Here is a 56,727-nt window from a genome sequence, read left to right as displayed (position 1 = left end):
GCGCTACAGCAGACAACGTCGCCGTATGCCGCTTTCGCGCTGATCATGGTGGCACTCATTATTATCAGTTTTTACACGGCAATCAGCGGCATTTTGAAAGCGGAAATGTTTCCCGCACAGGTGAGGGCGCTGGGTGTTGGCCTCTCTTATGCGGTCGCGAATGCCCTGTTTGGCGGTTCGGCAGAGTATGTCGCGCTATCGCTTAAGTCGTGGGGCAGTGAAACGACCTTCTTCTGGTATGTCACCGTAATGGGAGCGCTGGCGTTTATTGTCTCGCTGATGCTGCATCGCAAAGGAAAAGGTATCCGCCTTTAATAATGTGCCATCTGCCAGACGGCGTAGCCGGTCGTTGCGCCGGCGACATCCCAGGCGAAATCTTTCCAGCTCCAGCCGCTCCCAGAGGGGCGGCTATCCCATAGTTCTTTTGATGCCCCAAGGCCCACTGAGAACATCAACCCTATCGCCGCGCTACGGTCCCGGCTGTATCCCTGATGCTGCGCGTACTCATTACCGGCTGCAGACAGCATAGCGGAAGCGAGGAAGTGTTGTGCTTTGTCCTGACCGGACCAGCTATCATTGGCCATATGACTGCAGCCAGTCAGAAAGAAAGCGCTCAGTAACAGAGGAATACGCATCAACGGGCTCCATAAAAAAGCCCTGCGGGTAACAGGGCCTGGACATTACAGAATTCGGCTGATAAGTCGGTCAATACGGATACGACGCAAGCGGCGAATCAGCTTGCGAACTTTCACCGGATAATCGGCAATGCTCTGCAGCTCGCGATAATGATTAACCACCGTGGTGTGCGTGCGAATCAACTCCAGTTCACGCTCACGCTGTGCGGCTAACTCATGCTGCGGGTCATGGATCAGGATCGCGTTTTCCAGATCCAGTCTCCACGCGCGCGGGTTCAGGTTGTTACCGGTCAGCAGCATCCACTCATCGTCGACCCACATACCTTTCAGATGGTAACTGTTGTCTTCATCTTTCCACAGACGCACAACCAGCTGGTCAGTGTTTACGTAATACTGTAAACGGCTCAGGAAGCGGCGCAGGTTAATTTCATAAAGATAAGGCAGCGCACCGATGATTTTGAACGGCTGATCTTCAGGAATGAAGAAGTCGTTCGCCGTTTTATCCCCGACGATAATTTCCACTTTTTTACCATCGCGCAGCAGCTGAATGATATTACGCACCAGTACGGCAGGAAGGTTAAAGTACGGCGTGCAGATGGTGAGCTTTTGCTCCGCGCACGGCATCAGATGGAAGATCGTTTTATTCAGCAGGCTTGATTTGCCAAGCCCAACCAGCGGGGTAACGGATAACTCTTCGTTGTTTGCGTCGCCCTGAAAATGGTAAACAGCATCGCGCAGCTCCTGGCGGAAGGCGCGAACATCGTTTTTGATTTCCGGGCTCTTAGGGCGCTCGGGATCGTCAAGGCGATTAACGCCACGGCCATGTACCAGGTTTTTATCAACCCAGTTAAACATGATATCGGCCATCTGAGGATTACGGATCAGATGGTAGCGGTCATAGCGATATTTATCGAGCTGATGAAGGTAGACATCATTGAGGCTTGCGCCGCTGTAAAGCACGCTGTCATCGATGATGAATCCTTTAAAATGAAGGACGCCGAGCGCTTCGCGGGTATTCACCGGGACGCCATAAACAGGTACATCGACGCCAGGATTTTCCTGCGCCGTGCGGCAATACCAGTCTGCATTGGTGTTTGAAGCGGCCGCGCCAATACGGCCACGCTGGGCGCGATGCCAGTCAACCAGCACGCGAACATCCAGCTCCGGACGCTGACGCTTGGCTTCATAGAGCGCGTTCAGGATCGCACGCCCGCCTTCATCTTGTTCAAGATACAGGGCCACAATGCAAATGCGTCGCGTGGCACTGGCAATCTTTTCCAGAAGCGTCTCCCGAAAATGAGCGGGAGCGTAAAAGAACTCTACATCATCAACTGACTGAGAAATCTTCGGTAGTTGAGCAAGGTGTTGTTGATGTTTATTACGCTTAAATTTTGACAACATCACAGTGCGTTTCTTCTCTGTTCATTGAAGGGTTGTCTGTACCATGCAAACAACATAAGCGGACAATGATACCACCAGTCCCGTCCAAAGTGGGTAACATTTCCAGTAGCTTACTCGGGTTTGTCTGCCGGTGTCAGGCCGAGGGATAAGGCGACAATACCTTCGTCCAGCTGAATATCAACCTCAAATCCGAGTTTTCGCGCCAGGGTCACCATACCGCGATTGTTCGGCATAGTAATGCCATTCAGGCGTAACAATCCGTGATCTCGCGTATAACTGATGAGTTTTTCCAGCAGTCGTCTGCCCAGACCCAGGCCTTTAAGATCGGAGCGCACCAGCACAGCAAATTCCGCGTCAATGTTATCCGGATCGGAAATTGCGCGCGTCACGCCGAGGATCTCATCGCCCCGATCGGAACGTCGAACGGCGACAAACGCCATCTCTCGATCGTAGTCGATCTGGGTCATATTGGCTAAATCATCGTGGGTAAATTCGTTGATTTCGCTAAAGTAGCGATAATAGAGATCTTCTTTCGTAACCTGAGAAATAAAGGCACGCAGCTGCGGTTCATCTTCCGGCAGAATAGGGCGGAACAGGGCGCGTTCCCCATTCTTCATCTCGACCCACTCCTCCAGCTGCAGAGGATACGGACGGATCGCCAGGCGGCTCTCTCTGTCCCCTTCAAATGGCGCGATATCCAGCGTTACGTCCAGCGCCGTAAATTCAGTGCCGGAGGCGAGCAGCGGATGGATATCCAGCCGCTGGATCTCCGCACAATCTACGACCAGGTTAGACACCTGCACCAGGAACTGACTTAACCCGGCAATATCGAGCGGACGCAGGGCGCTGCGGCCACGGATCTTTTTGCTTTTAATCGCCTGAATGATCAGATAGCGCGCCAGATTCATGTTCAGCGGCGGTAGCGCCACCGCGGCCTGTTCCTCTGGACGCCACTCAACGCCGCCTTCCCCCAGCATAATGAGCGGGCCGAAGACGGGATCGTGTTCAACCACCACCCGCAGTTCCTGGGCGCCCGCGCGGTGAGCCATGCTTTGCACCAGCAGTCCGTGGATCCGAGCCTGCGGCCAGGCCATTTTGACGCGATCGAAAATGGCATCGGCTGCCTGCTGCACCTCCGTTGCCGTACGCAGGTACAACATGACCCCCTGAACGTCAGACTTATGCGGGATATCGGGGGAACGAAGCTTAAGGGCGACCGGGTAGCCAATCTGTTCGGCTATATGTACGGCCTCAGCGCTGTCGCTGGCGATCCAGGTTGGCAGAGTTTGCATCCCGTAGCTGCCCAGTATGGGCTGCACTTCATGCGTATCAAGCGAGGTCGCGCCTTCTTCAATAGCCTGCTGTAACAGCCGATGAACATCGACGGTGTTCGCCGTCAGGTTTCCGGGCAAAGCCGGTGTCTCACGCAGCTGTTTCTGGTTGCGGCGATATTCCACCATATGCATAAATGCCGTGATGGTGCCTTCCGGCGTGCGGTAGGTTGGCAGTCCGGCTTCACTGAACAAGCGTCGCGCCTCCTGAGAGGAAAACTCACCGCACCAGTTGGTCAGCAGGGTGACATATTTGCCGCGCGGATGATTTCGTACCGCCTCAATCAGCGCCCGCGCGCTTTCACTGCCCGGCGCGGCCGCGCTGGGGGAGTGGATAATCATCAGCGCATCGAAATCCTGGCAGTCCAGCAAAATGGAGATTGCCCTGATATAGCGATCGCTGCTGGCATCATCGCGCAAATCAAGCGGATTGCCGGGCGTCACGCTTGCCGGAAGCGCCTCTCTGAGGCGTTGCAGCGTCTCTTCACCCAGCGTGGCCAGCTTGCCGTTACGCAGCCAAAGCTCATCCAGCGCCAGCGCGGCAGGGGCCGCGCCATTGCTGACAATCATTAACTTCTCGCCGCGCAGCGGACGCATGTGGCTCAACGTCTCAACGGCGGAAAAAAGCTCGTGTGTATCCTGCACCCGCAGCAACCCCGCGCGCTGAATGGCAGCATCCCAGGCCGGATCCATACCGGAATGAGACTGCAGCAGACGCTGCGCCGCAGGGCTGCGACCGCTTTTGATAACGAGGATCGGTTTATTGCGCGATGCGCTACGCGAAGCGGAAACAAAACGACGGGCGTCGCTCAGGTGCTCAAGATAAAGAAGGATTGCGCTGGTTTTGCTGTCTCGCGCCAGGAAATCCAGCAGTTCGTCAACGTCAATATCCAGGCTGTCGCCCAGAGCAATGAAGTAGGAGAATCCCATTTCACGCTGCTGCGCCCAGTCAAGGATGGTGTTTGAGACCGCAGCCGACTGCGAGATAAACGCCAGCTTGCCTTTACGGATCGGCACCGGGGAGAAGCTGGCGTTCAGCCCCTGCCAGGGCGCGAGCAGACCCAGGCTGTTCGGCCCGAGAATGCGCATCTGATAGCGGCTGGCGCAGGCCAGCAGTTCGGGCTGCTGTTCAGGCGGAGACGAGAGAATAATGCAGGTTTTACACCCTTTCTTGCCGAGTGACTCCAGCAGTTCCGGATTGCGTTTGGCGTTTGTACACAGAACGGCGAGATCCGGTACGAAAGGCAGGCTCTCCACGTCCGGCCAGGCAAGCACGCCCTGAACGGCCTTATAAGACGGTGTGACGGGCATAACGGGACCGTTAAATCCTCCGGCCAGCAGGTTGCGCATCATCAGATAGCCTGCACGATCCGGTTTCATTGATGCGCCGATGACGGCAATGGATTTAGGACGGAGTAGCGCTTCTAACCCTTTCTGGCTCATGCAGGCCTCCTGTGAATGCAAGCGACCTGATGATTTTAAACGCTTTCTGTTTCCGTTGCTGTGATGCTGCCCTTATGAACGGTTTTTCCCGCCAGATAGCGCTCCCGGAAGCATGAGAAATGGTTGCCCAGGGCACCAGCTGCAGCGGTATCTCCTGCTAAATCCAGTAGCGCAATGGCGACTTCGGCAGTGCAGTATTGCCCGTCAGCATGCGCTTCGCGCAGGCGGTAGGCCGAGACGCGGGAAAGATCGACAGAAATAACCGGCAGAGCGTCGAGGTAAGGGCTTTTGCGAAACATTTTCCGCGCTTCGGTCCAGGTACCGTCCAGCATAATAAACAGCGGTGGTTTCCCTGATGGCGGCGCGGTAAGGACCTGACGCTGTTCTCCCGCATAAGATGCCGGGAAAACCACCATCGGCTGGTAGTCCGGGCTTGCCACCAGGTCGAGCAGAGCCTGAGGTGGCTCAGTGCGCGACCACTGAAACGCGGCGGTATCCGGCAGAATATCGGCAATAAGACGCCCCGTATTACTGGGCTTCATCGGCTCGGTATCGAACATGACCAGACAAAAGCGGCTCTCCGCAGTACTTGGGGCCAGCGTCTCGCACAGACACACCTTCAGCGGCAGCAGGCAGCGCTGACAGCGACGTATGCGATTGCCACGAGCAAGAAAGGGGCGAGTCGCGCGCGCAAGGCGTTCGGCGCGTAATTTAAGGACAGCGTTATCAGTCATGGGCGAAATGGAGGAAAAACCCTATTTTCGCAGAGGCGGGAACGGGGCACAAGGTGTGCCCCGGGAATGTTACAGCGATTCGTTTAACCAGCTATCAAAAGGTGCTTTTGGAACCGCACCGTTGAGCATGTCGATCACTTCACCATTTTTGAAAATCATGATGGTCGGGATACTGCGAATACGAAAACGTGCGCTTAACTCGCGTTCGGCCTCGGTATTAACCTTAACGAACCGCATTTTTCCGCTGCGCTCTTCGGCCACATCTTCGAAGATTGGCGCGAAGCTGCGGCACGGACCGCACCATGGCGCCCAGAAATCGACCACCACCGGGAGATCGTCCTTGAGGAGTTTGTCCAGCGTAGCACCCGTCGCGTTAATGACATCGCCATCAAACAATTCATGGCCACAACGTCCGCATTTCGCACCGTCATCCATCCGATCGTCCGGAATGCGGTTTAAAGCCTGACAGTTGGCACATACGGTATTCATAACTAACCTCTGATAGAGCCGTGGGACAGCGGCAGAACGCCGATAATGTTTCTGATATGTTACATATTATCAGTGAGCCTGTATGAAACGACAATGCGTTTTATTCAATGGGAACAATAGTCACAGGCTTTTGTACGAAATTATGGCTATGCGCTGGCACATCGGGTAATCTGCGCGCTTCGCGCAGCGCTGGTGGAGAAAAGCATGAACGACGAAATGAAAAACAAAAGCGGCAAGGTCAAAGTGATGTATGTCCGCAGTGATGATGACTCTGATAAACGCACCCAAAATCCGCGTACCGGAAAAGGTGGCGGGCGTCCAGCGTCCTCTCGTGCAGACGGTGGCCGTCGCCCCGCCCGCGATGACAGAAATAACCGCGGTGATGACCGCAAACGTGATGACCGCAAGCGTGACGATCGCAAGCGCGATGACCGTCCGCGTGATGACTTCTCACGTGATAACGCCTCTCCGTGGCGCACCGTTTCTCGCGCCCCTGGCGATGAGACGCCGGAGAAAGCCGATCACGGCGGTATCAGCGGTAAAAGCTTTATCGACCCGGAAGTGCTGCGTCGTCAGCGCGCGGAAGAGACCCGTGTATATGGCGAGAACGCCTGCCAGGCGCTGTTCCAGAGCCGTCCTGAGTGTATCGTCCGCGCCTGGTTTATCCAGAGCGTGACCCCGCGCTTCAAAGAAGCGCTGCGCTGGATGGCGGCGAACCGCAAAGCCTACCACGTGGTAGATGATGCTGAACTGACAAAAGCGTCCGGTACCGAGCACCACGGCGGCGTCTGCTTCCTGATTAAAAAACGTAACGGCACGACAGTTCAGCAGTGGGTCAGCCAGGCGGATGCCGATGACTGCGTGCTGGCGCTGGAAGACGTGGGCAACCCGCACAACCTGGGCGCAATGATGCGCAGCTGCGCGCATTTCGGCGTGAAGGGCGTGCTGCTGCAGGATGCCGCGCTGCTGGAATCCGGCGCCGCGATCCGTACTGCGGAAGGCGGAGCCGAGCACGTACAGCCGATCACCGGCGACAGCGTTCTGGATGCCCTCGAGCAGTTCCGTAAAGCGGGCTATTCCATCGTGACCACATCCAGCCATGCCGGTACGCCGCTGTTTAAAGCGACGCTGCCGCGCAAGATGGTGCTGGTGTTGGGTCAGGAACGCGATGGTCTGTCTGATGCGGCGCTCTCCAGTTCGGATCTGAGCGTCTCCATCGACGGGACGGGCAATGTGGAAAGTCTGAACGTATCCGTTGCGACCGGCGTGCTGCTGGCCGAGTGGTGGCGTCAGAATAAGGCATAAGCCTCTTATGTGCCGGGCCTGACCCGGCACATTCAAACCCTACTCGCTCTCTGCCGGTAACACAGGCATCCAGTCAATTGGCGTTTCGCCACGTTTTTCCAGCCATTCATTTGCCAGAACAAAATGATTACTGCCAAAGAAACCGCGATGGGCAGAAAGCGGTGACGGGTGCGGTGCCTTCAACACGTGATGACGCTGACGATCGATAATTGCCCCTTTCTTCTGCGCGTGAGAACCCCAGAGTAAAAACACGACCCCTTCACGATGCTCGTTGATAAGGCTGATAACTTTATCGGTAAAGGTTTCCCACCCAAGGCTGGCGTGCGAGTGCGCCTGGCCCGCCCGTACGGTGAGCACCGTGTTCAATAACAGCACGCCCTGGCGCGCCCAGCTTTCCAGATAACCGTGGTTGGGGCGGGTAAACCCGGGCACGGTTCCCTCAAGCTCTTTATACATGTTGAGCAGAGAAGGGGGGATCGCCACGCCTGGGCGTACGGAAAATGCCAGCCCGTGCGCCTGCCCAGGGCCGTGATAGGGATCCTGGCCCAGAATGACGACTTTCACATCGCTCAACTCGGTATAGCGAAACGCGTTGAATACATCTTTTTGCGGCGGATAAATCGTTTGCCCGGACTGACGCTCAGCGGCAACGGTACTGAGCGTATTGATAAAATAAGGCTGCTGCTTTTCTTCTGCCAGCACGTCATGCCAGGTTAAAGGTGTCGTCATGTCGCTCTCCTGCGAATCTCAATCTGTCACTAGCTTACCTGTTTAACGCTTGTGAGCAAAATTACGCGCTGAAATGCGTGCTAAGTCGTTAAATTTATTTTGAAATGATGCAGGTTAAGTTGAGTTGATGGGGGTATGAAATTGATCTAAAGCAATAAATTCAAACCACACTCTTTATGTGGTTGGTATTTTTGTTGATTTAAATCAATAAATCGCCGTGGTGTGAATGATATATATACACACAAGAAACAATGGTTTTACCAATTGGCCGCGTAAGGCCAGCATCAGTTAATGTAGCCTAAGGGAGGCAACACATGATTACAGGTATCCAGATTACCAAAGCGGCAAATGACGATCTGCTCAACTCTTTCTGGCTGCTGGACAGCGAGAAAAATGAAGCGCGCTGTGTGGTTGCGAAAGCGGGTTTTGCTGAAGATGAAATCGTACCGGTGAATAAACTGGGCGAAATCGAATACCGTGAAATCCCAATGGAAGTGCAGCCGGAAGTGCGCGTTGAAGGGGGTCAGCACCTGAACGTTAACGTGCTGCGCCGCGAAACGCTGATGGATGCCGTTGAGCACCCGGAAAAATACCCACAGCTGACTATCCGCGTGTCTGGTTATGCGGTTCGCTTTAACTCACTGACTCCAGAACAGCAGCGCGACGTTATCGCCCGTACCTTTACTGAAAGCCTGTAAGGCTTCAGCCACGGGGGGGAACAAAAAAGCCGGGGATTACCCCGGCTTTTTCTTACTCTTCAGTCTTCGTTTCCTGCGCGGCAGCGCTTGGCTTACGACGCTTACCAATGTTTTTGGTATCGCGGTGGCGCTGCTTCACGCGCGGCTTCTCTTTTTCTTTCTCTTTTCTCTCAGCACGTTTCGCGAGCGCTTTCTTGGACGGTTTACCCGTCATTTTTTCACTCGGCGCACGTGTGGTTGGGCGCAAGCCATCAATAACGCGCGCTTTCAGCGGCTCGTCAACATAGCGGCCAATTTTCTGCAGCAGCAGGTAGTCATGCGCTTCAACCAGTGAAATTGCAATCCCTTTGCGGCCCGCGCGACCGGTACGGCCAATGCGGTGCAGGTAAGTATCTCCGCTGCGCGGCATATCGAAGTTAATGACGTGGCTCACGTCAGGGATGTCGATCCCGCGGGCGGCAACGTCTGTTGCGACCAGCACGTTAACGCGGCCATCGGTCAGGCGCTTAATGCCTTCGGTACGCTTGATCTGCGCCATCTCACCTTCAAGATAGCAGTTGTTGATCCCGGCGTTGCGCAGCATTTCAGCCAGCTCGTGCACGCGCTCGCGCTTACGCACAAACACGATAGTGCGGGTGGCGTCTTCCTGCGTCAGCAGGTGCTTGAGCAGCTCAACCTTATGCTCAAGGTTGTCCGCACGGTAATACCACTGGTGGATCTTTTTACGCTCTCGCGTGGATGGCGTCGCAGAGACTTCCACCGGATCTTCCAGCAGACGCTCTGCGAAGTCTTTAATCGCATCCCCTTCAAGGGTGGCAGAGAACAGCATCGTCTGGTTACGCCAGCGCGTTTCACCTGCAATATGCTCGATATCCTGCGCAAAGCCCATGTCCAGCATGCGGTCCGCTTCGTCGAGGATCAGCGTTTCTACCGCGCGGCAGTCGAAGTTCTCTTCTTTAATATACTGCAGCAGGCGGCCCGTCGTCGCGACGACGATGTCCTGGTTTTCGCTGAACACTTCGGCGTGGTTCATATACGCAACGCCGCCGGTGATGGTGGCGATATCCAGATGCGTATTCGCCGCGAGTTCACGCGCGTGATCGGCAACCTGCATGGCCAGCTCGCGCGTAGGCGTCAGGATCAAAATACGCGGCGGGCCAGATTTTTTACGTGGAAAGTCGAGCAGGTGCTGCAACACAGGCAGCAAATAGGCTGCTGTCTTCCCCGTGCCGGTTGGCGCAGAACCGAGCACATCGCGGCCCTCAAGCGCAGGCGGAATGGCCGCTGCCTGAATGGCGGTCGGGCGTGTAAAGCCTTTGCTCTCAAGAGCATTGAGCAGGCTTTCATCGAGTTCAAGTTCGGAAAAAGTCGTTACAGTCATGTTCTACCTCTGTGTGGGGCGCTGATTATAGACGTTACGGCTGTAATCTTCATCTGTTTGTATGGATATCGCTTTGCGGCCACTTCGCTTTCCCCTATGCTACTCCAGTTTCACTTAGAAGGTTGCCCTGACATGTCTCAACTCAAAGCGCAGCTGCGCCGCGATGGTTTTACGTTTAAACAATTTTTTGTCGCTCACGATCGCTGTGCCATGAAAGTCGGTACAGACGGCATTTTACTGGGAGCATGGGCACCTGTCGCAGGTGTTAAGCGTATTCTTGATATCGGTACCGGCAGCGGGCTGGTGGCCTTGATGCTGGCGCAGCGTACTGAAGAGCATGTCACTATTGATGCCGTGGAGCTGGATGCGCAGGCCGCAGGGCAGGCGGGTGAAAACGCGGCCGAGTCCCCCTGGGCTGACCGGATAACCGTTAAGTGCGCGGACGTGCTGGCCTGGGCGCCAGAGCAGACGGCGCGTTACGATCTGATTGTCAGCAACCCCCCTTACTACGAGCCCGGCGTGGAGTGCGGTACACCGGAGCGTGAACAGGCGCGCTATACCGGTTCACTCGATCATAAAGCGCTGCTCGTCAACGCGGCTGAACTTATCTCAGAAGAGGGCTTTTTCTGCGTGGTGCTGCCAGAAAGTACGGGTAACACGTTTATCGCTACCGCGCAGGAGATCGGCTGGACGTTACGTTTGCGAACTGACATCTCTGATACGGAAGGCCGATTGCCGCACCGCGTGCTGCTGGCGCTTTCGCCAAAAGAGGGTGAGTGTTTTAATGACCGTATGGTGATCCGTGGGCCAGACCAGCGTTATTCCGAAGATTACACGGCTCTGACCCAGGCGTTTTATTTGTTTATGTAAACCTGCGGGGCGAGTATCGACGGACCGGACTCAGCAAGCCGATCCGGGTAGTCGAGTGTGTAGTGCAAACCGCGGCTCTCTTTACGCATCATCGCGCAGCGAACAATCAGCTCGGCAACCTGCACCAGATTGCGCAGCTCCAGCAGATTATTGGAGACGCGGAAATGGGCATAATATTCATCAATTTCCTGCTGCAGCATCGTAATGCGGCGCAACGCGCGTTCCAGACGTTTCGTGGTGCGCACAATCCCAACGTAGTCCCACATAAACAACCGTAGCTCGTGCCAGTTGTGCTGGATCACTACCAGCTCGTCCGGGTTCTCCACGCGGCTTTCATCCCAGGCCGGTAAACGCTCTGTTTCACGGGCGTAAGGCATGCGCTTCGTGATGTCCTCCGCCGCTGACCAGCCGTACACCAGACATTCAAGCAGCGAGTTAGACGCCATACGGTTCGCGCCGTGTAGCCCGGTATAGCTGACCTCACCAATAGCATACAGACCGTCTACATCAGTACGTCCGTGATCGTCAACCATCACGCCGCCGCAGGTATAGTGGGCGGCTGGCACAATGGGCACCGGATCGCGTGTTAAATCAATGCCAAGATTGAGCAGCTTTTCGTAAATCATCGGGAAGTGCTGGCGAATGAATTCTGCCGGCTTATGGCTGATATCGAGATACATGCAGTCCACGCCAAGGCGCTTCATTTCGTGGTCGATGGCGCGGGCAACAATATCACGCGGCGCCAGTTCACCGCGGGCGTCAAAGTCCGGCATAAAGCGGGTACCGTCAGGGCGTTTCAGATAAGCCCCTTCGCCGCGCAGGGCTTCCGTCAGCAGGAAATTTCGCGCCTGAGGGTGGAACAGGGCGGTGGGGTGAAACTGATTAAATTCGAGATTCGCCACGCGGCAGCCGGCGCGCCAGGCCATGGCGATACCGTCCCCGGAAGCGATATCCGGATTCGTGGTGTACTGATACACCTTAGAGGCGCCACCTGTAGCCAACACCACAGCCTTCGCCTGACAGGTTTCCACCTTCTCTTTATTACGGTTCCAGACCCACGCTCCCACCACGCGACGCGTGCCAGGCAGGCCTATCTTGTCGGAAATGATCAGATCAACCGCGTTGCTCCGCTCAAGGACCCGGATGTTAGGATGGTTCAGCGCTTTGCTGACCAGCGTGGTTTCCACTTCTTTTCCGGTAGCATCCGCGGCGTGCAGGATGCGGCGGTGGCTATGACCGCCTTCACGCGTTAAGTGGTAGCTCTCTTCACCGTTGGGCTGAACCTGAGTATCGAATAAAACACCCTGATCGATAAGCCACTGAACGCAATGGCGGGCATTGCTGGCGACAAACTCTGCCGCGTGCGCATCCACGATCCCGGCCCCGGCAATCAGCGTATCTTCCACATGTGACGCAATGCTGTCGGTCTCGTCAAATACCGCGGCAATGCCGCCCTGAGCATAAAATGTGGAGCCTTCACTTATCGGGCCTTTGCTCAGAACGATAACGTTCTGATGTTCAGCCAGACGCAGCGCCAGAGAGAGACCGGCAGCGCCGCTGCCGATGATCAGTACATCACAATGAAGTTCAGGTGTTGTGTTCATGATTGTTGTTTAATTTACTAAACAGTGTTGGGGCAGAATAGCACCTGAATGCGAGATATCGCACGTTTTTTTTAATGGAAGTTGCAATGACTAAACGCAGAGGCAGGGGTAAACGAAGGGTAAATAAATGAAATTATTTTGCGAAGCAGATCGTTAGCGTCAGATTTTGTGGTGAAATAAAGCCTGTGTTGCGTTACTCTTCTGGCGGGAAAAAGATGTTTCTTGTCAGAAAGTGGTGCGTATCGTGAACAGACTTATAATGAGAGAAAATGAACGGTCTGCGGCGCGATGAACAAAAACAAAGGCGTTACGGAACTTATTGAAGATCAGACACTCTAAGCTGGTGCTTGCTCAAAGTGCGGTAGTTATAGAGTGGCGTTTCGATAACGCGTGGAATTTAGGTTTGGGGAGACATTACCTCGGATGAGCGAGCAGTTAACGGACCAGGTCCTGGTTGAACGGGTCCAGAAGGGAGATCAGAAAGCCTTTAACCTACTGGTGGTGCGCTACCAGCATAAGGTGGCGAGTCTGGTTTCCCGCTATGTACCGTCAGGTGATGTACCTGATGTGGTGCAAGAGTCTTTTATTAAGGCCTATCGCGCGCTGGAATCGTTCCGGGGAGATAGTGCTTTTTATACCTGGCTGTACCGTATTGCTGTCAATACGGCAAAGAATTACCTGGTTGCTCAGGGTCGTCGTCCGCCGTCCAGTGATGTAGACGCTATCGACGCCGAAAACTTCGAAAGTGGCGGTGCGCTGAAAGAAATTTCGAACCCTGAGAACTTAATGTTGTCAGAAGAACTGAGACAAATTGTTTTTCGCACGATCGAGTCACTCCCGGAAGATTTACGCATGGCAATTACGTTACGGGAGCTTGATGGTCTGAGCTATGAAGAGATAGCCGCTATCATGGATTGTCCGGTCGGCACGGTTCGTTCACGAATTTTCCGTGCGCGAGAAGCTATTGATAATAAAGTTCAACCGCTTATCAGGCGTTGACGATAGCGGGATACTGGAAAAGGTATTAGGCATGCAGAAAGAAAAACTTTCCGCTTTAATGGATGGTGAGACGCTGGATAGTGAGCTGCTCAACGAGCTGTCTCATTCTCCCGAAATGCAAGAGACCTGGGAGAGTTACCATCTCATCCGTGACACGCTGCGCGGTGATACCGGAGAGGTTCTCCATTTCGATATCTCAGCCCGCGTGATGGCGGCCATCGAGAATGAGCCTGTTCATCAGACCACTCCGCTGATTCCTGAAGCGCAACCCGCACCGCACCAGTGGCAGAAAATGCCGTTCTGGCAAAAAGTGCGTCCGTGGGCCAGCCAGCTCACCCAAATGGGGGTGGCTGCATGCGTATCGCTTGCAGTTATCGTTGGCGTCCAGCACTATAATACTCAGTCTGAAACTAATCAGCAGCCAGAAGCGCCAGTGTTTAACACACTGCCGATGATGGGCAAAGCCAGCCCGGTAAGTCTGGGCGTACCGGCTGATGCCTCCGCCAGCGGCGGTCAGCAACAGCAGGTTCAGGAGCAGCGCCGTCGCATTAATGCGATGTTGCAGGATTATGAGTTGCAGCGTCGTCTGCACTCTGAACAGCTTCAGTTTGAGCAGGCCCAAACTCAGCAAGCTGCTGTGCAGGTGCCCGGAAACCAAACTTTAGGAACGCAATCGCAGTAATGAAGCAACTTTGGTTCGCCATGTCTCTGATGGCGGGTAGCCTGTTCTTCTCTGCTAACGCCTCGGCTGATGTTTCATCCGGGGCGTTGTTGCAGCAAATGAATCTGGCCAGCCAGTCACTCAATTACGAGTTGGCATTTATCAGCATCAACAAGCAGGGCGTCGAGTCGTTACGCTATCGCCATGCCCGTCTTGATAACCAGCCGCTCGCCCAGCTTTTACAGATGGATGGCCCGCGTCGGGAAGTTGTCCAGCGTGGCAACGAAATCAGCTATTTCGAGCCCGGTCTGGAGCCTTTCACCCTGAATGGCGACTATATCGTTGATTCTCTACCGTCGCTTATCTATACCGATTTCAAACGACTTGCTCCTTACTATGATTTTATTTCGGTAGGGCGTACCCGTATTGCAGACAGGCTGTGTGAAGTGATCCGCGTGGTTGCGCGCGATGGCACGCGCTACAGCTATATCGTCTGGATTGATGCGGAAACCAAGCTGCCGATGCGCGTGGACCTGCTCGACCGCGACGGCGAGACGCTTGAACAGTTCCGCGTCATCTCCTTCAGCGTGAACAATCAGGTTGGCAACAGCATGCAGAATCTGGCGAAGGCCAGCCTGCCGCCGCTGCTTTCTGTTCCTGCAGGGGACTCCGCTAATTTCAACTGGGTTCCTTCCTGGATACCGCAAGGCTTTAGCGAAGTGTCCAGCAGCCGTCGTCAGTTGCCCACCATTGATACGCCGGTTGAATCACGCCTCTATTCCGATGGCTTGTTCAGCTTCTCGGTGAATATCAACCGCGCAACGGCAAACAGCGCTGAACAAATGCTTCGTACCGGGCGTCGTACGGTCAGCACCACGGTTCGCGATAACGCAGAAATCACGATTGTGGGGGAATTACCTCCGCAGACGGCGAAGCGCATTTCAGACAGCATTAAATTCAGGGCCGCACAATGATTAAAGAGTGGGCGACCGTCGTCTCGTGGCAGAATGGTATTGCGCTGGTCAGCTGTGATGTTAAAGCCTCATGCAATAGCTGCGCATCCCGAGCCGGTTGTGGCAGTCGCGTGCTGAATAAGTTAGGGCCACAGACATCGCATACGATCTCCGTGCCGAGCGAACAGCCGCTGGTGGCGGGTCAGAAGGTGGAACTGGGCATTATGGAAGGCAGTCTGCTGAGTTCCGCGATGCTGGTCTATCTCTCCCCGCTGGTGGGGCTGTTTGTCATGGGCGGCCTTTTTCAGATGCTGTTTGGTACCGACGTGGCCGCCATGTGCGGTGCAGCTTTGGGTGGCGTAGGGGGATTCTGGCTTGCCAAAGGCATCTCACCGAAGCTCGCCGCGCGCGATGAGTGGCAGCCCGTTATTCTGAGCGTTGCGCTGGCGCCTGACCAACTTCGCGTCGAGACGCTCTCTTCTGAGGCCCGGTGATCCACCGGGCTTTATCATTATTTACATCTCAAAAAAGAAAACGCCATTTCTTCGCGCTATGCTTGGCTCTAAGTGCATTTCCAGGTTGCGGGTATGTAGTGTAGAATGCTGCGTTTTCGCACTGAAAAACGTCAGGCTAAGAACAGCGGCCTCCAGGAATTCGTAAGGCATAATTATTTAACTATATGAAGAACATACGTAACTTTTCGATCATTGCTCACATTGACCACGGTAAGTCGACGCTGTCTGACCGTATTATCCAGATTTGCGGTGGCCTTTCTGATCGTGAAATGGCAGCCCAGGTACTGGACTCCATGGACCTGGAACGCGAACGCGGTATTACCATCAAAGCGCAGAGCGTGACGCTCGACTATAAAGCTTCTGATGGCGAAACCTATCAACTGAACTTTATCGACACCCCAGGCCACGTTGACTTCTCCTATGAAGTATCACGCTCGCTGGCGGCCTGTGAAGGTGCGCTGCTGGTGGTCGATGCCGGGCAGGGCGTAGAAGCCCAGACCCTGGCAAACTGCTACACCGCGATGGAAATGGATCTCGAAGTTGTGCCGGTTCTGAACAAAATCGACCTGCCAGCCGCCGATCCTGAGCGCGTGGCGGAAGAGATTGAAGACATTGTCGGCATTGACGCGACCGACGCCGTACGCTGCTCCGCGAAAACCGGTGTGGGTGTGACCGACGTGCTGGAACGCCTGGTACGTGATATTCCGGCCCCGGAAGGCGACCCGGATGGTCCATTGCAGGCGCTGATCATCGACTCCTGGTTCGATAACTACCTGGGCGTGGTCTCTCTGGTGCGTATCAAAAACGGCACCATGCGTAAAGGCGACAAAATCAAGGTCATGAGTACCGGACAGGTCTACAACGCAGACCGTCTGGGTATCTTCACGCCAAAACAGGTTGACCGTACCGAGCTGAAATGCGGCGAGGTAGGCTGGCTGGTCTGCGCGATTAAAGACATCCTCGGCGCGCCAGTGGGCGATACCCTGACCGGCGCGCGTAACCCGGCAGACAAAGCGCTGCCTGGCTTCAAAAAGGTGAAACCGCAGGTTTACGCGGGTCTGTTCCCGGTCAGCTCTGACGACTACGAAAACTTCCGCGATGCGCTCGGCAAGCTGAGCCTGAACGATGCCTCCCTGTTCTACGAGCCAGAAAGCTCAACGGCGCTGGGCTTCGGCTTCCGCTGCGGCTTCCTCGGCCTGCTGCACATGGAGATTATTCAGGAGCGTCTGGAGCGTGAATACGATCTGGATCTGATCACCACCGCACCAACGGTAGTCTACGAAGTGGAAACCACCTCGAAAGAAGTGATCTACGTCGACAGCCCGTCCAAGCTGCCGCCGCTGAACAACATTCACGAGCTGCGCGAGCCTATTGCAGAATGTCACATGCTGCTGCCGCAGGAGTTCCTGGGGAACGTTATTACGCTCTGTATTGAGAAGCGTGGCGTGCAGACCAACATGGTTTACCACGGTAACCAGGTGGCGCTGACCTATGAAATCCCTATGGCGGAAGTGGTACTCGACTTCTTCGACCGTCTGAAGTCTACCTCCCGTGGCTATGCATCACTGGATTACAACTTCAAGCGTTTCCAGGCCTCCAACATGGTGCGCGTGGACGTGCTGATCAACGGCGAGCGTGTGGATGCGCTGGCGCTGATCACCCACAACGACAATGCGCCGTACCGTGGCCGCGAGCTGGTTGAGAAGATGAAAGATCTGATCCCGCGTCAGCAGTTTGACATTGCGATTCAGGCGGCCATCGGTAACCACATCATTGCCCGCTCAACCGTGAAGCAACTGCGTAAAAACGTTCTGGCGAAGTGCTATGGCGGTGACGTCAGCCGTAAGAAAAAGCTGCTGCAGAAGCAGAAAGAAGGTAAGAAGCGTATGAAGCAGGTCGGTAACGTTGAGCTGCCGCAGGAAGCATTCCTTGCCATTCTTCATGTCGGTAAAGACGGCAAATAACCTTTAAGGAGTTGGCATGGCGAACATGTTTGCCCTGATCCTGGTCATCGCTACGCTGGTGACAGGCCTGCTGTGGTGCCTGGATAAGTTTATCTTCGCCCCAAAACGCCGTGAACGTCAGGCTGCCGCGCAGGCAGCGACTGGCGATGCGCTTGACGCGAAAACCCTGAAGAAAGTTGGCCCGAAACCGGGCTGGCTGGAAACGGGCGCGTCGGTGTTCCCGGTGCTGGCGATTGTGCTGGTGGTACGTTCGTTTATTTATGAGCCGTTCCAGATCCCATCGGGATCAATGATGCCAACGCTGCTGATCGGTGATTTTATTCTGGTTGAGAAGTTTGCCTACGGCATCAAAGATCCGATTTACCAGAAAACGCTGATCGAAACGGGGCATCCGAAACGTGGCGACATCGTGGTGTTTAAATATCCGGACGATCCGCGTCTGGATTACATTAAGCGCGCGGTGGGTCTGCCGGGTGATAAAGTGACCTACGATCCGGTTGCGAAGGAAGTCACCGTTCAGCCGGGCTGCAGCTCCGGTACCGCGTGTGAAAACGCGCTGCCAATCACCTACTCAAACGTTGAGCCAAGTGATTTCGTGCAGACTTTCGCCCGTCGTAACGGCGGTGAAGCGACCAGCGGGTTCTTCCAGGTGCCAAAAGGTGAAACCAAAGAGAACGGCATTCGTCTGGTTGAGCGCAAAGAGACGCTGGGCGATGTCACTCACCGCATTCTGACCGTGCCAATCGCGCAGGACCAAGTGGGGATGTATTACAAACAGCCGGGTCAGCAGCTGGCCAGCTGGATCGTACCGCCGGGACACTACTTCATGATGGGCGATAACCGCGATAACTCCGCGGACAGCCGTTACTGGGGCTTTGTGCCGGAAGCGAATCTGGTGGGTAAAGCAACCGCGATCTGGATGAGTTTTGAGAAGCAGGAAGGCGAGTGGCCGACCGGCGTGCGCCTGAATCGTATTGGCGGAATCCATTAATTCTCAGGAAAAGAACACGTAGCCGCGTTATTTCGCGGCTACGTGAATTATTTCCTCGATAAATCTCTTTGAACTAACGACATCCCCTGTCGTTGTGTATAGAATATTCCCCCGAAGTTTAAGGTTGGCCCTGCAAGGGTGCCACGGCACACGAAACCGCGTTGGTTTTCTCAGGTCGGTTTCGTGTGCTGCATTTTTGACGCATTCATTTATTGGTATCGCATGAACCCCATCGTAATTAATCGGCTTCAACGGAAGCTGGGCTACACTTTTCATCATCAGGAGTTGTTGCAACAGGCATTAACCCATCGCAGTGCCAGCAGCAAACATAATGAGCGTCTCGAGTTTCTGGGTGACTCTATTTTAAGTTTCGTGATTGCGAATGCGCTTTATCATCGTTTCCCGCGCGTGGACGAAGGTGATATGAGCCGCATGCGCGCCACGCTGGTGCGCGGCAACACCCTCGCTGAAATCGCGCGCGAATTTGAACTGGGCGAATGTCTGCGTCTTGGGCCGGGTGAACTGAAAAGCGGCGGCTTCCGTCGTGAATCTATTCTTGCCGATACGGTCGAAGCATTAATTGGTGGCGTGTTCCTGGACAGCGATATCCAGACCGTAGAAAAGCTGATCCTTAACTGGTATCAGACCCGTCTGGACGAAATTAGCCCGGGCGATAAACAAAAAGATCCGAAAACGCGCCTGCAGGAATATTTGCAGGGCCGTCATCTGCCGCTGCCATCCTATCTGGTGGTGCAGGTTCGTGGCGAAGCGCACGATCAGGAATTTACCATCCATTGCCAGGTCAGTGGCCTGAGTGAACCGGTGGTGGGCACAGGTTCAAGCCGCCGTAAGGCTGAACAGGCTGCCGCCGAACAGGCGTTAAAAATGCTGGAGCTGGAATGAGCGAAGAAAAAACCTATTGCGGATTTATTGCCATCGTCGGACGTCCGAACGTCGGCAAATCCACCCTGCTGAATAATCTGCTTGGGCAGAAGATTTCCATCACCTCGCGTAAGGCGCAGACCACGCGTCACCGCATTGTCGGCATCCATACTGAAGGCGCGTATCAGGCGATCTACGTCGATACCCCTGGCCTGCACATGGAAGAGAAGCGTGCCATTAACCGTCTGATGAACAAGGCGGCGAGCAGCTCCATCGGCGACGTAGAGCTGGTGATTTTCGTAGTGGAAGGCACCCGCTGGACGCCGGACGACGAAATGGTACTGAACAAGCTGCGTGACGGCAAAACGCCGGTGATCCTCGCGGTCAACAAAGTTGACAACGTGCAGGAAAAAGCTGACCTGCTGCCGCACCTGCAGTGGCTGGGCAGCCAGATGAACTTCCTGGATATCGTTCCGCTGTCTGCTGAGACCGGCCTGAACGTCGATACCATCGCGGGCATCGTACGTAAGCACTTGCCGGAAGCGATTCACCACTTCCCGGAAGATTACATCACCGATCGCTCTCAGCGCTTTATGGCGTCTGAAATCATCCGTGAAAAGCTGATGCGTTTCCTGGGCGCCGAGCTGCCGTACTCTGTGACGGTGGAGATCGAGCGTTTCCAGAGCAACGAGCGCGGTGGCTACGACATTAACGGCCTGATCCTCGTCGAGCGTGAAGGGCAGAAGAAGATGGTGATCGGCAACAAAGGCGCCAAGATAAAAACCATCGGTATCGAAGCCCGTAAGGACATGCAGGAGATGTTCGAAGCGCCAGTTCATCTGGAACTGTGGGTGAAGGTGAAATCTGGCTGGGCCGATGATGAGCGTGCTCTGCGCAGCCTCGGTTACGGCGAAGATCAGTAACTCAAGACGACGAGTATAATGGAAGGTTGGCAGCGCGCCTTCGTTCTCCATAGTCGTCCCTGGAGCGAAACCAGCCTGATGCTGGACGTCTTCACGGAAGAGTCGGGCCGCGTGCGCCTTGTTGCGAAAGGCGCACGTTCCAAACGTTCTAATCTGAAGGGTGCCCTACAGCCTTTTACGCCGCTGCTGGTTCGCTTTGGCGGGCGAGGGGAAGTCAAAACCTTGCGCAGCGCTGAAGCCGTCTCTCTGGCGCTTCCCCTTTCTGGCATCACGCTCTACAGCGGTCTGTATGTCAACGAGCTCATCTCCCGCGTCCTTGAACATGAGACTCGCTTCTCGGAACTTTTCTTCGATTATCTGCACTGTATCCAGGCACTGGCGGGTGCGACCGGCACGCCCGAACCCGCCCTGCGTCGTTTCGAACTGGCGCTGCTGGGCCACCTCGGGTACGGCGTGGATTTTCTGCACTGCGCAGGCAGCGGTGATGAGGTGGAAGACACCATGACCTACCGCTACCGCGAAGAAAAAGGCTTTATTGCCAGCGTCGTCGTTGATAACAGTACTTTTACCGGACGCCAGCTCAGAGCACTTTATGAACGCGAGTTTCCGGACGCCGATACCCTGCGCGCAGCAAAACGCTTTACCCGGATTGCCCTCAAGCCGTATCTTGGCGGCAAGCCCTTAAAGAGCCGCGAATTATTCAGGCAGTTTATGCCCAAACGTTAGACCACAGCATCAGAAAGAAAACCGAGGATTGTCATGGCTGAATTACTGTTAGGCGTCAACATCGACCACATCGCCACCCTGCGCAACGCGCGCGGCACGGCGTATCCCGATCCGGTTCAGGCGGCGTTTATCGCTGAACAGGCTGGTGCAGACGGCATTACCGTTCACCTGCGTGAAGACCGCCGCCACATTACCGACCGCGACGTGCGCATTCTTCGTCAGACGCTGGACACCCGTATGAATCTGGAGATGGCGGTCACCGAAGAGATGCTGACCATTGCCTGCGAGACCAAACCGCACTTTTGCTGCCTGGTGCCGGAAAAACGCCAGGAAGTGACCACCGAAGGCGGGCTGGACGTGGCGGGGCAGCAGGACAAAATGCGCGATGCCTGCAAGCGCCTGGCGGATGCCGGTATCCTGGTTTCTCTGTTTATCGACGCCGATTTCGCGCAGATTAAAGCGGCAGCCGACGTGGGCGCGCCATATATCGAAATTCACACCGGCTGCTATGCCGATGCTAAAAACGATGCCGAGCAGGCCAAAGAGCTGGAGCGTATCGCCAAAGCGGCCACCTACGCCGCGAGCCAGGGACTGAAGGTTAATGCCGGTCACGGCCTGACCTACCACAACGTGAAGGCCATTGCCGCCCTGCCGGAAATGCACGAGCTGAACATCGGCCACGCCATTATTGGCCGCGCGGTGATGAGCGGCCTGAAAGAGGCGGTATCAGAGATGAAACGCCTGATGCTGGAAGCGCGTCAGTAATGGCCATTTTGGGCTTAGGCACCGATATCGTCGAAATAGCCCGCATTGAAGCGGTGATCGCCCGGAGCGGCGATCGCCTGGCAAGGCGCGTGCTGAGCGATAACGAATGGGCCATCTGGGAAGCGCACCAGCAGCCGGTGCGTTTTCTGGCAAAGCGCTTTGCGGTAAAAGAGGCGGCAGCCAAAGCCTTCGGGACCGGCATTCGTAACGGCCTGGCATTTAACCAGTTCGAAGTTTTTAATGATGAGCTGGGCAAACCGCGCCTGCGTCTGTGGGGTGAAGCGCAAAAGCTGGCGGAGAAGCTGGGGGTGAATCATATGCACGTGACGATCGCAGATGAACGCCACTATGCCAGCGCGACGGTGATTATCGAAAGCTAAATTTTGTCCGCGTGGTGCATCAGGACAAATTTATCCCACAGCTGCTCTTCGCTCTCGACGTGTGTCGGATCCTTCAGAATAGTGTTGGGGATCGGGCACACCTTCTGGCAGGTCGGCGTCTCATAGTGGCCGACGCATTCCGTGCAGCGATCGCTGTTAATCTCGTAAATGCTGTCGCCCATCGAAATCGCCTGGTTCGGGCATTCGGGTTCGCACATATCGCAATTGATGCATTTTTTGGTAATTAACAGCGCCATCAGGAAATTCTCAGAAACAACACAAACTGGGCGGGCATTATACGCGTCAAACCAGTTTCTTTACCAGTTCTTCGCTGTGACGAATGCGCTCAGGCGCGCGCTCCAGATCCTGCTGTACCAGCGCCATAAACAGCAGGTCCGTCAGCATCATTTGTGCGCTGGTGGACGAAATTGCCGCGCTGCGCGTGGCCTGCTCTTCGGCAATGGTATACAAACAGCGCGTTGCCCGCTGCTGCAGCGCATTTGGCGTAAAGCCGGTGATCGCCAGAATTTTGCCGCCGACGCGCAGGGCTTCGTCGGTCGCCATGTTGATCTCGCGGCGCTCGCCGGAGTAGGAGATGGCCAGCAGCAGATCGTCAGGATCCATCGCCTGCACGGTCGCCAGCAGGGCGTGCATATCCTGCTCGACGATGGCGTTAAAACCGATTTTAGTCAGCTTCCAGCCAAAATTACGGGCCACCAGACCGGACGCGCCAATACCGGTCAAAATAATACGCCGCGCCGCCCGCAGCATCGCCACGCTTTCCAGTAATTTCTCTTCGGTATTCACGTCCAGCGTGGCGTGCATGGCCGCCACGTTCTCCTTGATCAGCTTTTCCCCAACCAGACGCATCGGGTCATCGCCGCGGATCTGGTTATGCACCGGCATGGACTGCGGATTCGGGTTACTCACCAGCGCTTCGCTGATTGCCAGCTTAAGAGCGGGAAAACCCTTAAACCCGATCTTCTGGGCAAATTTCACCACGCTTGACTGACTCACTCCAGCTTCGCTTGCCAGCTGCTGTGAGCTGAGGTGGCGGGCGCGATCGGGCTGAGAAAGCAGAAAATCCGCCAGCTTTTTGTCGCTTTGAGCAAAGCCGGCGTAGCGCTGGCGAATGCGAATTAAACAGTTCATGAGTACTCCCGGCGGAAATGTGATTGTCTGCGCAAAAACGAATTCTGCTCGCCTGAATGAATTTTATATTCCATTATAGTGTGATTATTATGAATTAAAAATTCTTGAGGTACAAAAAATGAATCTTGGCTCACTTGTTTCTGAAACGCGTAACCCGCAAACCATGGATCTGGATGCGCTCTCCACCCTGGAGCTGGTTAACCGCTTTAATCAACAGGATACGCTGGTCGCGCAGGCAGTGAAAGAGACATTGCCAGAGGTGGCAAAAGCGGTCGATGCGGCGGCGGAAGCTCTTAAGGCCGGTGGTCGCATTATCTATATGGGGGCCGGTACCAGCGGGCGTCTCGGGGTGCTGGATGCCTCGGAATGTCCGCCCACCTTTGGCGTTCCGCACGGCCTGGTGGTTGGCCTGATTGCAGGTGGTCCCGGCGCGCTGCTGAAGGCCGTTGAAGGGGCGGAGGACAACAAACAGCTGGGTGAGGATGACCTGAAGGATCTGAACCTGACGGCGAACGATCTGGTGGTCGGCCTGGCGGCATCCGGGCGCACGCCGTACGTCATTGGCGGCCTGGAATACGCCAACCGGACCGGCTGCACGACGGTCGCCATCTCCTGCAACCCCGGCTCGCCGATTGCGCAGGTGGCCGCTATCGCCATCTCTCCGGTCGTTGGGCCGGAAGCGCTCACCGGCTCCACGCGCCTGAAATCCGGGACCGCGCAAAAGCTGGTGCTCAATATGATCTCCACCGGTGCGATGGTGAAGTTCGGCAAGGTCTACCAGAACCTGATGGTCGATATGCAGGCCACCAACGTCAAGCTGGTGGACAGAGCCTGCCGCATGGTGATGGAGGCGACAGGCGCGGGCCGTGAAGAGGCAGAAGCGGTGCTCAGGCAGACCGATCACGACGTAAAACCAGCCATTTTGATGATCTTAAGCGGGCTGGACGCGGCGGCTGCGCGAGCCAAACTCGACGCGCACAACGGCTTCTTACGGGCGGCATTAGAAAACTAGCAGAGGCGTTTATGGACAAAACAGCAGCGCTCGCCAGCGATATCCTGCAGGGGATAGGCGGGGAACAAAATATTCAGCGTCTGGAAAACTGCATGACGCGCGTGCGCGTCGAGGTGCATAACGACGACCAGCTTGACGTGCCGGGTCTGAAGAAGCTGTCCGGCGTCAGCGGCTACGTAAAACAGGGGCAGCAGCATCAGCTGATCGTCGGGCCGGGCAAGGCGGCGCAGGTTGTCGACGCCATGCGCGCGCTGATGGTCGGCGGTGCAAGCGTGACGGTTGACGACGCTGAACGCACCAAAGCGCAGGCGAAGGCCAAATACAAAGCTCCCATGAGCGATGCGCTGCGACAGCTGGCAAACGTCTTTATCCCGCTGATCCCGGCGTTTATAGCTTCCGGCTTGATCACCGGGATCATCAACATCCTCAAGCGGCCGGATATCGTCGGGGATTTTGCCACGCAGTATCCGAACCTGCTGGGCATTCTCGGGATCTTCGGCAGCGCGGTGTTTGCCATTATGAACATCCTGGTCGGGGTCAATACCGCGAAGGTGTTTGGCGGCTCGCTGGCGATGGGCGGGGTGATGGCGGGCATTCTCTCCAGCCCGCAGCTGGCGCAAATCACGCTGTTTGGTGAGGCGCTCCAGCCTGGCCGCGGCGGGGTGATCGCGGTGCTGCTGGTGGTCATCCTGATGTGTTGGATCGAGAAGCGGCTGCGCGCGGTTCTGCCCGGCTCGATTGAGCTGATCCTCAACCCGCTGCTCACCACGCTGATCACCGGTAGCATAGCGATTGTGGCCCTCCAGCCGTTAGGCGGTTGGATCTCTGAAGCCATCGCCCACGGCGCGTCTCTGGCTATAGATCGCGGCGGCCTGCTGGTGGGGGCGGTGCTGTCAGGTACCTTCCTGCCGCTGGTGCTGACCGGCCTGCATCAGGGGCTGGTGCCGATCCACGTCGAGCTGGTTCAGGCGCACGGTTATAACGCGCTGCTGCCTATTCTCTCGATGGCGGGCGTCGGGCAGGTGGGGGCAGCGATTGCCGTCCTGATGAAAACCCGCAACGCGCGCCTGAAAAAAGTGATTAAAGGGGCGCTGCCGGTCGGGCTGCTCGGCATTGGCGAGCCGCTGATATTCGGCGTCACGCTGCCGCTGGGTAAACCGTTCCTTGCGGCCTGTCTGGGGGGCGCGGTAGGCGGGGCACTCATCAGCTACTGGAAAGTCGCCACCGTTATCACCTTTGGTCTCTCCGGTTTACCGCTGGCATTAACCATCGTGACCGGAAAAGTCATGCTCTATCTGTTAGGCTATTTAGTAGCGGTGATCGCCGGGTTCCTGTTTACCTGGCTGTTAGGATTCAACGACCCAGAGGAGTAAGGTTTGGCCAATCACGAGCGTCGCGTTGTCTTTTTCGATCTGGATGGAACGCTGCATCAGCAGGATATGTTTGGTACGTTTATGCGCTACCTGCTGCGGCGTCAGCCTCTGAACGCGCTGCTCGTCTTACCGCTCTTACCCCTCATTGGCATCGCGCTGCTGGTAAAAGGCCGGGCGGCGCGCTGGCCGATGAGCCTGCTGCTGTGGGGATGTACGTTTGGCCACAGCGAAGCGCGGCTCAAACAGCTCGAAAAGGAGTTCGCTCTCTGGTTCCGCGGCCACGTTGCCGCGTTTCCCGTGGTGCAGGCGCGTCTGACCAGCTATCTTGACGCCAACGATGCCGATATCTGGCTGATTACCGGCTCCCCGCAGACGCTGGTGGAGCAGGTCTACTTTGATACCCCCTGGCTGCCGCGCGTAAATCTTATCGCCACGCAAATTTCCCGCGGCTACGGCGGCTGGGTCCTGACGATGCGCTGTCTGGGGCATGAAAAAGTGGTCCAGCTGGAAAAACGCATCGGCACGCCGCTGCGCCTTTACAGCGGCTACAGCGACAGCAAGCAGGACAACCCGCTGCTCTATTTTTGCCAGCATCGCTGGCGCGTTACTCCCCTCGGTGAACTTCAGCAACTCGAATAGTCTTATCTGTAAGGGCTGTGTATAATGCCGCCCGCTTTTAGACTGGAGTATCAGCCCTTGTCCACCTCAGAACACAATCATGAATACTGGATGCGCCACGCGCTGGCGCTGGCTCAACGGGCCTGGGACGAGGGCGAAGTGCCCGTGGGCGCGGTGCTGGTTCATAACAACCGGGTGATTGGGGAAGGGTGGAACCGTCCTATTGGCCGCCACGATCCTACCGCGCACGCCGAAATTATGGCGCTTCGTCAGGGCGGACTGGTGCTGCAAAACTATCGTCTGCTTGATACCACCCTGTACGTCACCCTTGAACCCTGCGTGATGTGCTCAGGGGCGATGGTGCACAGCCGAATCGGTACCCTGGTGTTTGGAGCGCGGGATGAAAAAACCGGTGCGGCCGGTTCACTGATGGACGTGCTGGGTCATCCCGGAATGAATCATCAGGTGCAGACTATCGGTGGGGTACTTGCACCAGAGTGTTCGGGGCTATTAAGCGATTTCTTTCGAATGCGCCGTCAGCAGAAAAAGCAACAAAAGGCAGAATTGAAGTTGTCGGATGATTAAGCTCGTCCGGTGCCACAATCGGATAACTTTCCGCCAGCTGTTTTGCCTCTGTTGCCTCTTTCTCTTTCTCCAGCAGATAGCCGACCAGGCTAATCTGATACTTACGTATATTTTCCACGTAGGCGTAGGCTTCATGTCCGCGCGCGTAGCCATACGTCAGCTTGTTGTACCATGGCTTCTGGCTCAGCAGAGGCAGGCGCTGTTTTACGTCTGACCAGCTGTCCGGGTTTCCCTTCGTTTTCGCCGTCAGAGCCCGCGCGTCAAGCATGTGCGCGTAGCCCATGTTGTAGGCCGCCAGCGCAAACCAGATCCGTTCCTCTTCCGGCACGGTTTCCGGGACTTTAGCCATCATATCCTGCAGGTAGCGCGCCCCGCCGCTGATGCTCTGTTCCGCATCGGTACGGTCGTTAACGCCCAGGCTCAGCGCGGTATTTTTGGTTAACATCATCAGTCCGCGTACGCCCGTTGGCGACGTGGCCTGGGTGTCCCAGTGGGACTCCTGGTACGAGATAGCCGCCAGCAGTTTCCAGTCAATCTCCTGGGCATATTTTTCGAAAAGCGGCTGCAGGTCAGGCAGGACGCTGTCAACCGCGCGCAGGAAGCTGCGGGTGTCAACGTAGTCAAAGTCATCCCCGTGGCCGAGGTACTTCTCCTCAAGTCGCGCCAGCGTGCCGTCTTCATTGATGGTGTTATAAAAATCCAGCATGGCCGCCGAGAGGGTCTGGTCATCATCCAGATGGGTAAACCAGGTCACCGGCTGTTCGTCCGTCACGTCCAGCGCCACGGCGATTTCAGGATGCACCCGCTGGAACAGGCTGATCGCCACCGAATCGGCGATGGTGTAGGGCAGTTTCTGATCTTTGACCTGCTCCAGCAGCTCCGTCGTGCCGAGTTTAGGGTCAACCGTCCAGCTCAGATCCGGGTATTTTTTCTCCTTTAACTCACGCAGGTCGTCAATCACTACGTGGCCGGGAGCAATCGTCAGCTGTTGCGCGTTGATCGAGGCAAGCGTACGCGGGCGCAGGCTCCCGACGCGATAAACCAGCTGCTGGGAAACGGAGTAGTAGGTCGGGCCCGGCTGGTAGTTCTTGCTGCGCTCGCTGTTATAGACCAGCCCGGCAGCGAGGATATCGGCGTTGTTGTTGTCCAGGTCGTCAAACAGCTGGTTGATGTTCTGGCGGACGGTAATTTTAAGCTTCACGCCCAGATAATCGGCAAACTGCTGCGCCAGCTCATAATCCAGACCAATAATTTTGCCGTTGATGTCGCTGTAAATCAGCGGAGAGTTAAGGGTACTGACGCGCAGTTCCCCCCGCTCCTGAATGGCGGCGATACGATTTTCGGCTTTGCCGAACCAGGGGATGGAAGGCCAGAGGGCCACTGCCAGCAGCAACGTTACAATGCCGATGAGCAGATAATTAATCTTTAATTTTTTCAATTAGTTAATTCTCTGCGGCGCCGGTTGCCTCAGTCTGCTGTAGCCATGTTAATCATAAGGTTTGTCATTGATTGAGCGGCATTTTGCGTAAACTTGCGCCACTTGGCAACCAATTAGAGAGACAGGTCACATCTATTGTTAAACGCTGAAGTCGATTTTATTTCGACGCAAACGGTTTCGTCGGCGCTCAGGATTCTCTATAATGACGCCCGTTTTCCCCCCTTGCGCACACTGTAAGCGCCCCGGCGCTTCGAAGACGAGAGACTTATGATGGAAATTCTGCGTGGTTCGCCTGCACTGTCTGCCTTCCGTATTACCAAACTGCTGGCACGTTTTCAGGCGGCCGACCTTCCGGTAAGCAATATTTACGCTGAGTATGTCCATTTTGCTGACCTGAATGCCCCCCTGAATGCAGAGGAGCGCGTACAGCTGGAACGCCTGCTCAAGTATGGCCCAAATCTGAGCAGCCATACGCCAACCGGCAAACTGATCCTTGCGACGCCGCGTCCGGGCACCATCTCCCCCTGGTCTTCCAAAGCCACCGACATTGCCCACAACTGCGGCCTGAGCCAGATTAACCGTCTGGAGCGCGGCGTAGCGTACTACGTCGAAGCCTCTACCCTGAGCGACGCGCAGTGGCAGGCGGTTGCGGCTGAATTGCACGACCGCATGATGGAGAGCGTGTTTGCCTCTCTTGATGACGCACAAAAGCTTTTCTCCCACCATCAGCCTGCGCCGGTACAGAGCGTGGACCTGCTGGGGCAGGGCCGCCAGGCGCTGATTGACGCCAACCTGCGTCTCGGCCTGGCGCTGGCAGAAGACGAAATTGACTACCTGCAGGACGCGTTCGTTAAGCTCAACCGCAACCCGAACGACATCGAACTCTACATGTTCGCGCAGGCCAACTCTGAGCACTGCCGCCATAAGATTTTCAACGCCGACTGGATCATCGACGGCGAACAGCAGCCGAAGTCGCTGTTCAAAATGATCAAAAACACCATGGAACAAACCCCTGACCACGTGCTGTCTGCCTATAAAGACAACGCCGCGGTGATGGAAGGTTCCGAGGTGGGCCGCTTCTTCGCCGATCGCGAAGCAGGGCGCTATGACTTCCATCAGGAGCCTGCGCATATTCTGATGAAAGTGGAAACCCACAACCACCCGACGGCCATTTCTCCGTGGCCGGGTGCGGCGACCGGCTCCGGCGGCGAAATCCGTGACGAAGGGGCGACCGGTCGTGGGGCGAAACCAAAAGCGGGTCTGGTCGGCTTTTCCGTCTCCAACCTGCGGATCCCTGGCTTTGAACAGCCGTGGGAAGAAGATTTCGGCAAGCCAGAGCGCATCGTGACCGCGCTGGATATCATGACCGAAGGTCCGCTGGGCGGCGCGGCGTTTAACAACGAATTTGGTCGTCCGGCGCTGAACGGTTACTTCCGTACCTACGAAGAGAAGGTGGACAGCCACAACGGCGAAGAGCTGCGTGGCTACCACAAACCGATCATGCTGGCGGGCGGGATCGGCAACATCCGTGCCGATCACGTGCAAAAAGGCGAGATCGTCGTCGGCGCGAAGCTGATCGTGCTGGGCGGCCCGGCGATGAACATCGGTCTGGGCGGCGGTGCGGCCTCCTCTATGGCCTCCGGCCAGTCTGATGCGGATCTCGATTTCGCCTCCGTGCAGCGTGACAACCCTGAGATGGAGCGTCGCTGCCAGGAAGTGATCGACCGCTGCTGGCAGCTGGGCGATGCTAACCCGATTCTGTTCATCCACGACGTGGGCGCGGGCGGCCTGTCCAACGCTATGCCGGAGCTGGTGAGCGACGGCGGTCGCGGTGGCCGTTTCAACCTGCGCGATATCCTGAGCGATGAGCCGGGCATGAGCCCGCTCGAAATCTGGTGTAACGAATCCCAGGAGCGCTATGTGCTGGCGGTTGCGGCCGACCAGCTGCCGCTGTTTGACGAGCTGTGCCGCCGCGAACGCGCGCCGTATGCCGTCATCGGTGAAGCGACCGAAGAGCAGCACCTGACTCTCAGCGACACCCATTTCGACAACCAGCCTATCGATCTGCCGCTGGACGTGCTGCTCGGTAAAACGCCGAAGATGACCCGCGACGTAACAACCCGTAAAGCGGCGGGCAAAGCGCTGGATCGCCAGGGCATTACTGTGGCGGAAGCGGTCAACCGCGTGCTGCACCTGCCGGCCGTGGCAGAGAAAACCTTCCTGGTCACCATTGGCGACCGTACCGTTACCGGTATGGTATCCCGCGATCAGATGGTTGGCCCGTGGCAGATCCCGGTGGCGAACTGCGCCGTGACCACCGCGAGCCTCGACAGCTACTACGGCGAAGCGATGGCGCTGGGCGAACGCACCCCGGTGGCGCTGCTGGACTTCGCCGCCTCTGCACGACTGGCGGTTGGTGAAGCGCTGACCAACATCGCGGCGACGCAGATTGGCGACATCAAACGTATCAAACTTTCAGCGAACTGGATGGCGGCAGCCGGTCACCCTGGTGAAGACGCGGGCCTGTATGAAGCCGTGAAAGCGGTGGGTGAGGAGCTGTGCCCAGCCCTCGGCCTGACCATTCCGGTGGGTAAAGACTCCATGTCGATGAAAACCCGCTGGCAGGAGGGTAACGAGCAGCGCGAGATGACGTCTCCGCTGTCGCTGGTGATCACTGCGTTTGCCCGCGTGGAAGACGTGCGCCATACCGTTACGCCGCAGCTGGCGACCGAAGATAACGCCCTGCTGTTGATTGACCTGGGTAAGGGCCACAACGCGCTGGGCGCCACCGCACTGGCGCAGGTTTACCGTCAACTTGGCGACAAGCCAGCCGACGTGCGCGACGTGGCGCAGCTAAAAGGTTTCTACGACGCAATTCAGGCGCTGGTGGCACAGCGCAAGCTGCTGGCCTACCACGACCGTTCCGACGGCGGCCTGCTGGTGACCCTGGCAGAGATGGCCTTCACCGGCCACTGCGGTGTGGAAGCGAACATTGCAACGCTTGGCGAAGACCGCCTGGCGGCGCTGTTTAACGAAGAGCTGGGTGCGGTGATTCAGGTTCGCGCCGCAGACCGCGAGGCGGTGGAAGCGATTCTGGCGAAGCACGGTCTGGCAGACTGCGTCCACTATCTGGGGAAAGCCGTTCAGGGCGACCGCTTCGTCATTGAGGCCGACGGTCACGCCGTGTTCAGCGAAAGCCGCACCACGCTGCGCATGTGGTGGGCAGAAACTACATGGCAGATGCAGCGCCTGCGCGATAACCCGGAATGCGCCGATCAGGAGCATAACGCGAAAGCGAATGACCAGGATCCTGGCCTGAACGTGAAGCTCTCCTTCGACATCAACGAAGATATCGCTGCGCCGTACATTGCGACCGGCGCGCGTCCGAAAGTGGCCGTGCTGCGCGAGCAGGGCGTTAACTCCCACGTTGAGATGGCGGCAGCCTTCCACCGCGCGGGCTTTGACGCTATCGACGTCCACATGAGCGACCTGCTAGCCGGGCGTACCGGTCTGGAAGATTTCCATGCGCTGGTGGCGTGCGGCGGTTTCTCCTACGGTGACGTGCTGGGCGCAGGCGAAGGCTGGGCGAAGTCCATTCTGTTTAACAGCCAAGTGCGCGACGAGTTCGAGACCTTCTTCCATCGTCCGCAAACCCTGGCGCTGGGCGTGTGCAACGGCTGCCAGATGATGTCTAACCTGCGCGAGCTGATCCCGGGCAGCGAAGCCTGGCCACGCTTTGTGCGCAACCAGTCCGACCGCTTCGAAGCGCGCTTCAGTCTGGTAGAAGTGACTCAGAGCCCGTCTCTGCTGCTGCAGGGGATGGTTGGCTCTCAGATGCCAATCGCCGTTTCCCACGGCGAAGGTCAGGTAGAAGTGCGCGATGCGGCCCATCTGGCGCAGCTCGAGAGCAAAGGCCTGGTGGCGCTGCGCTTTGTCGATAACTTCGGCAAGGTCACGGAAACCTATCCGGCGAACCCGAACGGCTCCGTCAATGGTATTACGGCGGTGACCAGCGAAAGCGGTCGCGCGACCATCATGATGCCGCACCCTGAACGCGTGTTCCGTACCGTGAGCAACTCCTGGCACCCGGAAAACTGGGGCGAGGATAGCCCGTGGATGCGTATCTTCCGCAACGCGCGTAAACAGCTGGGTTAAGACGTAAAGCAGGTACTTTGTAGGCCCGGTGAGCGTAGCGCCACCGGGTTTTTTTATGCGTGTCGCAAAATTGCGACAAAGATGATATAGGGGTGTCTCCAAATAGAGACACTTAAATCATTGATTTATATATGGCAGGACAGGTTCCCGTTAAGGTGTTGCTTAATAGCGACACTTAGCCTGGAAATCATTCAGCGCACAATAAATAGATTAAACGAATAAAAGATATATATTTCAATGTGTTAATATTTTGTTTTGCATTCTGGCATGGGTGTTGCATAATATTAACCAGTGGCTCATTCACCTTCTTATGTCAGCCCCTTCGGGACGTGCTACATAAACTTCGAATGACGCACAAAAAGGTGCCTGCCGTCCAACTACTGATCATAGCGATGCTTTATCAGGCCAGGGCGAAACGTCGAGTTAGGCACCGCCTTATTCCATAACAAAGCCGGGTTTTTACCCGGCTTTGTTGTATCTGAAGGGCAGACTCAGTTACGCTCTCCGTAAACCCCCATGAAGAGAGTAATGCGTTGAAACGCTGGCCCGTTTTTCCCCGCTCCCTGCGACAGCTCGTGATGATGGCCTTTCTGCTGATCCTGCTGCCGCTGCTGATCCTCGCCTGGCAGGCATGGCAGAGCCTCAACGCACTGAGTGCCCAGGCGGCGCTGACGAACCGCACCACGCTTATCGATGCCAGACGCAGTGAAGCGATGACCAACGCTGCGCTGGAGATGGAGCGTAGCTATCGTCAGTACTGCGTGCTCGACGATCGGACGCTGGAGAAGGTGTACCAGAGCCAGCGCAAGCGCTACAGCGAAATGCTGGATGCCCACGCGGGCGTGCTGCCGGACGACAGGCTGTATCAGGCGTTACGTCAGGATCTGAACGATCTCGCGCAGCTGCAGTGCCAGAACAGCGGCCCGGATGCGGCTGCCGCCGCGCGCCTTGAGGCATTCGCCGCCGCCAATACCGAAATGGTGCAGTCAACGCGCACGGTCATTTTCTCTCGCGGCCAGCAGTTGCAGCAGGAGATTGCCGAGCGCGGCCAGTTCTTTGGCTGGCAGGCGCTGGTGCTGTTCCTGGTGAGCCTCGGGCTGGTGCTGCTCTTTACCCGCATGATCATCGGCCCGGTAAAGGGTATTCAGCGTATGATCAACCGCCTGGGGGAGGGGAAATCGCTCGGGGATACGGTTGCCTTTAAAGGCCCGCGCGAGCTGCGATCCGTCGGTCAGCGCATTATCTGGCTATCCGAGCGCCTGGCGTGGCTGGAATCCCAGCGTCATCAGTTCCTTCGCCATATTTCCCATGAGCTGAAAACCCCGCTGGCCAGCATGCGTGAAGGAACGGAGCTGCTGGCGGACGAGGTGGCAGGGCCACTTACGCCGGAGCAGAAAGAGATTGTCGAAATTCTGGACGCCAGCAGCCGCAACCTGCAAAAGCTGATCGAGCAGCTTCTGGATTACAACCGCAAGCTGGCTGACGGGACGGTGGTACTGGAAGAGGTGGAGATTGAGCCACTGGTGGATATGGTGATCTCCGCCCATAGCTTGCCGGCAAGAGCTAAAATGATGCATACCGGGGTGGAGCTGAATGCGCAGACCTGCCTGGCTGAACCCATGCTATTAATGAGCGTTCTGGATAATCTTTATTCCAATGCGGTGCACTATGGTACTGAATCCGGTAACATTTATATCCGAAGTTATACGAAGGGCTCCCGGGTGTTTATTGACGTCGCAAACACCGGCACCCCGATCCCCGATGACGAAAAAACCATGATCTTCGAACCCTTTTTCCAGGGGAGTCATCAGCGGAAAGGCGCGGTAAAAGGAAGCGGTCTGGGATTAAGCATTGCCCGGGACTGCATACGACGCATGCAGGGTGAGCTAAACATTGCCACGGACGAACGTTCAGATGTTTGCTTCCGTATTGAACTGCCCCTGAGCCGGAAAAATTAATAAAATGAATCTATATCTGGTGAGTATGTCACACGTCTTTTTCCGCGCCATACGCGCGGTGTTTTCCAGCAAAGCGGGTCGCCTGAGTCTGCCCTGTTTAGTTCTGGCGGGGTGCGTTTCCCATGCGCCGCAAAGTGCGATAAGCGGTAAACAGGAAGACAAATGGCCCGATAACCAGCTGGCGGATTTCCTCTCTACCCGCTGTGAGGATATCTGGAATCTGTCAGGGCATGATGTCGAAAATAATCCGCTGTTCTGGCTGCGCGGAATAGATTGCGCCCAGCGGCTTGCGCCGGTAGACGCCCGCATGAAGGCGGCGATGCTGGATGAGGACACCTGGCAGGACGCTTTCAAGCGTGGGATTTTACTGGCCGATGCGAAAATTACCCCCGTTGAACGTCGGGCCAACGTGACCCGTCTGGACACGTTTGTGATCAATCTTCCCGCACAGGTGCGCCCGGTATACCAGCTCTGGCGGGATGGGCAGACGTTACAGCTGCAGCTGTCTGAAGAGCGCTCCCGCTACAGCAAGCTACAGCAGTCAACCGACAGCGAGCTGGATACGCTGCGCCAACAGCAACAGCATTTACGTACTCAGCTGGATACCACGACGCGAAAGCTGGAAAACCTGACCGATATCGAAAGACAGCTCTCGTCGCGTAAATATCAGCCTGGTAGTTCATCTACTGCACCGGACAGCGATATGCCGAAACAAGAGGATGTGAAGCATGACGAGCCGTAAACCAGCCCATCTTTTACTGGTGGATGACGATCCCGGCCTGTTAAAGCTGCTGGGGATGCGTCTGGTCAGTGAAGGCTACACCGTGGTGACCGCGGAAAGCGGGCAGGAGGGGCTTAAAGTCCTCAGCCGCGAAAAGATTGACCTGGTGATCAGCGACCTGCGGATGGACGAAATGGATGGCATGCAGCTGTTCGCCGAAATCCAGAAGCAGCAGCCTGGCATGCCGGTCATTATCCTGACGGCGCACGGGTCAATCCCGGATGCCGTCGCCGCAACCCAGCAGGGCGTGTTCAGCTTCCTCACCAAGCCGGTAGATAAAGACGCGCTCTACAAAGCTATCGACAGCGCGCTGGAGCACGCCGCGCCCTCCGGAGACGACGCATGGCGTGAATCTATCGTCACCCGCAGCCCGATAATGCTGCGTCTGCTTGAGCAGGCGCGAATGGTCGCACAGTCAGACGTCAGCGTGTTGATTAACGGCCAGAGCGGAACCGGGAAAGAGATCCTGGCGCAGGCGATCCACAACGCCAGCCCGCGCAGTAAAAATGCCTTTATCGCCATTAACTGCGGTGCCCTGCCAGAGCAGCTTCTTGAGTCTGAACTTTTTGGCCATGCCCGCGGCGCATTTACCGGCGCGGTAAGCAGCCGGGAAGGGCTGTTCCAGGCCGCGGAAGGCGGCACGCTGTTCCTCGACGAAATTGGCGACATGCCTGCGCCGCTGCAGGTCAAACTGTTGCGCGTACTTCAGGAGCGCAAAGTGCGCCCGTTGGGTAGCAACCGCGATATTGATATTAACGTGCGAATCATTTCCGCTACCCACCGCGACTTGCCCAAAGTGATGGCCCGCAACGAGTTCCGTGAAGATCTCTACTACCGTCTGAACGTGGTGAACCTGAAGATCCCGGCGCTGGCGGAGCGTGCGGAAGATATTCCGCTGCTGGCGAATCACCTCCTGCGCCAGGCGGCAGATCGGCATAAACCGTTCGTGCGCGCCTTTTCGACTGATGCGATGAAACGGCTGATGGCCGCCAGTTGGCCGGGTAACGTGCGCCAACTGGTGAACGTGATTGAGCAGTGCGTGGCGCTGACGTCCTCGCCCGTTATCAGCGACGCGCTGGTGGAGCAGGCGCTGGAAGGGGAGAACACGGCCTTGCCGACGTTTGCGGAAGCGCGTAACCAGTTCGAGCTGAACTATCTGCGCAAGCTGCTGCAGATAACCAAAGGCAACGTGACCCACGCGGCGCGGATGGCCGGACGCAACCGCACCGAGTTCTATAAGCTGCTCTCACGCCACGAGCTGGAAGCAAACGATTTTAAAGAGTAATGCCGTATGGTACTGTGAGCAATCGATTACGAGGCAGCTTACAGGCAAGAGTTTAAGGACCCACCATGAAAAAGATTGATGCGATTATTAAACCTTTCAAACTGGATGATGTACGTGAAGCGCTGGCGGAAGTAGGCATCACCGGGATGACCGTGACGGAAGTGAAAGGTTTTGGTCGTCAGAAGGGCCACACCGAGCTTTATCGTGGCGCAGAGTACATGGTCGACTTTCTGCCGAAAGTGAAAATTGAAATCGTGGTCAGCGACGATATCGTCGATACCTGCGTGGATACCATTATCCGCACGGCGCAGACGGGCAAAATTGGCGACGGGAAAATCTTCGTCTTTGACGTGGCGCGCGTGATCCGTATCCGTACCGGCGAAGAAGACGACGCCGCGATTTAACCATTCGCCACCCGGCGAAAAAAAAGCCCCTCGAACGAGGGGCTTTTTGCGTTACAGCACCTTATGCGGCCCGAAACATTCGTAATGAATGTTGTCTTTATTCACGCCCAGCTCAACCAGCTGCTTCGCGGCATACTGCATAAACGCCACCGGTCCACAGACGTAGAACTGCATTTCCGGCGCGCTAAACGCCCCTTCCATCTGGCTTAAATTCATCAGTCCTTCGCTGTCAAAGCGTGCGGCAGTGCGGTCTGCCTCCGTCGGCAGGCGATACCAGGTATGCGCGGTGAAACGCGGCAGGGTCGCTCCCAGCGCTTTCACTTCATCCGCAAAGGCGTGCACGTCGCCGTTCTCCGCTGCGTGGAACCAGTTAACCTGCGCGCTGTGGTTTGCTTTCGCCAGCGTATCCAGCATCGCCAGCATTGGCGTTTGGCCCACGCCCGCGGAGATCAGCGTGACCGGGGTATTGGTTTCAATGGCCATAAAGAAGTCGCCCGCCGGCGCGGCCAGATGAACCACGTCGCCCACGCTCGCTTCGTTATGCAGCCAGTTGGATACCTGACCGCCGTCCTCGCGCTTCACCGCAATGCGGTAGCCTTTGCCGTTTGGTTTGCGGGTCAGAGAGTACTGGCGGATCTCCTGATGCGGGAAGCCTTCAGGCTTCAGCCATACGCCCAGATACTGGCCCGGCTGGTAATCGGCCACCGGCTGGCCGTCAACCGGCTCAAATTCAAAACTGGTGATAAGCGCGCTGCGCGGCGTTTTCTCGACGATACGGAAGGCGCGCGTTCCTTCCCAGCCGCCGTTCTTGCTGGCGTTTTCGCTGTAGATCTGCGCTTCACGGTTGATAAACACGTTTGCCAGCACGCCGTAGGCTTTACCCCAGGCGTCCAGCACCTCCTGGCCCGGGCTGAACATTTCGTCCAGCGTTGCCAGCAGGTGAGTGCCGACGATGTTGTACTGCTCGGGTTGGATCTGGAAGCTGGTGTGCTTCTGGGCGATTTTTTCCACCGCAGGCAGCAACGCCGCCAGGTTTTCGATATTGCTGGCGTAGGCCGCGATGGCGTTGAAAAGCGCTTCACGCTGATCGCCGTTACGCTGGTTGCTCATATTGAAAATCTCTTTGAGCTCCGGATTGTGCGTGAACATGCGATCGTAGAAATGGGCGGTAAGTTTAGGGCCGGTTTCCACCAGCAGGGGAATGGTGGCTTTAACGGTAGCGATGGTTTGAGCGTCGAGCATGGCAGCTTCCTTCTGATATTACCTAATGATGTATTTTAAATACATCTTATAAAAAATACCCATGCTTTGTAAATGGTTCTTTGCAAGATGAAAAATACGCATCACAAACCTGAAAAGAAATCCGCTGGAAATAGTGAGATCTTTATTCCTCAAACCCTTGCGTGGCGTGAAGGAAAACGTTTGCGTAAAATCGTTTGTCAAGACCTGTTATCACAGAACTATTCAGTTATACTGTTGCCCGTCGTCCAACAGGACTGCCTTTTCAGGCCAAAATTTACTTGTTAGCTGAGTCAGGAGATGCGGATGTTAAAGCGTGAAATGAACATTGCCGATTATGATGCCGAACTGTGGCAGGCTATGGAGCAGGAAAAAGTACGTCAGGAAGAGCACATCGAACTGATCGCCTCCGAAAACTACACCAGCCCGCGCGTAATGCAGGCGCAGGGCTCTCAGCTGACCAACAAATACGCTGAAGGTTACCCGGGCAAGCGCTACTACGGCGGTTGCGAGTACGTTGATATCGTTGAGCAGCTGGCTATCGACCGTGCGAAAGCACTCTTCGGCGCTGACTACGCGAACGTCCAGCCGCACTCCGGCTCTCAGGCTAACTTCGCAGTTTACACCGCGCTGCTGCAGCCGGGCGATACCGTTCTGGGTATGAACCTGGCGCAGGGCGGCCACCTGACTCACGGCTCCCCGGTTAACTTCTCCGGCAAACTGTACAACATCATTCCTTACGGTATTGATGAGTCCGGTAAAATTGACTACGAAGACATGGCTAAGCAGGCCAAAGAGCACAAGCCGAAGATGATCATCGGTGGCTTCTCTGCTTACTCCGGTATCGTTGACTGGGCAAAAATGCGTGAAATCGCAGACAGCATCGGCGCGTACCTGTTCGTTGACATGGCGCACGTTGCGGGCCTTATTGCCGCAGGCGTTTACCCGAACCCGGTTCCTCACGCTCACGTTGTGACCACCACCACCCACAAAACCCTGGCGGGTCCACGCGGTGGCCTGATCCTGGCGAAAGGCGGTGACGAAGAGCTGTACAAAAAACTGAACTCTGCCGTGTTCCCAAGCGCGCAGGGCGGCCCGCTGATGCACGTTATCGCCGCAAAAGCGGTCGCGCTGAAAGAAGCGATGGAGCCAGAGTTCAAGGTGTATCAGCAGCAAGTTGCTAAGAACGCCAAAGCGATGGTGGAAGTGTTCCTGAACCGTGGCTACAAAGTGGTATCCGGCGGGACTGAAAACCACCTGTTCCTGCTGGACCTGGTTGATAAGAACCTGACCGGTAAAGAAGCTGACGCTGCCCTGGGCCGCGCCAACATCACCGTGAACAAAAACAGCGTGCCAAACGATCCGAAGAGCCCGTTCGTGACCTCCGGTATCCGTATCGGTTCTCCGGCCGTGACGCGTCGCGGCTTTAAAGAAGCGGAAGTGAAAGAGCTAGCTGGCTGGATGTGTGACGTTCTGGACAACATCAATGACGAAGCGGTTATCGAGCGCGTCAAAGGTAAAGTTCTGGATATCTGCGCACGCTTCCCGGTATACGCATAATTCCTCTGCTTTGCAGAAATAAAAAAGGCCGCGCTTGCGGCCTTTTTTTATGGCTTAACGCCGGTCCAGGGAAATGGCCCCCGGTCCCACAATCGCCAGCAAAATAAACGCGCCAGCAATACTGACGTTCTTGTAGAAATTAATCATATTCGGCACAACCGCATCTCCGGTCATATCCCAGTAGTGGTGACCGATAATCGCCGTGCCCAGCGTATAGAAGACAAAGAGCACCGCGATGGGGCGGGTGAAAAAGCCGAGCACGATCAGGATCGCGGCGGGAACCTCCATTACTACGGCGATAATGGCCGCCAGCATCGGCATGGGGGCGCCGAGCGACGTCATATACTGAACGGTGCCGCTAAACCCCGTCAGCTTGGGATAGCCAAAAATAATAAACAGGACAACGATGGCAATACGGGCAATCAATAGCAGGAAGGAGCGTGAGGAGCCGAAATCGAAATAACGTAAGCTGTTCATGGCAAACGACCTCTTCAGGCGATGTCTTTTAAACGTAATACAATTTTGCCGCTCACGCCATACGCCGACCGGCTGTCCAGGACGTTAATTTATCGTTAATTTATAGCGCGCTAACGACTTGCTAAAGTGCAGGATAAACGCCAGACTATCGCCTCCATTTCGGGAGGGATTCATGGTCTTGCATTCCACGCGCTGGCTGGCGCTCAGCTACTTCACCTACTTCTTTAGCTACGGTATTTTTCTGCCTTTCTGGAGCGTCTGGCTCAAGGGAATTGGTTTGACGCCAGAAACCATCGGCATTCTGCTGGGCGCGGGGCTGGTGGCGCGTTTCCTCGGAAGCCTGCTGATTGCCCCCCGCGTCAGCGATCCCTCCTTACTGATTAAAGCGGTGCGCATTCTGGCCCTGCTGACGCTGGTCTTCGCGGCCTGCTTCTGGGTCAGCCATCAGTTTGCCTGGCTGATGGTGGTGATGGTTGGCTTTAATCTGTTCTTCTCCCCGCTGGTACCCCTGACGGATGCGCTGGCGAACACCTGGCAAAAGCAGATCACCATGGACTATGGTCGCGTGCGCCTGTGGGGCTCGATTGCGTTTGTGATCGGCTCGGCGTTGGTGGGGAAACTGGTCAGCCTTTATGACTACCGCGCGATTCTGGCGCTGCTGAGTATCGGTATTGCCTCGATGCTGCTGGGCATGCTGCTGCGCCCGTCGGTGATGCCGCAAGGGGAGAGTCGCCATCAGGAGAGCGCCGGCTGGCCCGCCTGGCGGAGCCTGGTGGCCCAGAGCTGGCGTTTTCTGGCGTGCGTCTGTCTGCTTCAGGGGGCGCATGCGGCGTACTATGGCTTCAGCGCCATCTACTGGCAGGGGGCGGGCTACTCGGCCTCTGCGGTCGGTTACCTGTGGTCGCTGGGGGTGGTGGCAGAAGTCATTATTTTCGCCCTGAGCAAAAAGCTGTTCCGCCGCTTCGGCGCGCGCGATCTGCTGCTGCTTTCCGCGGTCTGCGGCGTGGCGCGCTGGGGGATTATGGGCTGGACGACCGAACTGCCGTGGCTGATTATGGCGCAGATCCTTCACTGCGGCACCTTCACCGTGTGCCACCTGGCGGCGATGCGCTATATCGCGGCGCGCGAGGGCGGGGACGTGATCCGTCTGCAGGCGGTCTACTCTGCGGTGGCGATGGGCGGCAGCATTGCGGTGATGACGGTCTTTGCGGGTTTTCTGTATCAGCATCTGGGACACGGCGTGTTCTGGGTCATGGCGCTGGTGGCGCTCCCGGCGATGTTTGTTCGACCGAAAGTGGCCGCACGGGCGTAGCTACGATTCCAGCATGGCGCGAATATGTTCCTGCTGCTGCGTGTTAAGTGATTCAACCGCGTGGATCAGCGGCGGCGAGAACAGCGGCAGCACGGTAGGATAGGGGGTGATAACCAGCGCGGCTTCGCGCGGTGCCCCCTCTTTCTGGAACGCCTGCAGCGTCAGATAGCGAATGTTGAGCGGCAGCAGGGTTAATTCGCGCAGCTGCTGTTCAATCACCTCCTCACAGGATTTATCCTCCCCGGTCAGCAGCACTACCTGTTTTTCATGCAGATCGGTCTCCTGCATCAGCCAGGCGCCGAAAATAACCGCTACCAGCGCCATCTCTTCATCGGAGAACCGCAGCCCAAATTCGGCTTCCAGCTCAAAGAGTGCCTCTTTGGTGGTGCGTAACAGCCGGGGATAGAGACGGTGAATTTCCTCGGGCAGGCTATTGTCGATGCCGATCTCAAACAGCGAGCGGTCCAGCGCCTGAGCCAGATGGATATACAGCTGATCGGTCAGCCCCTGCTCATCGCTGAAGTTCATCCCGGTCTGAGAGCGGAAACGGGCCACCATGCGCACAATGGCGCGGCGCAGGCGCTGATCCTGCTGGTGTTTATCGAGCACCGGATCGGGCGTGCGGAGCATCATAAACAGCAGCGCCAGAAACAGCTGCTCGTCCACGTGCGCGCCCTGCGGCACGCGCCGCTTCCAGTGACGAACAATCTCCTGCGCCGTAAAATACTCTCCCCGCGACTGGGTCCAGCTGCGCTGCGCGTGGGAAAACTGCGGCGTATTCCCTAAGTGGTGCTGGATGAGGCAGTATTGCAAGTAGAGCTGTAAGAACTGGACGTCCCGGCATTCAAACTGACGCTGCAGCTTGCGTGAGCAGAAGCCGATCAGCGCCCGCAGATTAGCATCGTCGTAAAGCGGCCGCGCGATGCCGTGCTGTTTAAGCGCGGTTTTTAAGGCTGGGGTGAACTGGTGCGAGACAAACTGCGGACAAAGGCGGAGCGCCCTGCGCAGCCAGTGCAGCAGACATAAACGCTGATTCAGGGCAGTGCCTTCAATTCGGTAGCTGCCGTCATGGTGCGTGACGATATCCAGCCGGTGATAGCGCTGGATTTCATCGCGCGTCTCGGCTATATCTTGCCGTGCCATGACCTCGTCCACGCCATTGGCAGCGATTATGCTCTGTGCGGTGACGGCAGCATCGGGCAGGTAAAGCATCAAAAGCACCTGGCAGCGGCGCTGCGAACTGGAAAGCACAGATGGAATTTCAAGCGTCGTCATCATCTGTCGGGTATCCAGTGTGAATGTTTGATAAGAATAGCTAAAGGATGGGCGCTGAAAAGCGCGCCGGCAGGCCTTTCACTCAGGATTGCTGGGGAACATCACAGAATTTTTGACGTGAGGAATTGATGCAGACAGTTAAACAAAATGCGATGGCGTTATTTTTGGCGGTTATCACCTTTACCGCCAGCGCACATCCTCACAGTTTTATCAGCCTGAAAACCGAGCTGGTCACCGACGGCACGCAGCTGAGCGGCCTGAAAATGCGCTGGACGATGGATGAAATCACCTCGGCGGATCTGCTTTATGATGCGGGTAACGCGAAGCCCGGCGACGAAATCTGGAAAAAGCTGGCGGCAGAAGTGATGGCCAACGTGCTCGGGCAGCACTACTTCACCGAGTTCTGGCATAACGGACAAAAGGTGAAGTTCCTCAATCGCCCGACAGAATACGGCATGTCCCGCGACGGACATCAGGCGGTGCTGACGTTCGTGCTTCCACTGGCGCACCCGCAGCCGCTGGCAGGACAACCCTATACGTTTTCCACCTTTGACCCAACGTACTACGTCGATATGAGCTACGCCGAGGACAGCGACGTGCAGCTTCCTGCGTCGTTGCAAAAAACCTGCAACATTACGGTTCACACCCCGAAGCCCAGTGAAGAGACGCTGAATTTTGCTGTCTCTCTTGATAAAGAGGATGCCCCACCGGAGGACATGGAACTGGGTAAACAGTTTGCGCAGAAGGTAACGTTACAATGTCAGTGATCTCCTCTCCGGTACGAAAGCCGCGCCGCTGGCTGCACCTCTGGCCGCTGGCGCTTTTTCTACTGCTCGCCGTTTGCGGTTCGCTCTGGCTGTGGCAAGCCTGGCCGCAGGTGATGATGAAAAGCATCATCTGGCAGCGTGAGGTCAACCAGCAGATGAGCGGGCTGCTGAAGGCGGTGGCGGAGAACCCGACCAAAGCGGGCGGTTCTCTGCTGGCGTTCAGCTTTATCTATGGCGTGCTGCACGCGCTGGGGCCGGGGCACGGCAAAATCGTCATCACCACCTGGCTTGCTACCCATCCGTCGAAGCTGAAATCAAGCATTGGCCTGACGCTGGTCTCTTCGCTGCTTCAGGGGGGCGTGGCGATTGCGCTGGTGGTGGTTGTGCTTTCGCTATTACAGCTTCCCGCGCGCCAGCTGCACCTGAGCAGCTTCTGGCTGGAGAAGGGCAGCTATGCGCTGGTCGGCGTGCTGGGGCTGATCCTCTGCTGGCGGGCGCTGAAAAAGCTGCGCGCGCTGCTGCAAAAGCCCAAATTCAAAACTTTTACGCCGCACCACGTGCATGATGAGCACTGCGGCTGCGGGCATCAGCATCTGCCGACGCAGGAACAATTACAGAGCGGTGACGACTGGCGCGCGCGGCTGATGATAGTTCTCTCTATGGGGATGCGCCCGTGTTCGGGGGCAATCATGGTGCTGCTGTTCAGTAAAGTGATTGGCGTGTTCGGCTGGGGCATGCTCTCGGCGCTGGCAATGGCGGCAGGAACCTCTCTCACCATTTCGTCTTTGGCGTTACTGGTTCACAGCTTCCGTCAGCTTGCGGTAAAACTCAGTGGCAATAAAACGCCGGTACTGTGGCGACAGGTAGGATGGACAACGCTCGCGCTGGCGGGGGGAGTGATTCTGCTGGTGGCGGCGGTAACGATGTGGATGAGCGCGGCGCCGTTTAGCACCCTCTCCCCTTTGGGGAGAGGGCTGAGATGAGGAGATTAACGCTTCAGCGCATCGCTCAGCTCGTCACGCATGTTGGCCAGCATGGCTTTAACAACGCGTGGGTTACCCGCAACGATGTTGCCGGTGGTCATGTAGTTGTGGCCGCCGGTGAAGTCGCAAACAATCGCGCCTGCTTCACGTGCGATCAGCTCGCCCGCAGCGAAGTCCCACGGCTTCAGTGACAGTTCGAAGTAACCGTCAACGCGGCCGGTTGCCACATAGGCCAGATCCAGCGCAGCAGAGCCGGTGCGACGGAAGTCCGCGCATTCGGTGAACAGCTTGCCCAGGATATTCATATAGGTGGTTGCGTGCTGCTTCGCCTTGAACGGGAAGCCGGTCGCCAGGATGGTGCCGTCCAGATCGCGTGCATTGCTGCAGCGCAGACGGTAGCCGTTCAGCTGTGCGCCCTGACCGCGGGTCGCGGTGAACAGTTCGTTACGCATTGGATCGTAAACAACGGCGACTTCAGTACGGCCTTTAATGCGTACTGCGATTGACACAGAGAAGTGTGGCAGGCGTTTAACGAAGTTGGTGGTGCCATCCAGTGGATCGATAACCCATTGAACATCCTGATCGGTACCTTCATGTTCACCGCTTTCTTCGGTGATGATGGTGTGCTGCGGGTAAGATTTGCGGATCGTTTCGATAATAATCGCTTCTGCGGCTTTATCGACGTTAGTCACGAAATCATTGCTGCCTTTCTGGCTGGTTTCTACGGAGTCTGGCGTTTCGTAGTGTTTGGCAATTACATTACCCGCCTTGCGCGCTGCGCGCACGGCGATGGTCAGCATCGGATGCATCGGTCTCTCTCACTGGATGTTAAAGAACAGGAAAATCGGCGCAGAGTATAGCAGCGGGATCGGATTATGTCTCCCGTTTATGATAATATGCCCGAATATTCTTCAGACACTGAACCCAGACATCTAAAAATTATGCTGCAAAACATTCGAATCGTGCTGGTCGAAACATCGCACACCGGCAACATGGGCTCTGTGGCCCGCGCTATGAAAACCATGGGCTTAACGAACCTGTGGCTGGTTAATCCGCTGGTGAAACCAGACTCTCAGGCTATCGCCCTGGCGGCAGGGGCCAGCGACGTTATCGGTAATGCGCAGATCGTTGATACCCTCGACGAAGCGCTGGCCGGTTGCAGCCTGGTGGTGGGCACCAGCGCGCGCTCACGCACGCTGCCGTGGCCGATGCTGGATCCGCGCGAATGCGGCCTGAAAAGCGTCTCAGAAGCAGAGCAGGCGCCGGTTGCGCTGGTGTTTGGCCGCGAGCGCGTTGGCCTGACCAACGACGAACTGCAGAAGTGCCACTACCACGTGGCGATTGCCGCCAACCCGGAATACAGCTCGCTGAACCTGGCGATGGCGGTGCAGGTAATCGCCTACGAGGTGCGTATGGCGTGGCTGGCGACGCAGGAGAAGCAGGCAGAACCGAAAGAAGAGACGGCCTACCCGCTGGTGGACGACCTTGAGCGTTTCTACGGTCACCTGGAGCAGACGCTGCTCGCTACCGGCTTCATCCGTGAAGGCCACCCTGGCCAGGTGATGAATAAGCTGCGCCGCATGTTTACCCGCGCGCGTCCGGAAAGCCAGGAGCTGAACATCCTGCGCGGGATTCTGGCGTCGATTGAGCAGAAGAATAAAGAGTAGTGCCGATTTCCCCCTCTCCCCGTGGGAGAGGGTTGGGGTGAGGGCATCAGGCCGCACCTATATTATGAAGGCACAGAAGGTTAAATACCTGACTAAAACAGTCAAGTAAATAGTTGACCATTTTAGTCAGGAATGTCAGACTTGGCCCTGCTATGCAATACCCCCATTTTACAATAAAAAACCCCGGGCAGGGGCGAGTTTGAGGTTAAGTAAGACATGAGACTGACATCTAAAGGGCGTTATGCCGTGACCGCGATGCTGGACGTTGCGCTCAACTCCGAAGCGGGCCCGGTTCCGTTGGCTGATATTTCTGAACGACAAGGGATCTCCCTCTCTTACCTGGAACAGCTGTTCTCCAGACTGCGTAAAAATGGACTGGTGTCCAGCGTTCGTGGCCCGGGCGGCGGTTATCTGCTGGGTAAAGACGCGGGCAGTATTGCGGTTGGCGAAGTGATTAGCGCGGTGGATGAATCCGTTGACGCAACCCGTTGCCAGGGTAAAGGCGGCTGCCAGGGCGGCGATAAGTGCCTGACCCACGCGCTGTGGCGCGATCTGAGCGACCGTCTGACCGGCTTCCTGAACAACATCACCCTCGGTGAACTGGTCAATAACCAGGAAGTTCTGGACGTATCAGGTCGTCAGCACAGCCATGATTCACAACGCAGCACTCGCGCGCAGGACGCTATCGACGTCAAATTACGCGCGTAATAAAACGATAAGTATTTCAGAATCAGGCCGGGGTGGTCACACCCCGCGTACTCGGTCGTACATCCAGCCGGTTGCCTGATTCCTTGCATTGAAGCGATGTACGGAGTTTATAGAGCAATGAAATTACCGATTTATCTCGACTACTCCGCAACCACGCCGGTGGACCCGCGTGTTGCCGAGAAAATGATGCAGTGTCTGACCCTGGACGGAAACTTTGGTAACCCAGCTTCCCGTTCACACCGTTTTGGCTGGCATGCTGAAGAGGCGGTGGATATCGCCCGTAATCAGATTGCTGACCTGGTGGGTGCCGACCCGCGTGAGATTGTTTTCACCTCCGGTGCGACCGAATCCGACAACCTGGCGATCAAAGGTGCAGCCAACTTTTATCAGAAAAAAGGCAAGCACATCATCACCAGCAAAACCGAACACAAAGCCGTGCTGGACACCTGCCGCCAGCTGGAGCGTGAAGGGTTCGAAGTGACCTATCTGGCGCCGCAGAGCAACGGTATTATTGACCTGAAAGAGCTCGAAGCGGCGATGCGTGACGACACCATCCTGGTCTCCATCATGCACGTTAACAACGAAATCGGCGTCGTTCAGGACATCGCCACCATCGGCGAAATGTGCCGCGCGCGCGGTATCATCTATCACGTGGACGCGACCCAGAGCGTGGGCAAACTGCCTATCGACCTGAGCCAGCTGAAAGTAGACCTGATGTCCTTCTCCGGCCACAAAATCTATGGCCCGAAAGGGATCGGCGCGCTGTACGTTCGTCGTAAGCCACGTATCCGCATCGAAGCACAGATGCACGGCGGCGGTCACGAGCGCGGCATGCGTTCCGGTACGCTGCCTGTTCACCAGATCGTGGGCATGGGCGAAGCGTACCGCATTGCGAAAGAAGAGATGGAAACCGAGATGGCGCGCCTGCGCACGCTGCGTAACCGTCTGTGGGACGGCGTGAAAGATATGGAAGAAGTGTATCTGAACGGCGATCTCGAGCAGGGCGCGCCGAACATCCTCAACGTCAGCTTCAACTATGTTGAAGGCGAATCGCTGATCATGGCGCTGAAAGACCTGGCCGTTTCTTCCGGTTCTGCCTGTACATCTGCAAGCCTGGAGCCATCCTACGTGCTGCGCGCGCTGGGTATGACTGACGAGCTGGCACACAGCTCTATCCGTTTCTCTTTAGGTCGTTTCACTACCGAAGAAGAGATTGACTACACCATCAAGCTGGTTCGTAACTCCATTGGCCGTCTGCGCGACCTTTCTCCACTGTGGGAAATGTTCAAGCAGGGCGTGGATCTGAACAGCATTGAATGGTCACATCACTAATCGGTATATAAGGAGAATTCAATCATGGCATACAGCGAAAAAGTTATCGATCATTACGAGAACCCGCGCAACGTTGGCTCTTTTGACAACAGCGATGAATCTGTCGGTAGCGGCATGGTTGGCGCGCCAGCGTGTGGCGACGTGATGAAGTTGCAGATTAAAGTCAACAATGAAGGTATCATTGAAGATGCGCGCTTCAAGACCTACGGCTGCGGTTCTGCAATTGCGTCCAGCTCCCTGGTCACCGAGTGGGTGAAGGGCAAGTCTCTGGACGAAGCACAGGCAATTAAGAACACGGATATTGCTGAAGAACTCGAACTGCCACCGGTGAAAATTCATTGTTCTATTCTGGCAGAAGACGCGATCAAAGCCGCCATTGCGGATTACAAAAGCAAACGTGAAGCAAAATAATTGAGGTTTGAGTATGTCGATTACCCTTAGCGACAGCGCTGCCGCGCGAGTAAGCTCTTTTCTGGCGAACCGTGGTAAAGGCTTTGGCCTGCGACTGGGCGTACGTACCTCCGGCTGTTCTGGTATGGCTTACGTACTGGAGTTTGTTGACGAGCCGGCGTCTGATGACACCGTGTTTGAAGACAAGGGCGTGAAGGTGGTGGTCGATGGCAAAAGCCTGCAATTTCTCAACGGCACTCAGCTGGACTTCGTAAAAGAAGGCCTGAACGAAGGGTTCAAATTCACGAACCCGAACGTCAAAGACGAGTGTGGTTGCGGCGAAAGCTTCCACGTTTAACCGCGCGTCATCCGAAACCCCACCGTGGCTTTGCTGCGCGTGGGGTTTGTTCTAACAGGCTACCCCTGAGATTGTTATGGATTACTTCACTCTCTTCGGACTACCCGCTCAATACCCGATCGATCTTCAGGCACTGACGGTCCGTTTTCAGGATCTGCAGCGTCAGTATCATCCGGATAAATTCGCCAGCGGGACGCAGGCAGAGCAGCTGGCTGCGGTATCGCACTCCGCGACCATCAACCAGGCCTGGCAGACGCTGCGCCATCCGCTGGCGCGTGCAGAATATCTGCTCTCGCTCCACGGCTTTGATCTGGCGAGCGAACAGCACACCGTGCGCGACACCGCGTTTCTGATGGAACAGCTGGAGCTGCGCGAAGAACTGGATGAGATTGAACAGGCCAAAGACGAAGCGCGTCTGGAACGTTTTATCACGCGCGTGAAGGGCATGTTCGATACCCGCCATCAGCAGATGGTGGAGCAACTGAACAACGAGACCTGGGACGTGGCGGCAGACACTGTGCGCAAACTCCGTTTTCTCGATAAACTGCGAAGCAGCGCTGAACAACTCGAAGAAAAGCTGCTCGATTTTTAATTTCGGAAGCAATTATGGCCTTATTACAAATTAGTGAGCCTGGCTTAAGCGCCGCACCGCACCAGCGTCGTCTGGCGGTCGGTATTGACCTGGGCACCACCAATTCCCTCGTGGCGACCGTGCGCAGCGGCCAGGCGGAAACGCTGGCCGACGAGCAGGGCCGCCATCTGCTGCCTTCCGTGGTCCACTACCAGCAGCAGGGTCACGCGGTCGGCTATGACGCCCGCGCCAACGCCGCGCGCGATCCGGCCAACACCATCAGCTCCGTAAAGCGCATGATGGGCCGCTCGCTGGCCGATATCCAGACCCGCTACCCGCACCTGCCGTATCAGCTGCAGGCCAGTGAAAACGGTCTGCCGATGATTGCCACGGCGGCCGGCCTGCTGAACCCAATTCGCGTGTCTGCTGACATCCTCAAAGCGCTGGCGGCGCGCGCGACGGCGACGCTTGGCGGCGATCTGGACGGCGTAGTGATCACCGTTCCGGCCTATTTTGACGACGCACAGCGTCAGGGCACCAAAGACGCCGCGCGTCTGGCGGGCCTGCACGTGCTGCGCCTGCTGAACGAACCGACGGCGGCGGCGATTGCCTACGGCCTCGACTCCGGTCAGGAAGGGGTAATTGCGGTCTACGATCTGGGCGGCGGCACCTTTGATATTTCTATCCTGCGCCTGAGCCGCGGGGTATTTGAAGTGCTGGCGACCGGCGGGGATTCCGCGCTCGGCGGCGATGATTTTGACCATCTGCTGGCGGACTACATCCGCGATCAGGCGGGCATCAGCGATCGCAGCGATGCGCGCGTTCAGCGCGAACTGCTGGATGCAGCCATCGACGCCAAAATTGCGCTGAGCGATGCGCAGTCGGTCAGCGTTAATGTTGCAGGCTGGCAGGTGGAAATCACCCGCGACCAGTTCAGCGAGCTGATTGCGCCTCTGGTTAAACGCACCCTGCTGGCCTGCCGTCGCGCATTGAAGGATGCGGGCGTGGAGGCTGACGAGGTGCTGGAAGTGGTCATGGTGGGCGGCTCAACGCGCGTGCCGCTGGTGCGCGAGCGCGTGGGCGAATTCTTTGGCCGCACGCCGCTGACCTCCATCGACCCGGACAAAGTGGTTGCCGTCGGCGCCGCTATCCAGGCCGATATTCTGGTTGGCAACAAGCCGGACAGTGAAATGCTGCTGCTGGACGTCATCCCGCTGTCTCTCGGTTTAGAAACCATGGGCGGCCTGGTGGAGAAAGTGATCCCGCGTAACACCACCATTCCGGTGGCGCGTGCGCAGGAGTTCACCACCTTCAAAGACGGCCAGACCGCGATGTCCATCCACGTGATGCAGGGCGAGCGCGAACTGGTGCAGGACTGCCGCTCTCTGGCGCGCTTTGCGCTGCGCGGCATCCCGGCGCTGCCTGCTGGCGGGGCGCATATCCGCGTGACCTTCCAGGTAGATGCGGACGGCCTGCTGAGCGTGACGGCGATGGAAAAATCCACCGGCGTGGAATCATCCATCCAGGTGAAGCCGTCCTACGGCCTGACCGATGGCGAAATCGCCTCCATGATCCAGGATTCAATGAGCTACGCCGAGCAGGATGTGAAGGCGCGTATGCTGGCTGAACAGAAAGTTGAAGCCGCACGTGTGCTGGAAAGTCTGAACGGGGCGCTCGCTGCCGATGCCGCGCTGTTAAGCGCCGCCGAGCGTCAGGTGATTGACGAGGCTGCCGCGCGCTTACGCGCAGTCGCCGAAGGCAATGACGCTGACGCAATAGAAGAAGCCATTAAAAACGTTGATAAACAAACCCAGGACTTCGCTGCTCGCCGCATGGACAAATCTGTCCGCGTCGCGCTGAAAGGCCAGTCCGTGGACGAGGTTTAATATGCCAAAGATTGTTATTTTGCCTCATGCGGACCTCTGTCCGGATGGCGCTGTTCTGGAAGCGAAGACCGGTGAAACCATTCTCGATGTTGCCCTGCGTGCAGGTATCGAAGTGGAACACGCCTGTGAAAAATCCTGTGCCTGCACCACCTGCCACTGCATCGTGCGTGAAGGTTTTGACTCCCTCGCCGAGAGCACCGAAGACGAAGACGACATGCTGGATAAAGCATGGGGTCTGGAGCCAGACAGCCGCCTGAGCTGCCAGGCCGCGGTGACCGATGAAGATCTGGTCGTGGAATTCCCACGCTACACCATCAACCACGCACGCGAGCATTAATATGGGACTGAAGTGGACAGACAGCCGTGAAATCGGCGAAGCGCTCTACGACGCGAACCCGGATCTCGATCCCAAAACCGTACGATTCACCGACATGCACCAGTGGATCTGCGATTTAGAGGATTTCGACGACGATCCAAACGCATCCAATGAAAAAATTCTGGAGGCGATTCTGTTAGTCTGGTTAGATGAAGCAGAGTAAATCACTTAACGGGCTGCCTTCAGGCGGCCCGTTTGCTAATAAGGATAAATAAAATGACCGAAGCGATGAAGATTACGCTCTCTACGCAGCCCGCCGACGCGCGCTGGGGCGAGAAAGCCAGCTACAGCATCAACAACGACGGTATCACCCTGCACCTGACGGGCAAAGATGATTTAGGTCTGATCCAGCGCGCCGCGCGTAAAATTGACGGCCTGGGCATTAAGCATGTCTCGCTGGAAGGCGAAGGTTGGGATACTGACCGCAGCTGGGCGTTCTGGGCGGGCTACAAAGGCCCGAAAGGCACCCGCAAAATTGAGTGGGCGAACCTCGACGAAGCCGGTCAGAAAGAGCTGGAAAGCCGCCTGAAAATTATCGACTGGGTGCGCGACACCATCAACGCCCCGGCGGAGGAGTTAGGCCCTGAGCAACTGGCGCAGCGTGCGGTTGACCTGCTGTGCGGCGTGGCGGGGGATAAGATGTCCTACCGCATCACCAAAGGTGAAGATCTGCGCGAGCAGAACTACATGGGCATTCATACCGTGGGCCGCGGCTCCGAACGTCCTCCGGTCCTGCTGGCGCTGGATTACAACCCAACCGGCGATAAAGAAGCGCCTGTCTTTGCCTGCCTGGTCGGTAAAGGTATCACCTTCGACACCGGCGGCTACAGCCTGAAGCAGAGCGCGTTCATGGATTCCATGAAGTCCGACATGGGCGGCGCGGCAACCATCACCGGCGCGCTGGCATTCGCCATCACCCGCGGTCTGAACAAGCGCGTGAAGCTCTACCTGTGCTGCGCGGACAACATGGTGAGCGGCAACGCCTTCAAGCTGGGCGACATCATTCGCTACCGCAACGGTAAAAATGTCGAAGTGATGAACACCGATGCCGAAGGCCGTCTGGTGCTGGCCGATGGCCTCATCGACGCCTCTGCCCAGAAGCCAGAGCTGATTATCGACATGGCGACCCTGACCGGCGCGGCGAAAACCGCCCTGGGCAACGACTACCACGCGCTGTTCAGCTTTGACGACAAGCTGGCCGCTCGCCTGCTGGCAAGCGCGGCTGCGGAAAACGAACCGTTCTGGCGTCTGCCGCTGGCCGAGTTCCACCGCAGCCAGCTGCCGTCTAACTTTGCCGAGCTGAATAACACCGCGAGCGCGGCGTACCCGGCGGGGGCAAGTACCGCAGCAGGCTTCCTGTCGCACTTCGTTGAGAACTATCACGAAGGCTGGCTGCACATCGACTGCTCCGCAACCTACCGTAAAGCGGCAGTTGAGCAGTGGTCCGCGGGGGCGACCGGTCTGGGCGTGCGTACCGTGGCGAACCTGCTGACGGCTGAGTGATCTTTTTTGCCCGGCGGCGCTGCGCTTGCACGGGCCTGTGGTTTTGTAGGCCGGGTAAGCAAAGTGCCACCCGGCGTTTATTGAAGTAGCCAAACTATGTCAGATACCAAAAACGAATTAGAAACCCTGCTGGAACAGGCGGCGACCGAGCCCGCCCATCGTCCGGCATTTTTCCGCACGCTACTGGAATCCACCGTCTGGGTGCCGGGCACCGCGGCGGAAGGTGAGCAGGTAGTGGAAGACAGCGCGCTGGATCTGCTGCACTGGGAGAAAGATGACGGCACGTCGGTGATCCCGTTCTTCACTTCATTGGAAGCGTTGCAGGAAGCGGTAGAAGATGAACAGGCGTTCGTGGTAATGCCGGTGCGCACGCTGTTCGAAATGACGCTGGGCCAGACGCTGTTCCTTAACGCTAAGCTGCCAACCGGGAAAGAGTTCACCCCGCGTGAGATCAGCCACCTGATTGGTGAAGAGGGTAACCCGCTTAGCACCCAGGAGGTGCTGGAAGGGGGCGAAACGCTGCTGCTGTCTGAGGTGGCCGAGCCGCCTGCGCAGATGATCGATTCGCTGACGACGCTGTTCAAAACGCTCAAGCCCGTCAGGCGCGCGTTCCTCTGCTCTATCAAAGAGAGCGCTGACGAAAAGCCTGTTCTGCTGATTGGGATTGAAGCCGACGGCGATATCGACGACATCATTCAGGCGGCGGGAAGCGTGGCCACCGACACGCTGCCGGGCGATGAGCCGATCGATATCTGTCAGGTGACGAAAGGTGAGAAGGGCATCAGCCACTTCATCACCGAGCATATCACGCCGTTCTACGAGCGTCGCTGGGGCGGCTTCCTGCGCGATCTCAAGACCAACCGCATCATCTGATTACGGCGGGGTGAATGTCACCCCGTTGCCTCCAGCAGCAGTAAATCCATCAGCAGCACCAGATTCGACTCAAACGACGTCACGCCCGCGGCTTCGGCGGCGAAGTGCACCGCTTCGTCATACAGTGCAAAGTGCGCGTCCGCCATCCCCGCCAGCGTATTGGCCGAGGCGCGGGTAAAGGCGACGACCGTCATGCCGACGTTTTTGGCAATCCGCGCCTTATCCAGCACCTGTTCCGTTTCGCCGCTGCGGGAGACGGCAATAAATACCTGATAACGCGCGGCGTTGCTGAGAAAAATGTTTCGGCTGTCCCCCGGCCCGGAGATGAACGCCGTTTTGCCCAGCACCTGCAGCTTCTTGGTCAGGTATTCGGCAAAGAGATAGGAAAACCCGGCCCCGTAGAGGAAAAAGCTTTCTTTCTGCCGCAGCAGGTCGGCGAACTGCTGGCGCTTCTCCTGCGTGATCCACTGGAAGGTGTGCTGATAGTTAGCGATAAACTGATTAAACAGCGCCGGGAGCTCAGGAAGAGATTGCGCCTGAGCGGCAATATGCGGCGTGTCGGAGAGCAGCTGCTTGCAGTGCCAGATAAACTCGCTAAAGCCGCTAAACCCTAGCTTCTGACACAGCCGCATAATGGTGGCGGTAGAAACAAACGTCGCCTGCGCCAGTTCGCGCACCGTGATGTTGCCCACCAGCAGCGGATGCTCCGTCAGGTGGGCGAGGACGCGATACTCCGCGCGGGTCAGCGACGCCCCGCGCGTTAACAGCGTGGCCAGGCGGTTATCCATTATTTCGCCGGTTCAACTGGCAGATCGTCACGCGCCCCCCATTCGCTCCAGGCGCCATCGTAGAGCGTAACGTCGTTGACGCCGAGGGTGGCAAGCGCCAGGATCACCACGCAGGCCGTCACGCCGGAGCCGCAGCTGGCAATAATCGGGCGATGTAAATCCACGCCCGCGCGGTCAAAAATGGCACGCAGCTCGTCGGTAGTTTTCAGTTCGCCCTCAAACACCAGGTCGCCCCACGGCACGTTCAGCGCACCTGGAATATGGCCTCGTCTCAGCCCTGGACGTGGTTCATCCGCTTCAGCGTTAAAGCGTGGTGCAGGGCGCGCATCGACGATTTGCGCCGTCTTTTCATGGCTCGCGACCAGTACGTCGGTCAGGCGCTTCACCACGTTAGCGTCGAACGTCGCGTCGAACTCGCCTTCCGGCAGCGTCACGTCGCCCTGCTGGAGCGGCAGCTCGTCACGCTTCCAGCCCGCCAGACCGCCCGCCAGAATCGAGACTTTTTCCACGCCAAACTGTTTCAGCATCCACCATGCGCGCGGCGCGGAGAACAGATTGCCTTCATCGTAAACAACAAGATGTTTGTCTTTGCTGACGCCCAGCTCGCGCATCGCCACGGAAAACGCTTCCGGGCGCGGCAGCATGTGCGGCAGGGGAGAGGTATGATCGGAGAGGGCTTCGATATCAAAAAATACCGCGCCAGGCAGATGCCCTGCGCGGTATTCACCGGGAACGTCACGATGTTCCTGGCCCGGCGGGGCCATACGCGCGTCAATAATCTGGACTTCCGGATCGTCGCCGTGCTCAATCAGCCAGTCGGCGGCGACAAAATATGAGGTGGACATGGGTTGCCTCCATTCTTTTCCGTAAAAAAGGATTGTCGGTGTTTTTTCTGACACCGACAAGCAAACCACGTTCAACTCGCGAGCAAGCCCCTATTTTTTCACCGTTTCGCCGTCCTGCCAGGCTTTTTGCAGCGCAGGCCAGTAGTCGCGGTTGGCTTCTATCATCTCATCCAGAATCGCTTTTGCGTGCTCCATGGTGGGCACGGTGCGGTTGAGGGTGAACGCCTGAAGCGCTTTCTCATAGCTGCCTTCGATGGTCGCCTCTACCAGCAGCTGTTCAGACGCCAGCTGCTGTTGCAGCAGGGTCTGGTGGAACAGCGGTACCAGCCCCACGCGCACAGGCTCCGGCCCTTCGGAGGTGATGTAGGCGGGTACTTCCACCACCGCATCGTATGGCAGATTAGTAATCGCCCCGCGGTTCTCCACCATTACCAGATGGCGTTGGCGCAGGTTAAAGGCCAGCGAGCAGGCGACATCGACGATAAACTCGCCGTGAACGCCCACGTGGAAGGCATCCGGTAAAATCCCGGTGCGCTTGTACTCTTCGGCGGCGGCGAACAGCTTTTTCTCACGCCCGTTCATCACTTCGTTGGCGCGGGTATAGTCCGGGTTCTGATGCTCCACAATCTGGTTCGGCATCAGGTAGTACTGCAGGTACGGGTTCGGCAGGTACTCCG

General features: G+C 56.8%; 58 protein-coding genes (2 of these 58 only partly in view). 40 read left to right on the top strand and 18 right to left on the bottom strand.

The window, feature by feature from the left end; genetic code table 11:
* Window positions 1–315: the final stretch of an MFS transporter gene (locus tag IM284_RS09215; RefSeq protein WP_041908648.1), read on the top strand. It extends 993 nt beyond the left edge of the window; 315 of the gene's 1,308 nt are visible here — the last part of the coding sequence; the start codon falls outside the window, past its left edge; its stop codon occupies window positions 313–315.
* Here IM284_RS09215 and IM284_RS09210 read toward each other — a convergent pair.
* From IM284_RS09210 to trxC, 5 genes are all read right to left on the bottom strand, one after another.
* Entirely contained in the window at window positions 312–635 is a 324-nt protein-coding gene (locus IM284_RS09210; RefSeq protein ID WP_041908650.1) for a YfiM family lipoprotein, read from the bottom strand. The genes IM284_RS09215 and IM284_RS09210 overlap by 4 nt on opposite strands.
* Before the next feature lie 45 nt (window positions 636–680).
* A complete protein-coding gene (gene pssA / locus IM284_RS09205; RefSeq protein WP_023331103.1) occupies window positions 681–2,036 on the bottom strand; it encodes a CDP-diacylglycerol--serine O-phosphatidyltransferase in 1,356 nt (451 codons plus the stop codon).
* A gap of 110 nt (window positions 2,037–2,146) precedes the next feature.
* Window positions 2,147–4,810: a protein lysine acetyltransferase gene (pat, locus tag IM284_RS09200; protein WP_047368113.1), complete on the bottom strand. Its 2,664-nt coding sequence runs from the start codon at window positions 4,808–4,810 to the stop codon at window positions 2,147–2,149.
* Window positions 4,811–4,845: 35 nt separating this feature from the next.
* Window positions 4,846–5,544, bottom strand: coding sequence for a tRNA-uridine aminocarboxypropyltransferase (gene tapT / locus IM284_RS09195; RefSeq protein ID WP_045260163.1), 699 nt, complete (start codon window positions 5,542–5,544; stop codon window positions 4,846–4,848).
* 69 nt (window positions 5,545–5,613) lie between these two features.
* A complete protein-coding gene (gene trxC / locus IM284_RS09190; protein WP_028014108.1) occupies window positions 5,614–6,033 on the bottom strand; it encodes a thioredoxin TrxC in 420 nt (139 codons plus the stop codon).
* Window positions 6,034–6,237: 204 nt separating this feature from the next.
* Between trxC and IM284_RS09185 the strand changes: the two genes are divergently transcribed.
* Complete coding sequence (locus tag IM284_RS09185; protein WP_041908658.1) at window positions 6,238–7,338, top strand: tRNA/rRNA methyltransferase; 1,101 nt, start codon at window positions 6,238–6,240, stop codon at window positions 7,336–7,338.
* A 39-nt stretch (window positions 7,339–7,377) separates the two neighbouring features.
* Here IM284_RS09185 and ung read toward each other — a convergent pair whose 3' ends face one another.
* Window positions 7,378–8,067 (bottom strand): uracil-DNA glycosylase, encoded by a 690-nt coding sequence (ung, locus tag IM284_RS09180; protein WP_023333064.1) that lies wholly within the window; start codon window positions 8,065–8,067, stop codon window positions 7,378–7,380.
* Between the two features lie 314 nt (window positions 8,068–8,381).
* Between ung and grcA the strand changes: the two genes are divergently transcribed.
* Window positions 8,382–8,765: an autonomous glycyl radical cofactor GrcA gene (gene grcA, locus IM284_RS09175; RefSeq protein WP_006176733.1), complete on the top strand. Its 384-nt coding sequence runs from the start codon at window positions 8,382–8,384 to the stop codon at window positions 8,763–8,765.
* Between the two features lie 52 nt (window positions 8,766–8,817).
* Here the strand turns inward: grcA and srmB are convergent, their stop codons facing one another.
* Window positions 8,818–10,146 (bottom strand): ATP-dependent RNA helicase SrmB, encoded by a 1,329-nt coding sequence (gene srmB, locus IM284_RS09170; RefSeq protein WP_047368112.1) that lies wholly within the window; start codon window positions 10,144–10,146, stop codon window positions 8,818–8,820.
* A gap of 132 nt (window positions 10,147–10,278) precedes the next feature.
* On the opposite strand from srmB, the gene IM284_RS09165 reads away from it, so the two are divergent.
* Window positions 10,279–11,016, top strand: coding sequence for a tRNA1(Val) (adenine(37)-N6)-methyltransferase (locus tag IM284_RS09165; protein WP_028014104.1), 738 nt, complete (start codon window positions 10,279–10,281; stop codon window positions 11,014–11,016).
* Here IM284_RS09165 and nadB read toward each other — a convergent pair.
* Entirely contained in the window at window positions 11,001–12,620 is a 1,620-nt protein-coding gene (nadB, locus tag IM284_RS09160; protein WP_045630975.1) for an L-aspartate oxidase, read from the bottom strand. The genes IM284_RS09165 and nadB overlap by 16 nt on opposite strands.
* A gap of 343 nt (window positions 12,621–12,963) precedes the next feature.
* On the opposite strand from nadB, the gene rseD reads away from it, so the two are divergent.
* The 12 genes from rseD to acpS all read left to right on the top strand — a co-directional run bounded on the left by rseD (window position 12,964) and on the right by acpS (window position 22,379).
* Window positions 12,964–13,047, top strand: a complete 84-nt coding sequence (gene rseD, locus IM284_RS23735; protein WP_231940818.1) for a rpoE leader peptide RseD — start codon at window positions 12,964–12,966, stop codon at window positions 13,045–13,047.
* Complete coding sequence (gene rpoE, locus IM284_RS09150; protein WP_028014102.1) at window positions 13,044–13,619, top strand: RNA polymerase sigma factor RpoE; 576 nt, start codon at window positions 13,044–13,046, stop codon at window positions 13,617–13,619. Before rseD ends, rpoE begins: the two co-directional genes overlap by 4 nt.
* A 31-nt stretch (window positions 13,620–13,650) precedes the next feature.
* Complete coding sequence (gene rseA, locus IM284_RS09145) at window positions 13,651–14,301, top strand: anti-sigma-E factor RseA (protein ID WP_014832926.1); 651 nt, start codon at window positions 13,651–13,653, stop codon at window positions 14,299–14,301.
* Window positions 14,301–15,254 (top strand): sigma-E factor regulatory protein RseB, encoded by a 954-nt coding sequence (rseB, locus tag IM284_RS09140; protein WP_041908666.1) that lies wholly within the window; start codon window positions 14,301–14,303, stop codon window positions 15,252–15,254. Before rseA ends, rseB begins: the two co-directional genes overlap by 1 nt.
* Window positions 15,251–15,727, top strand: coding sequence for a SoxR-reducing system protein RseC (gene rseC / locus IM284_RS09135; protein ID WP_041908668.1), 477 nt, complete (start codon window positions 15,251–15,253; stop codon window positions 15,725–15,727). Before rseB ends, rseC begins: the two co-directional genes overlap by 4 nt.
* 185 nt (window positions 15,728–15,912) lie before the next feature.
* Window positions 15,913–17,712, top strand: a complete 1,800-nt coding sequence (gene lepA, locus IM284_RS09130) for a translation elongation factor 4 (protein ID WP_028014099.1) — start codon at window positions 15,913–15,915, stop codon at window positions 17,710–17,712.
* Between the two features lie 16 nt (window positions 17,713–17,728).
* Window positions 17,729–18,703 carry a signal peptidase I gene (gene lepB / locus IM284_RS09125; RefSeq protein ID WP_047364182.1) on the top strand — a complete coding sequence of 325 codons (975 nt, stop codon included), beginning with the start codon at window positions 17,729–17,731 and terminating at the stop codon, window positions 18,701–18,703.
* 222 nt (window positions 18,704–18,925) lie between these two features.
* Window positions 18,926–19,606: a ribonuclease III gene (gene rnc, locus IM284_RS09120; RefSeq protein WP_003860711.1), complete on the top strand. Its 681-nt coding sequence runs from the start codon at window positions 18,926–18,928 to the stop codon at window positions 19,604–19,606.
* Entirely contained in the window at window positions 19,603–20,508 is a 906-nt protein-coding gene (era, locus tag IM284_RS09115; protein ID WP_028014097.1) for a GTPase Era, read from the top strand. The genes rnc and era overlap by 4 nt, the downstream gene beginning before the upstream one ends.
* A gap of 18 nt (window positions 20,509–20,526) precedes the next feature.
* On the top strand, window positions 20,527–21,234 hold the full coding sequence (gene recO, locus IM284_RS09110) for a DNA repair protein RecO (RefSeq protein ID WP_028014096.1): 708 nt from the start codon (window positions 20,527–20,529) through the stop codon (window positions 21,232–21,234).
* 33 nt (window positions 21,235–21,267) lie between these two features.
* Complete coding sequence (gene pdxJ, locus IM284_RS09105; protein ID WP_047368111.1) at window positions 21,268–21,999, top strand: pyridoxine 5'-phosphate synthase; 732 nt, start codon at window positions 21,268–21,270, stop codon at window positions 21,997–21,999.
* Window positions 21,999–22,379 (top strand): holo-ACP synthase, encoded by a 381-nt coding sequence (gene acpS, locus IM284_RS09100; RefSeq protein WP_028014094.1) that lies wholly within the window; start codon window positions 21,999–22,001, stop codon window positions 22,377–22,379. The genes pdxJ and acpS overlap by 1 nt, the downstream gene beginning before the upstream one ends.
* Here the strand turns inward: acpS and IM284_RS09095 are convergent.
* Window positions 22,376–22,636: a YfhL family 4Fe-4S dicluster ferredoxin gene (locus tag IM284_RS09095; RefSeq protein ID WP_028014093.1), complete on the bottom strand. Its 261-nt coding sequence runs from the start codon at window positions 22,634–22,636 to the stop codon at window positions 22,376–22,378. The genes acpS and IM284_RS09095 overlap by 4 nt on opposite strands.
* 46 nt (window positions 22,637–22,682) lie before the next feature.
* Complete coding sequence (locus IM284_RS09090) at window positions 22,683–23,531, bottom strand: MurR/RpiR family transcriptional regulator (protein WP_028014092.1); 849 nt, start codon at window positions 23,529–23,531, stop codon at window positions 22,683–22,685.
* Window positions 23,532–23,649: 118 nt separating this feature from the next.
* Between IM284_RS09090 and murQ the strand changes: the two genes are divergently transcribed.
* Genes murQ through tadA form a run of 4 tightly spaced genes read left to right on the top strand, consistent with a single transcriptional unit; the run spans window position 23,650 to window position 27,119 of the window.
* Entirely contained in the window at window positions 23,650–24,543 is an 894-nt protein-coding gene (gene murQ, locus IM284_RS09085) for an N-acetylmuramic acid 6-phosphate etherase (RefSeq protein WP_047364180.1), read from the top strand.
* An 11-nt stretch (window positions 24,544–24,554) separates the two neighbouring features.
* On the top strand, window positions 24,555–25,916 hold the full coding sequence (locus IM284_RS09080; RefSeq protein ID WP_047368110.1) for a PTS transporter subunit EIIC: 1,362 nt from the start codon (window positions 24,555–24,557) through the stop codon (window positions 25,914–25,916).
* 3 nt (window positions 25,917–25,919) lie between these two features.
* Window positions 25,920–26,555 carry a phosphatidylglycerophosphatase C gene (gene yfhb / locus IM284_RS09075; protein WP_028014089.1) on the top strand — a complete coding sequence of 212 codons (636 nt, stop codon included), beginning with the start codon at window positions 25,920–25,922 and terminating at the stop codon, window positions 26,553–26,555.
* Window positions 26,556–26,579: 24 nt separating this feature from the next.
* Window positions 26,580–27,119, top strand: a complete 540-nt coding sequence (gene tadA / locus IM284_RS09070; protein ID WP_048338854.1) for a tRNA adenosine(34) deaminase TadA — start codon at window positions 26,580–26,582, stop codon at window positions 27,117–27,119.
* Here the strand turns inward: tadA and mltF are convergent.
* Window positions 27,007–28,557: a membrane-bound lytic murein transglycosylase MltF gene (gene mltF / locus IM284_RS09065; protein ID WP_047368109.1), complete on the bottom strand. Its 1,551-nt coding sequence runs from the start codon at window positions 28,555–28,557 to the stop codon at window positions 27,007–27,009. The two genes, tadA and mltF, sit on opposite strands and share 113 nt — an antisense overlap.
* A gap of 267 nt (window positions 28,558–28,824) precedes the next feature.
* On the opposite strand from mltF, the gene purL reads away from it, so the two are divergent.
* The 5 genes from purL (at window position 28,825) to glnB (ending at window position 37,140) form a co-directional block, all read left to right on the top strand.
* Window positions 28,825–32,712 (top strand): phosphoribosylformylglycinamidine synthase, encoded by a 3,888-nt coding sequence (purL, locus tag IM284_RS09060; protein WP_047368108.1) that lies wholly within the window; start codon window positions 28,825–28,827, stop codon window positions 32,710–32,712.
* A 533-nt stretch (window positions 32,713–33,245) separates the two neighbouring features.
* Complete coding sequence (gene qseE, locus IM284_RS09055; protein WP_120247354.1) at window positions 33,246–34,670, top strand: two component system sensor histidine kinase QseE/GlrK; 1,425 nt, start codon at window positions 33,246–33,248, stop codon at window positions 34,668–34,670.
* 4 nt (window positions 34,671–34,674) lie between these two features.
* Window positions 34,675–35,412, top strand: a complete 738-nt coding sequence (gene qseG, locus IM284_RS09050) for a two-component system QseEF-associated lipoprotein QseG (RefSeq protein ID WP_047368107.1) — start codon at window positions 34,675–34,677, stop codon at window positions 35,410–35,412.
* Window positions 35,399–36,736, top strand: coding sequence for a two-component system response regulator GlrR (glrR, locus tag IM284_RS09045; protein ID WP_028014084.1), 1,338 nt, complete (start codon window positions 35,399–35,401; stop codon window positions 36,734–36,736). The genes qseG and glrR overlap by 14 nt, the downstream gene beginning before the upstream one ends.
* Window positions 36,737–36,801: 65 nt before the next feature.
* Window positions 36,802–37,140: a nitrogen regulatory protein P-II gene (gene glnB / locus IM284_RS09040; protein ID WP_003860685.1), complete on the top strand. Its 339-nt coding sequence runs from the start codon at window positions 36,802–36,804 to the stop codon at window positions 37,138–37,140.
* Between the two features lie 51 nt (window positions 37,141–37,191).
* Here glnB and hmpA read toward each other — a convergent pair whose 3' ends face one another.
* A complete protein-coding gene (gene hmpA, locus IM284_RS09035) occupies window positions 37,192–38,382 on the bottom strand; it encodes an NO-inducible flavohemoprotein (protein ID WP_041908691.1) in 1,191 nt (396 codons plus the stop codon).
* A gap of 303 nt (window positions 38,383–38,685) precedes the next feature.
* Between hmpA and glyA the strand changes: the two genes are divergently transcribed.
* Window positions 38,686–39,939, top strand: coding sequence for a serine hydroxymethyltransferase (glyA, locus tag IM284_RS09030; RefSeq protein ID WP_025757663.1), 1,254 nt, complete (start codon window positions 38,686–38,688; stop codon window positions 39,937–39,939).
* Between the two features lie 54 nt (window positions 39,940–39,993).
* Here the strand turns inward: glyA and IM284_RS09025 are convergent, their stop codons facing one another.
* Complete coding sequence (locus tag IM284_RS09025) at window positions 39,994–40,416, bottom strand: DoxX family protein (protein WP_047368106.1); 423 nt, start codon at window positions 40,414–40,416, stop codon at window positions 39,994–39,996.
* Between the two features lie 172 nt (window positions 40,417–40,588).
* Between IM284_RS09025 and IM284_RS09020 the strand changes: the two genes are divergently transcribed.
* On the top strand, window positions 40,589–41,728 hold the full coding sequence (locus IM284_RS09020; RefSeq protein WP_028014081.1) for a 3-phenylpropionate MFS transporter: 1,140 nt from the start codon (window positions 40,589–40,591) through the stop codon (window positions 41,726–41,728).
* On the opposite strand, the gene csiE is transcribed toward IM284_RS09020, so the two are convergent.
* The gene (gene csiE / locus IM284_RS09015) at window positions 41,729–43,006 is read right to left on the bottom strand and encodes a stationary phase inducible protein CsiE (RefSeq protein WP_045260175.1); all 1,278 of its coding nucleotides are present in this window, start codon (window positions 43,004–43,006) and stop codon (window positions 41,729–41,731) included.
* Window positions 43,007–43,131: 125 nt separating this feature from the next.
* Between csiE and IM284_RS09010 the strand changes: the two genes are divergently transcribed.
* Complete coding sequence (locus tag IM284_RS09010) at window positions 43,132–43,770, top strand: DUF1007 family protein (RefSeq protein ID WP_193055774.1); 639 nt, start codon at window positions 43,132–43,134, stop codon at window positions 43,768–43,770.
* Window positions 43,761–44,753, top strand: a complete 993-nt coding sequence (locus IM284_RS09005; RefSeq protein ID WP_047368105.1) for a nickel/cobalt transporter — start codon at window positions 43,761–43,763, stop codon at window positions 44,751–44,753. The genes IM284_RS09010 and IM284_RS09005 overlap by 10 nt, the downstream gene beginning before the upstream one ends.
* 5 nt (window positions 44,754–44,758) lie before the next feature.
* Here the strand turns inward: IM284_RS09005 and suhB are convergent, their stop codons facing one another.
* Entirely contained in the window at window positions 44,759–45,562 is an 804-nt protein-coding gene (suhB, locus tag IM284_RS09000; protein WP_028014077.1) for an inositol-1-monophosphatase, read from the bottom strand.
* A 132-nt stretch (window positions 45,563–45,694) separates the two neighbouring features.
* Between suhB and trmJ the strand changes: the two genes are divergently transcribed.
* The 11 genes from trmJ to sseB all read left to right on the top strand — a co-directional run bounded on the left by trmJ (window position 45,695) and on the right by sseB (window position 54,417).
* Entirely contained in the window at window positions 45,695–46,420 is a 726-nt protein-coding gene (gene trmJ / locus IM284_RS08995; protein ID WP_028014076.1) for a tRNA (cytosine(32)/uridine(32)-2'-O)-methyltransferase TrmJ, read from the top strand.
* A 216-nt stretch (window positions 46,421–46,636) separates the two neighbouring features.
* Window positions 46,637–47,128: a Fe-S cluster assembly transcriptional regulator IscR gene (iscR, locus tag IM284_RS08990; protein WP_008502158.1), complete on the top strand. Its 492-nt coding sequence runs from the start codon at window positions 46,637–46,639 to the stop codon at window positions 47,126–47,128.
* A 117-nt stretch (window positions 47,129–47,245) separates the two neighbouring features.
* Entirely contained in the window at window positions 47,246–48,460 is a 1,215-nt protein-coding gene (gene iscS, locus IM284_RS08985; protein WP_003860663.1) for a cysteine desulfurase, read from the top strand.
* 24 nt (window positions 48,461–48,484) lie between these two features.
* A complete protein-coding gene (gene iscU, locus IM284_RS08980; protein ID WP_003860661.1) occupies window positions 48,485–48,871 on the top strand; it encodes a Fe-S cluster assembly scaffold IscU in 387 nt (128 codons plus the stop codon).
* 13 nt (window positions 48,872–48,884) lie between these two features.
* Window positions 48,885–49,208, top strand: a complete 324-nt coding sequence (gene iscA, locus IM284_RS08975; protein ID WP_003860659.1) for an iron-sulfur cluster assembly protein IscA — start codon at window positions 48,885–48,887, stop codon at window positions 49,206–49,208.
* A 76-nt stretch (window positions 49,209–49,284) separates the two neighbouring features.
* Window positions 49,285–49,800 (top strand): co-chaperone HscB, encoded by a 516-nt coding sequence (gene hscB / locus IM284_RS08970; RefSeq protein ID WP_045260178.1) that lies wholly within the window; start codon window positions 49,285–49,287, stop codon window positions 49,798–49,800.
* Between the two features lie 14 nt (window positions 49,801–49,814).
* Entirely contained in the window at window positions 49,815–51,665 is a 1,851-nt protein-coding gene (gene hscA, locus IM284_RS08965) for a Fe-S protein assembly chaperone HscA (protein WP_047368104.1), read from the top strand.
* Between the two features lies 1 nt (window position 51,666).
* Window positions 51,667–52,002 carry an ISC system 2Fe-2S type ferredoxin gene (gene fdx, locus IM284_RS08960; RefSeq protein WP_003860652.1) on the top strand — a complete coding sequence of 112 codons (336 nt, stop codon included), beginning with the start codon at window positions 51,667–51,669 and terminating at the stop codon, window positions 52,000–52,002.
* Window position 52,003: 1 nt separating this feature from the next.
* Window positions 52,004–52,204 (top strand): Fe-S cluster assembly protein IscX, encoded by a 201-nt coding sequence (iscX, locus tag IM284_RS08955; protein ID WP_003860650.1) that lies wholly within the window; start codon window positions 52,004–52,006, stop codon window positions 52,202–52,204.
* A 53-nt stretch (window positions 52,205–52,257) separates the two neighbouring features.
* Window positions 52,258–53,544, top strand: coding sequence for an aminopeptidase PepB (gene pepB / locus IM284_RS08950; protein WP_047368103.1), 1,287 nt, complete (start codon window positions 52,258–52,260; stop codon window positions 53,542–53,544).
* A 96-nt stretch (window positions 53,545–53,640) separates the two neighbouring features.
* The gene (gene sseB / locus IM284_RS08945; RefSeq protein ID WP_047368102.1) at window positions 53,641–54,417 is read left to right on the top strand and encodes an enhanced serine sensitivity protein SseB; all 777 of its coding nucleotides are present in this window, start codon (window positions 53,641–53,643) and stop codon (window positions 54,415–54,417) included.
* 17 nt (window positions 54,418–54,434) lie between these two features.
* Here sseB and IM284_RS08940 read toward each other — a convergent pair whose 3' ends face one another.
* The 3 genes from IM284_RS08940 to IM284_RS08930 form a co-directional block, all read right to left on the bottom strand.
* Entirely contained in the window at window positions 54,435–55,205 is a 771-nt protein-coding gene (locus IM284_RS08940; protein ID WP_047368101.1) for a MurR/RpiR family transcriptional regulator, read from the bottom strand.
* Window positions 55,205–56,050 carry a 3-mercaptopyruvate sulfurtransferase gene (sseA, locus tag IM284_RS08935; RefSeq protein WP_028014070.1) on the bottom strand — a complete coding sequence of 282 codons (846 nt, stop codon included), beginning with the start codon at window positions 56,048–56,050 and terminating at the stop codon, window positions 55,205–55,207. The genes IM284_RS08940 and sseA overlap by 1 nt, the downstream gene beginning before the upstream one ends.
* Before the next feature lie 90 nt (window positions 56,051–56,140).
* On the bottom strand, window positions 56,141–56,727 hold the final stretch of the coding sequence (locus IM284_RS08930) for a 6-phospho-alpha-glucosidase (protein WP_041908712.1). It continues 781 nt past the right edge of the window; only the last 587 of its 1,368 coding nucleotides appear in the window; its start codon lies beyond the right edge, outside the window; its stop codon occupies window positions 56,141–56,143.

The organism is Enterobacter cloacae complex sp. P12RS, assembly GCF_014895875.1.
GTDB classification, from domain to species: Bacteria; Pseudomonadota; Gammaproteobacteria; order Enterobacterales; family Enterobacteriaceae; genus Enterobacter; species Enterobacter bugandensis.
Note: the sequence above shows the minus strand (reverse complement) of the source record. Positions and strands in the feature narration are given on the sequence as shown.

Coding starts and splice junctions, on each gene's coding strand:
- IM284_RS09210 (WP_041908650.1), bottom strand. CDS start 635: ATGCGTATTCCTCTGTTACTGAGCGCTTTCTTTCTGACTGGCTGCAGT.
- pssA (WP_023331103.1), bottom strand. CDS start 2,036: ATGTTGTCAAAATTTAAGCGTAATAAACATCAACAACACCTTGCTCAA.
- pat (WP_047368113.1), bottom strand. CDS start 4,810: ATGAGCCAGAAAGGGTTAGAAGCGCTACTCCGTCCTAAATCCATTGCC.
- tapT (WP_045260163.1), bottom strand. CDS start 5,544: ATGACTGATAACGCTGTCCTTAAATTACGCGCCGAACGCCTTGCGCGC.
- trxC (WP_028014108.1), bottom strand. CDS start 6,033: ATGAATACCGTATGTGCCAACTGTCAGGCTTTAAACCGCATTCCGGAC.
- IM284_RS09185 (WP_041908658.1), top strand. CDS start 6,238: ATGAACGACGAAATGAAAAACAAAAGCGGCAAGGTCAAAGTGATGTAT.
- ung (WP_023333064.1), bottom strand. CDS start 8,067: ATGACGACACCTTTAACCTGGCATGACGTGCTGGCAGAAGAAAAGCAG.
- grcA (WP_006176733.1), top strand. CDS start 8,382: ATGATTACAGGTATCCAGATTACCAAAGCGGCAAATGACGATCTGCTC.
- srmB (WP_047368112.1), bottom strand. CDS start 10,146: ATGACTGTAACGACTTTTTCCGAACTTGAACTCGATGAAAGCCTGCTC.
- IM284_RS09165 (WP_028014104.1), top strand. CDS start 10,279: ATGTCTCAACTCAAAGCGCAGCTGCGCCGCGATGGTTTTACGTTTAAA.
- nadB (WP_045630975.1), bottom strand. CDS start 12,620: ATGAACACAACACCTGAACTTCATTGTGATGTACTGATCATCGGCAGC.
- rpoE (WP_028014102.1), top strand. CDS start 13,044: ATGAGCGAGCAGTTAACGGACCAGGTCCTGGTTGAACGGGTCCAGAAG.
- rseA (WP_014832926.1), top strand. CDS start 13,651: ATGCAGAAAGAAAAACTTTCCGCTTTAATGGATGGTGAGACGCTGGAT.
- rseB (WP_041908666.1), top strand. CDS start 14,301: ATGAAGCAACTTTGGTTCGCCATGTCTCTGATGGCGGGTAGCCTGTTC.
- rseC (WP_041908668.1), top strand. CDS start 15,251: ATGATTAAAGAGTGGGCGACCGTCGTCTCGTGGCAGAATGGTATTGCG.
- lepA (WP_028014099.1), top strand. CDS start 15,913: ATGAAGAACATACGTAACTTTTCGATCATTGCTCACATTGACCACGGT.
- lepB (WP_047364182.1), top strand. CDS start 17,729: ATGGCGAACATGTTTGCCCTGATCCTGGTCATCGCTACGCTGGTGACA.
- rnc (WP_003860711.1), top strand. CDS start 18,926: ATGAACCCCATCGTAATTAATCGGCTTCAACGGAAGCTGGGCTACACT.
- era (WP_028014097.1), top strand. CDS start 19,603: ATGAGCGAAGAAAAAACCTATTGCGGATTTATTGCCATCGTCGGACGT.
- recO (WP_028014096.1), top strand. CDS start 20,527: ATGGAAGGTTGGCAGCGCGCCTTCGTTCTCCATAGTCGTCCCTGGAGC.
- pdxJ (WP_047368111.1), top strand. CDS start 21,268: ATGGCTGAATTACTGTTAGGCGTCAACATCGACCACATCGCCACCCTG.
- acpS (WP_028014094.1), top strand. CDS start 21,999: ATGGCCATTTTGGGCTTAGGCACCGATATCGTCGAAATAGCCCGCATT.
- IM284_RS09095 (WP_028014093.1), bottom strand. CDS start 22,636: ATGGCGCTGTTAATTACCAAAAAATGCATCAATTGCGATATGTGCGAA.
- IM284_RS09090 (WP_028014092.1), bottom strand. CDS start 23,531: ATGAACTGTTTAATTCGCATTCGCCAGCGCTACGCCGGCTTTGCTCAA.
- murQ (WP_047364180.1), top strand. CDS start 23,650: ATGAATCTTGGCTCACTTGTTTCTGAAACGCGTAACCCGCAAACCATG.
- IM284_RS09080 (WP_047368110.1), top strand. CDS start 24,555: ATGGACAAAACAGCAGCGCTCGCCAGCGATATCCTGCAGGGGATAGGC.
- tadA (WP_048338854.1), top strand. CDS start 26,580: ATGCCGCCCGCTTTTAGACTGGAGTATCAGCCCTTGTCCACCTCAGAA.
- purL (WP_047368108.1), top strand. CDS start 28,825: ATGATGGAAATTCTGCGTGGTTCGCCTGCACTGTCTGCCTTCCGTATT.
- qseG (WP_047368107.1), top strand. CDS start 34,675: ATGAATCTATATCTGGTGAGTATGTCACACGTCTTTTTCCGCGCCATA.
- glrR (WP_028014084.1), top strand. CDS start 35,399: ATGACGAGCCGTAAACCAGCCCATCTTTTACTGGTGGATGACGATCCC.
- glnB (WP_003860685.1), top strand. CDS start 36,802: ATGAAAAAGATTGATGCGATTATTAAACCTTTCAAACTGGATGATGTA.
- hmpA (WP_041908691.1), bottom strand. CDS start 38,382: ATGCTCGACGCTCAAACCATCGCTACCGTTAAAGCCACCATTCCCCTG.
- glyA (WP_025757663.1), top strand. CDS start 38,686: ATGTTAAAGCGTGAAATGAACATTGCCGATTATGATGCCGAACTGTGG.
- IM284_RS09025 (WP_047368106.1), bottom strand. CDS start 40,416: ATGAACAGCTTACGTTATTTCGATTTCGGCTCCTCACGCTCCTTCCTG.
- IM284_RS09020 (WP_028014081.1), top strand. CDS start 40,589: ATGGTCTTGCATTCCACGCGCTGGCTGGCGCTCAGCTACTTCACCTAC.
- csiE (WP_045260175.1), bottom strand. CDS start 43,006: ATGATGACGACGCTTGAAATTCCATCTGTGCTTTCCAGTTCGCAGCGC.
- IM284_RS09010 (WP_193055774.1), top strand. CDS start 43,132: ATGCAGACAGTTAAACAAAATGCGATGGCGTTATTTTTGGCGGTTATC.
- IM284_RS09005 (WP_047368105.1), top strand. CDS start 43,761: ATGTCAGTGATCTCCTCTCCGGTACGAAAGCCGCGCCGCTGGCTGCAC.
- suhB (WP_028014077.1), bottom strand. CDS start 45,562: ATGCATCCGATGCTGACCATCGCCGTGCGCGCAGCGCGCAAGGCGGGT.
- trmJ (WP_028014076.1), top strand. CDS start 45,695: ATGCTGCAAAACATTCGAATCGTGCTGGTCGAAACATCGCACACCGGC.
- iscR (WP_008502158.1), top strand. CDS start 46,637: ATGAGACTGACATCTAAAGGGCGTTATGCCGTGACCGCGATGCTGGAC.
- iscS (WP_003860663.1), top strand. CDS start 47,246: ATGAAATTACCGATTTATCTCGACTACTCCGCAACCACGCCGGTGGAC.
- iscU (WP_003860661.1), top strand. CDS start 48,485: ATGGCATACAGCGAAAAAGTTATCGATCATTACGAGAACCCGCGCAAC.
- iscA (WP_003860659.1), top strand. CDS start 48,885: ATGTCGATTACCCTTAGCGACAGCGCTGCCGCGCGAGTAAGCTCTTTT.
- hscB (WP_045260178.1), top strand. CDS start 49,285: ATGGATTACTTCACTCTCTTCGGACTACCCGCTCAATACCCGATCGAT.
- hscA (WP_047368104.1), top strand. CDS start 49,815: ATGGCCTTATTACAAATTAGTGAGCCTGGCTTAAGCGCCGCACCGCAC.
- fdx (WP_003860652.1), top strand. CDS start 51,667: ATGCCAAAGATTGTTATTTTGCCTCATGCGGACCTCTGTCCGGATGGC.
- iscX (WP_003860650.1), top strand. CDS start 52,004: ATGGGACTGAAGTGGACAGACAGCCGTGAAATCGGCGAAGCGCTCTAC.
- pepB (WP_047368103.1), top strand. CDS start 52,258: ATGACCGAAGCGATGAAGATTACGCTCTCTACGCAGCCCGCCGACGCG.
- sseB (WP_047368102.1), top strand. CDS start 53,641: ATGTCAGATACCAAAAACGAATTAGAAACCCTGCTGGAACAGGCGGCG.
- IM284_RS08940 (WP_047368101.1), bottom strand. CDS start 55,205: ATGGATAACCGCCTGGCCACGCTGTTAACGCGCGGGGCGTCGCTGACC.
- sseA (WP_028014070.1), bottom strand. CDS start 56,050: ATGTCCACCTCATATTTTGTCGCCGCCGACTGGCTGATTGAGCACGGC.